Consider the following 51962-nt stretch of genomic DNA (forward strand, 5'->3'; position numbering starts at 1 on the left):
ACCCCCCCCCCACCACCCCCCCCCCCCCCCCCCGCGCCGGCCCCCCCCCCCCCCCCCACACCCCCACCCCCCCCCCCCGGGGGGGGGCCCCCCCCCCCCCGCGGCTCGGGGCCATCAGGACTTTGGGGGCATGCGCCTGACGGCTTTGAGAGGCGTCAGTCCCGAGATCAACCTTGAGATCAACCTTGAGATCAACCTTGCTGCTGGTCGGTCGGCGGCGGGGTCGGGCGCGTCTTGTGTTGCGCCATGAACTGGTCGAACTCTTCCTTGTCCTTGGCGTGACGCAGACGGTCGAGGAAGTTCTTGAACTCGACCTGCTCTTCCTCGAGCCGCTGCAATGTCTCGGTGCGGTACTCGTCAAAGGCGCGGTTGCCACTCGAGGGCGGGCCGAAGCCAAAGCCGAAACCGTGGCGCTCCATGCGGCCGCGCATACGGTCCATCTTGTACTGCATCCGCTCCATCTTGTTCTGCCAGCGATCCTGGTTGCTCCAGCACGACATTCTTCTGCTCCCGAGTGTGAAAAAGAGAAGGGCAAGTCCGATCGGCCACCAGATGATGAAGCCGAGGATGGTCACGGCGATCCAGCCGGGATGCCAGGGCGTGTTGAGCATGTGGGGGCGCTCGTAGTGTTGGTCCGAAGGGCCGCGCCATCGATTGACATCAGCGGTGTAGGCCATTTCCCTCTCCATGACGGCATCAGCGCCGTTGTGAATGTAAATAACATTTACATAGGTAGATCATCCCGCGATTTTGTCAAGCCGACCGCCCAACAGGGCGGGGGAATTATTTGGGTAACTTTATTTCGGCTTGCCCCAGGGACCACCGGGCGGCACGCCCGAACCGGAGGATGCCTCCGGTGGCACCGGCGGCGGCTCGGCGCTTTTCGCCGGGGGACGGCGATCGGTCGGGAAGCCGAGACCGCGCAGATAGATCAGCACCTCGGCTTCGAGCAGTTCGTCCGGCGACATCGGCAGCTTTCGACGCGCGGCGTCGCCGCGGGAGAACAGCGAGGCCACGCCATGCGCCATCGACCAGATGTGCAGCGCCATCATCATCGCCGGAGGCCGCGGCGTGCCCGGCGGCGCCAGCGCGGCAAGCCGCTCCGCCGCGGCACGAATGACGTTGAAAGCACGCTCGCTAGCGGCCTGTAGCGCCGGATTGGCATCCACCGGCACGCCCGATTCGAACATCGCATTGTAGAACGCCGGCTCCTCGCGGGCGAAGGCGAGATAGGCCCTGCCGACACGCTCGAACGCCGTGACGGTGTCGGGCCGTCCGTCGTCCCAGGCCGCGGTCAGGCGCGCTTCGAACTGCTCGAAGCCACGCTGCGCGATCGAGGACAGCAGTTCTTCACGGTCGCGAAAATGCCGGTACGGTGCCGCGGCACTGACGCCAGCCATGCGCGCGGCATCGGCAAAGGTGAAGCCGGCCGCGCCCTTCTCGGCGATCAGTCCGAGGGCGGCCTGCAAGAGGGCTTCCTTCAGATTGCCGTGGTGATAGCCGCGCTCGGCGCGGCGCGTCTCCTTGCGCCAGCTCATGTGAACGACCTTTACATGAGCTGGGCAGGAAGGTCACTAGCGGCGACGGGTTTGGTTAACCCGTATTCTTCCGGTCTGGGGCGGCCGCCGAAGTCTAGCCGCCAGGGATCGGCAGCACCGGCATGATCTCGACGCGTTCGCCGGGGAAGATCGTGAAGTGCGGGTGGTTCTCGAACATCTTCGCCGCGGCTTCATGGGATGCCGCGCGCACCACGGTGAAGGCGCCCATCTCGTTGGCGATGTCGGCCATGCCCTTGCCGTCGACCTTCTTGGTCTTGCCGAGCGGGCCGCCCATAGCCTCGATCGCGCCCTGGTGCTTTTCGACCCAGCCCTTCCAGGCCGCCATGCCCTCCTGCTCCTTCGCCTTGCGCTCGGCCTCGGGCATCGCATTCCAAGCGGCCCATTTGGAGCTGGTCTTGCTGCCGAGGAAAACGGCGAGATAGGTGTCGGTGCCCATCGGTTCTCTCCTTTGCTGATGGATAGACGAAGCTGCGGCTATTTCTTGAGGTCGCCGAAACCGGCGGCGGCCTCCTGCACGTCAGGCGGAAAGTCGCTCATCTCCTGCACCTGACGTATCTCGATGATTTCGTTCGGTGCGGCCGGACACCGCTTGGCCCAGGCGATCGCCTCGGCACGCGAGGCAACCTCGATCATCCAGTAGCCGCCCAGGACCTCCTTGGCCTCGGCGAACGGACCATCCGTCACGATGGGCTTGCCGGCCGCAAACGAGACGCGCGCGCCCATCGAGGGCGGGTGCAGGCCGTCGAGCGTGATCAGTACGCCGGCGTCTTTCAGCGCCTCGTTGTAGCGCATCATCGCAGCGACCCGCTCGGGATCGAGTTGAACGTCGGGCGCCGCGGTCTCGTAGCCGAGCGGGATCATCAGCATCATGAATCGCATGAGCATTCCTTGCGTGCTTTTGTCGTTCGGGGTGCGCCGCGAGGCGCCACTCCGGATGGACGGGAGCGACGGCCCGGGCCGCCCGCCCTCACCTCCAAGACGAAGGAACCTTGACGGAACCGACAGGTGACGAAAATCATTCTGCAGATTATTGGCTGGCGCTAGCGCGCCTGCGGCAGGAAACGACCGTCCTGCCGGGCAGCGCCGAAATAAACCTCGATGCGGCGAACCTTGCCGCCGGCGAAGGTGAAGAACTCGGTGTTGCGAAAGCTCCTGCCATCTGTCGCCAAGCAGAGATAGGTGACGAAGGCCTGGTCGCCTTGGACGAAAATCCGCTCGATGTCGTGCCGCGCAATCCAGCCGGTGTCCCTCCAGCAACGCTCGAAATAGGCCGCCTTGTCGAGGTCGTCGTCGAACGGGCTGGTGAAGCGGAAATCGTCGGCCAACGCGTCGGCGACCCGTTGCGGGTCGTTGCCGAGATAGGCGGCGAAAAGGTCTCGAATCAGGCGCTCGGGGTCAGTCATCGAACGGTTCCGTGATCAGCATCGTCTTGAAGACGATTGAGGCGCAGCCGCGCCGACATCACGTCCGGCAGCAACCACGCGAAAAATAATGCACGCGGTCGCCCGTATAAATACGGCGCGTTCTATGAACTCCGCCGTGCATATGAGTCGAGAATACTTGCAACCTGAGCAACATGGCCGAGGCGTACGAAAGACAGAACGGGCGCCGCCTCGTGCAGGAGTTTACAGTTGCTAAAGAAGCCCATGCAACTTTTTAGCTTGAGCGAAACGGTATGACGATCCGGCTGATTCGCCCCTCAGCATTAGGCGGAGCTTACGTGTTCAACTTCCAAAGCAAGAAAGTCAGGCACGCGGTCGCGGAGGTCGAGGCGCTCGACCGGTCCCAGGCCGTGATCGAATTCGGCCTCGACGGCACCATCCTCGATGCCAACGAAAATCTCCTCAAGATGAGCGGCTATACGCTCTCGGAGATCAAGGGCAAGCATCACAGCATCTTCGTCAGCGCGACTGAACGCGAAAGCGCCCGTTATCGCGACTTCTGGGCCAGCCTGAACCGCGGCGAGTTCCAGACCACGCAATACAGGCGCTTCGGCAAAAACGGCAAGGAAGTCTGGGTCCATGCGTCGTACGCGCCGCTGCGCGACGAGAACGGCAAGGTGGTGAGCTTCATCAAGTTCGCAACCGACATCACGGCTTACAAGATGAGGACCATGGAGGACGCGGGCAAAATCGCCGCGATCGGCCGTGCCCAAGCCGTGATCGAATTCAACATGGACGGCACCATCGTCACCGCCAACGAGAATTTCCTCGGCGCGATGGGCTACTCGCTCGACGAGATCCAGGGCAAGCACCACAGCATGTTCGTGACGCCGGAAGATCGCGCGAGCTCGGCCTATGCCGACTTCTGGGCGCGGCTGAACCGCGGCCAGTTCGAGGCCGCCGAATACAAGCGGATCGGCAAGGGCGGACGCGAAATCTGGATTCTGGCGACCTACAACCCGATCCTCGACGAGATCGGCAGGCCGTTCAAGGTGGTGAAGTTCGCGACCGACGTCACCGCGCAGAAGATGAAGGCGGCCGACAATGACGGGCAGCTCGCCGCGATCCAGAAATCGCAGGCGGTGATCGAGTTCAACATGGACGGCACCATCCGCGCCGCCAACGAGAACTTTTTGAACGCGATGGGGTATTCGCTAGCCGAGATCAAGGGACAGCACCACTCCATGTTCGTCGAGCCGAACGAGAAGAATTCGGCGGCCTACCGCCAGTTCTGGGAGACGCTCAACCGCGGTGAATACCAGGCCGCCGAATACAAGCGGATCGCCAAGGGCGGCCGCGAAATCTGGATCCAGGCGTCCTATAACCCGATCCTCGACCTCAACGGCAAACCCTACAAGGTGGTGAAATATGCCACCGACATCACCGCGCAGGCGATCGGCCGCAAGAAGGCCGACAACGCGCGCGGTTTGATCGAGGCGGTCGCGGCCGGCAGCGAAGAGATGAGTGCATCGATTCGCGAGATCTCCGCGACCATGGCGAAGTCGCGCGAGACTTCGAAGGTCGCGACCACCCGCGTCGAGGCCGCCGACGGCCAGGCGCAGCGGCTGAACGCGGCGGCGCAGGCGATGAGCGGCATCGTCGAGATGATCTCGGGCATCACCGGCCAGATCAACCTGCTCGCGCTCAACGCCACGATCGAATCGGCACGCGCGGGCGAAGCCGGCCGCGGCTTCGCCGTGGTCGCCTCCGAGGTGAAGAGCCTCGCCAACCAGGCCAAGCAGGCGACCGACACAATCACATCCGAAATCGACGCGCTGAACACCATCTCCGGCGACGTCGCAAGCTCGCTCACCGCAATCAAGGTCGCGATCGCCGGCGTCAACGAGTTCATCGCCTCCACCGCCGCCGCGGTCGAGGAACAGAGCATCGTGACGGCCGACATGTCGGCCAACATGCAGCGCGCCACGGCGGAGCTGGCTTAGGCCGCCTTGCGCGGCTGCAAAAGCAGAGCCTCGAAGAGCCAAAGGCGCGATACTTTGTCGCGTCCTCCTCGCGGCTTTCGTGGTAGGGAGACCGCCTCAATTTCCCGAACCACGGATAAGCTATGACCGCCTCCCCGCAGAAAATCGCCCTCGTCACCGGAGCCGCGCGCGGCATCGGGCTTGCGACCGCGAAGAAGTTTTTGAACGAGGGCTGGCGGGTGGCGTTGCTCGACATCGAGGGCGAGCTGCTCGGCCGCGCGGTCGCCGAGATCGGCCGGGACGAGGCCACGCTGGCGTTGACTTGCGACGTCTCGGACGCCGCCGCGGTTGCCGCCGCGATGACGACGGTCGAACGGCGGTTTGGCCGGCTCGACGCGCTCGTCAACAATGCCGGCATTGCCGTGTTCGCGCCGCTGATGGAGACGTCGGAGACCGATTGGCGGCGCGTGCTCGAGGTCAACCTCACCGGCCCGTTCCTCTGCACCAAGGCGGCGGTGCCGCTGATGCGCGACGGCAATGGCGGCGCCATCGTCAACATCACCTCGATCTCGGCGGTGCGCGCCTCGACGCTACGCTCGGCCTACGGCACCAGCAAGGCGGGCCTCGCGCACCTTACCAAGCAGCTCGCGGTCGAGCTCGCGTCCCTCAGCATCCGCGTCAACGCGGTCGCGCCGGGGCCTGTTGACACCGCGATGGCGAAGCAGGTGCACACCAGGGAGATCCGCGCCGACTATCACGACGCCATCCCGCTCAACCGCTACGGCCTGGAAGAGGAACTCGCCGAAGCCATCTACTTCCTGTGCTCGGAACGATCGAGCTACATCACCGGACAAATTTTGGCCGTCGATGGCGGCTTCGATGCGGCGGGCATCGGCCTGCCGACGCTGCGCGGCGAGCGGAGGAACGGGTAGGCACGGCGCAGGTTGGATTTGCGAAGCGTCACCAATCTTTTCTCGTCGGCCTGTCCTACGGACTCGAATTCGCGGAGGCTTCATGCGGCGCGTCACCTTCCTCAGGGCCTTGATGCTCGCATCCGCGCTGTTCGCCGCCACGCCTGCCCTGGCCGAAATCCGCATCATCCAGTCGCCCGGTGGACAGGTCGGGCCGTTCCTCGATTTGTTCGAGAAGGTGCGCGAGAGCGGCGAGCGCGTGGTGATCGATGGTCCCTGCCTGTCCGCCTGCACGCTGGTGCTGAGCATCGTGCCGGGAGAGCGGATTTGCGTCACCAAGCGCGCCGTGCTCGGCTTTCATGCGGCGCGCTCGGTCGATCGGCGCGGACGCTTCTACGCCGAGCCGGAAGCATCCGATGCGGTGCTTGCGGCCTATCCCGGCCCGGTGCGCGACTGGATCAGCCGCCGCGGCGGCCTCTCGTCGCGGTTGCTTCTGCTGAAGGGACGCGACCTCGCCGCGATCTATCCGCGCTGCCGGTGATGATCAGGCGAACGCAAGCGCCCGCTAAATCGCGCCGGTCACATGCTTCTTGAGGTCTAATAGAAACTCTGGATCAACTCGGTCAATTCCATGCTCGCGCAGATGAGCATACCCCAAAGTGCAAAGTTGATCTGCAGCGCCGCCGCCATCGGTCGCTCCCCTTCCAAGTCCGCCCGCCCCAGTTTTTAGAATTTATGACGAAATAAATAACGATTCTGCCCCGGAGTTCACAGCCTAATATTGCGCCAGTTGTTGTGCGCTGCGGTCCGCATCATTTCACGAAGCGGCCTCACTGCTCTCGCAATGTGGTGCGACAGCAAAATCCATATTCCGCCGTGTCGGCCAGGCGTTTTCCTTAGGTTCCATTTGAGCGGTGCGTCGCAAGCTTCGGCATGCGGACTTCGCGCGTCGCATACACACCCAGGGTCCGGCATGATGCGACACGGCTTCGTCTTGCTCACTTTTTGCGCAACGCTCATGGGATGCGTGGTTGCGCCTGCGCAGGAACGCCGTCCGATCGCATGGGACGGCATCGGTCAGGATCCGAACCGTCCCTCCGTCATCAAGCGTCGTGTGGCGACCCAAACTCCCGCGGCGAGTGATCCGAATCGGGAGCGGGAGAGAGTCCTCGGCACCTTGCGCCCGTACTCCGCTGCGTGGTGGGCAATCCATGACGAAATCGAAGCGGAGAATGACAGGCAGCTCGGGACGAAGCTCGTGATCTGTCCGCGCTGCGTTCCCTCCTCCCAACCACCGAGCAATGACGCGACCGGATCGATCCGCTGAGAGGGCGCGCGGTCGATCGGCACATGGCGCAACGTCTCATGCGCGCCCCTCTCCGCATCGTCGGGGAGGGGGGATCGCCGCCTGGCGCGTCAGGTGATCGCGCCTGTCACATTCCCTCGGCCGGGCAGTTCACCATCCAGGGAATGCCGAACTTGTCGACGCACATGCCAAAACCCTTGGCCCAGAACGTCTTGCTGAAGGGCATGGTAACGCTGCCGCCGTCGGCGAGCGCGTTGAACTTGCGTTCGCCCTCTGCCGGGTCCGCGACCGTGAGCGAGATCGAGAAGCCCTGCGGCTTGTGAAAATGCTCGCCTGGTGCGTCGGAGGCCATCAGCACGCTGCCGTCGGGCAGCGACATCCGCGCATGCATGATGATCTTCTCGCGGCCAGGCGTGGCGGGCACTTCCGGCGGCGCATCCGAGGCGCGCATCATCGCATCGATCTTGCCGCCCAAGACCCTGGCGTAATAATCGAACGCCGCTTCGCAGGTGTCCTGATAGAACAGATAGGCATTGAGCATCGTTTCTCTCCGTTTTGCTTTCGTTCGGGGTGATGGCGCTACTTCTCGGTGAGCTTCTTCAGGCTGGCCAGGCCCGCCTCGAAATCCTTGCCGATCATGCTGTCCATGTTGATGAACACCTGCATGATCTTGGACAGGAACGGGGCCGGACCGGACATCGCCCACGTGACAAGTGTGGCATCGCCTTGCGGCACAAAGGTGAACTCGGCGGTGTTGTGGCCTTCGAAAGGCCGCTCGAAATCGAGCTTGATGCGGAGTTTCGACGGCGCACTCGCCTCGAGGACCTCCATATGGCCGGCGCCGACATTGTTGTTGCCGTCCCAGGCATAGGTCGCACCCTTGCCCGGCGCAGTTCCGCCGAAGGAGCGCTTCATCGCGGGATCGCGGCTCTCGTAGGGGGACCAGGCTGTCCAGCGATGGAAATCCGCGACCAGCGGATAGATCGCATCGGCGGGCGCCTTCACGGCGAGGCTGCGCTCGACGCGGAATGTGTCGGGCTTCGTCAATGCGAAGACGAGGACACCCGCGAGTCCGACAGCGAGCACGACGGCGATGACGGCAATGGCTCTCAGCATGAATGGCTCCCTGGATACGCTCCTAGGACGAAGGGAGGGGACCGGGCCCGACAAGGCGAAGCGGAAATTTTGCTGGCCCTGAAGCAGGCGCTCCCTACGTCACCTTGGCGCCTTCGACCTTGGCGTCTTGCCTGGCGCCGCCATTTGCGCCCTTGGCCTGACTGTCCCGGATCAGGCGATCGAGATGCATGCGGATGTGAGCAGCTTCTGCGGACGTGTTGGCGAGGGCGATGGCGCGGTCGAAGGCGATGCGGGCTTCGTCGTTGCGGCCGAGCTGCATCAGGAAGGCGCCGCGCACGCCATAGAAATGGAAGTAGTTGGCAAGCTTTGGCGCCAGCGGCTCGATCAGGTCGAGCGCGGCTTGCGGTCCGCGCACCTTGGAAACCGCGACCGCGCGGTTGAGCGTCACCACCGGCGAGGGCTGAACCACCTCCAGCGCACCATAGAGCAGGTCGATCTGCGCCCAGTCGGTCTCCGCGGGCGTGGACGCGCGGGCATGCAGCGCGGCAATCGCGGCCTGGATCTGGTAGGGCCCGCTGCGGCGATGGCGTATCGCCTTGTCGATCAGCGCGAGGCCTTCCGCGATCATGGTGCCGTTCCACAACGAACGATCCTGGTCGTCCAGCAGGATCAGCGAGCCATCCGCGGCAAAGCGCGAGGCACTGCGCGCATGCTGCAACAAGATCAGCGCCGTGAGCCCCATGATCTCCGGCTCGCTCTGGAACAGCCGCAGCAGCAACCGCGCCAGCCGGATCGCTTCCTCGCACAGTGGCTTTCTGATTTCGGCGGTGTCGCCGCTCGCCGAATAGCCCTCGTTGAAGATCAGATAGATCATCGCGGCAACACCGGCGAGCCGCTCCGAGCGTTCGACCGCGCCCGGCGTTTCAAACGGCGTCCCGGCCTCCGCGACCTTGGCCTTGGCACGCGTGATGCGCTGCTCCATCGCCGCTTCCGACACCAGGAAGGCGCGCGCGATCTGCTTCACCGTCAGGCCGCAGACGATACGGAGCGCCAGCGCGATCTGCTGCGTCGCCGGCAGCCCTGGATGGCAGCAGATGAACATCAGCCGCAAAATGTCGTCGCGGTAGTGCGAGCCGTCGAGCCGCTCGGCGAGCGCGCCCTCGGCGTCGTCGAGATCGGAGATCGCCTGGTCGTCCTCCGGCAGCGGCTGCTGCTTGCGGGTGCGGCGCACCTCGTCGATCGCAACGTTGCGGCCGACCATGATCAGCCAGGCCGCGGGATCGCGCGGCGGTCCGTTCTGCGGCCAGGTCTTCAGCGCGCGCAGGCAGGCGTTCTGGAATGCCTCCTCGGCGGTGTCGAGATCGCGGAAATAGCGCAGCAGCGCGCCGACCGCCTGGGGGCGCGCCGAGGTCAGCGCGGTCTCGATCCAGGCGGTATCGGCCTCGCTCACGTCAGATTTCCTCCGGGCCTGAACACGCCGACGGGGCGCACCTCATAGGCGCCGCCGGGATTGGCCGATCCGAGGTCACGCGCAACGTCGAGCGCCTCGTCGAGGTTCTTGCAATCGACGATGTAGAAGCCGAGCAACTGCTCCTTGGTCTCCGCGTAGGGGCCGTCCAGCACCAGCGGCGGGTCCTCCTTGCGCAGCGTCGCTGCCGCAGTGGTCGGCAGCAGCCGCGCCACCGGGCCGAGCCTGCCCTGCTTCGCGAGACCTTCCTGCACCACGGCGAGCTTCTTCATCACGGCCTCGTCCTGGTCCTTGCTCCAGGAGCCGACGAAGTCCTCGTCGTGATAGCAAAGGATCGCATAAAGCATGGGCAGTACCTTCTCTGAGCGCTTGTTTTGAAGACGATCCAGTATGCCTTGCCCCGACATGGCTGCGGAAAAAAACTGCAAGAAAAATCCGGCAGATCGTGCCAAGGAGGGCCTTCAAAAGCGGAACCTAAAGAGGCACTTCGAATGACCGTGGGCACACTGGCCGTCCTGATCAACAGCACGCAGCAAAACTGGCTGCCGGACCGCTGGAAGGCCCGGTTCGACGCGGTCTGCGGCGGCCGCCGCGTCGTGCTGCTGCCCGATGCCGGGCTCGATCCGGCCGAGGTGCACTATGCCGCGGTGTGGAAGCCGGTGCCGGGCGACCTCGGTTCATTCCCCAATCTGCGGGCGATCTTCAATCTCGGCGCCGGCGTCGATGCGCTGATGGCGGACAAGAGCCTGCCCGACGTGCCGCTGGTGCGCGTCGCCGTGCCCGACCTCACCAACCGCATGACCGAATATGTCGTGCTGCATGTGCTGATGCACCACCGCCAGGAGCTTTATCTGCGCCAGTCGCAGCGCGAGAAGCGCTGGGAGCCGACATATCAATGGCCGGCGAGCGCCGTCACGGTCGGTGTCATGGGACTGGGCACGCTCGGCGCTGATGCGGCCGATGTGCTGCGGCGGCTTGGTTTCCGTGTCGCCGGCTGGAGCCGCAGCCCGCGTACCATCGCAGGTGTCGAATGTTTCCATGGCGCCGGGCAGATCGACGCATTCCTGCGCACGACCGATATCCTCGTCAGCCTGTTGCCGCTGACGCCTGATACACACGGCATTCTCAACCGCGACGTCTTCACCAAGCTCAACCGCAAGAGCCCGCTCGGTGCGCCCGTGCTGATCAACGCCGGCCGCGGCGGCCTTCAGAACGAAGTTGACATCCTGGCCTGCCTCGACGACGGCACGCTGGGGGCCGCCTCGCTCGACGTCTTCGTGCAGGAGCCGCAGCCGAAGGACAGCCGGTTCTGGACCCATCCCAAGGTGTTGCTGACGCCCCACAACGCTGCCGACACCGACGCCGATGCGATCTCGGCCTATGTCGCCGAGCAGATCGCGCGGTTCGAGGCGGGTGGTGTGCTGGAGAACGTGGTGGACCGGACGCGGGGGTATTGAGACCTCACGAGCCACCCGGGCCCGTAAAATCACTGATCGCGGGCCGGTATCCCGTTCACCCTCTCTTAGCGAGAAGTTGATAGGCGTTGTTAATCAACGCTCAACGAACGAGTCGGACATGCGGGCGAACCTCGGCCTCAGGATGCGGATCACGGTTGCGCTGGCGGTGACCGCGGCGGCGACCGCCCTGTTCGCCGTGCTCGGGGCGATGTGGATCATTTCCGGCATCATCGACCGGGCCGACCAGCGCGAGCTTCGCAGTCACTACGATGCGCTCCAGTCGCGCATCGCCGAGGAATCCCAGCGCGCCGCCGCCATGAGCGCCGTCGTGGCCGCGATTCCGGCGACGCAGGACGCGATGGCCAAGCAGGATCGCAATACCCTGGTCAGCCTGTTCGGGCCGGTGTTTGCCGCGACCAAATCGGAGTACGGCGTCGAACAGTTCCAGTTCCACGTGGCGCCCGCGACCTCGTTTTTGCGCGTGCACCAGCCTGCCAAATTTGGCGACGACCTCTCGGGCTTCCGCAAAACCGTGATCATGGCCAACCAGGAGCACAAGGTCGTGGTTGGCCTCGAGGGCGGCCTGGCCGGGCTCGGCATCCGCGGCGTGGTGCCTATCGCGCAAGGCGGCAAGCATCTCGGCTCAGTGGAGTTTGGCCTGACCTTCGGCCAGTCCTTCCTGGACGACTTCAAGACCAACCGCCATGTCGACATCGCCTTCCATCTCGCGGACGGCGGCGGCTTCAAGCTGTTCGGCGGCACGCTGAAGGGCAAGAGCTTCTTCGATGCGGCCGATTACGGCCGCGCCGCCGGCGGCGACTTCACGGTCCGACAGGCCAAGCTCGACACCACGCCGGTGGCCGCGCTGCTCGGACCGATCAGGGATTTTTCCGGCAAGCCGCTCGGCGCGGTCGAGCTGGTGATGGACAATGCCGACTATGTGGCCTCCGCCGACCGTGCCTGGCTGCTGGCATTCGGCATCGCCGCGCTCGGGCTCGTGCTCGCCGCCATCGTCGGCTATCTCATCGCCCGCAGCATCTCGCGTCCGATCATCTCCATCACGAGCGTGATGCGCGAGCTGGCCGACGGACACCTCGATGTCGCGGTTCCCGTCAGCAAGGCGAATGACGAGGTCGGCGCGATGGTCAAGGCGGTCGCGGTGTTCCGCGACAACGCCGTCAACTTCAACCGGCTCCAGACCGAACAGGCCGACACTAAGGCGCAATCCGAAGCGGAGAAACGGCGCGCGTTCGCCGCGCTCGCCGACAATTTCGAAGCCAGCATCCGCGACGTCGTCACCACGGTCTCCTCGGCCGCGGTCGAGATGGAGAACACGGCGCGCTCGATGTCTGATATCGTCGAGCGATCACGGCAGCAGACCGGCACGGTGTCGTCGGCCTCGGCGCTCGCCTCGGAGAATGTGCAGACGGTTGCTGCCGCCGCGGAAGAGCTGTCGTCGTCGATGACAGAGATCAGCCGGCGCCTTGCGCACGCGACTGCGGTGGTCGGCAAAGCTGCCAGCGACGGGCGACGGTCGAATGAGCGCGTGCAGAGTCTGGCCGACGCCGCGCAAAAGATCGGCGACGTCGTCTCCTTCATCAGCGGCATTGCCGAGCAAACCAATCTGCTGGCACTCAACGCGACGATCGAGGCGGCGCGCGCGGGCGAAGCCGGCCGCGGCTTTGCGGTGGTCGCCTCCGAGGTGAAGGCGCTGGCAACCCAGACCGCCAAGGCGACCGAGGAGATCGGCGCGCAGGTGACGGCGGTCCAAGGCGAGACCACCGGCGCAGTGGACGGCATCCAGTCGATCTGCGCCACGATCCAGGAGGTCGATGAGATCTCCGCCGCGATTGCCGCCGCCGTCGGCCAGCAGGGCACCGCGACGCAGGAGATCGCGCAGAACGTCCAGCAGGCGGCCGCCCGCACCGGCGAGGTCTCGCAAAACATCGCAGGCGTCACCGCCGGCATCGCCGCGACGGGAACAGCGGCGGAGGAGGTGCTGGGCTCGGCGATCGAGCTATCAAAGCAATCGCAGCGGCTGCGCGACGAGGTGGATCGCTTCCTTGCGCATATTCGCGCGGCGTAGGCGGGCTATAAACTCAGTGTCGTCCTGGCGAAAGCCAGGACCCATTATCCCAGGAAGGAGCTGCGGCGCGACGGCGGCAACTCCGAATCTTCGCCAAACCAAGTTCGGTGGCTATGGGTCCTGGCTTTCGCCAGGACGACGTTGGCTCGCGCCACGCAACCGCCTAGCTCTTTCCTCCCACCATCACGTCGATCGCCCCCTTCACGATCGCCTCGAGCTCCTTCCGCGACACACGCGCGCGGGAGCGGATGGCAATTGAGTGCACGGTTGCGGATGCGAGCTGCGCCAGCACGGCGGGATCGGCGCTGTCGGGCAACTCGCCTTTCTCCTTGGCGCGGCGGAAGCAACTCGCAAATGCCTTGTCGAGCTCGTTGAGGCCATCGAGCACCATCGCCCGGATGTCGGGATCGCCGACCGCCTCGGAGGCCGCCGTGACCACGGTGAAGCAGCCGCGCGGGCCGGTCTCGCCCGAGAGATAGATGTTCAGCGCGGAGGCGAAGATACGCTCCAGCCGCTGGCGCACGGGCATCTCCTGGCGAAAGATCTCCACCATCGATGCGCGCGCGTCCTCGCGGTAGCGCTGATAACTCTTGATGTAGAGCTCGCGCTTGTCGCCGAAGGCACCGTAGAGGCTCGGGCGATTCATGCCGGTGGCTTCGCTGAGATCGTCGAGCGAGGTCGCCGCGAAGCCCTGCGTGCGGAACAGGTCGAGCGCCTTGCCAAGCGCGACCTCGGGTTCATAGGCGCGCGGACGGCCCCGGCGCTTGGGTTCACTGGCAGCAGTTGGTGGCTTCGATTTTTGTACCATCTCGCAATTTAATCCTTGACCCTTCCCATAATATGCAAGACAGTACAAAAATCAATCTGGCCAGGTTGAGCGACACTCCAAAAGTCACATCGAGGAATTGCCCAAGGAGGCTCAAGATGGATCTTTATTTCTCGCCGCTCGCCTGTTCAATGGCGAGCCGCGTGGCGCTGTACGAAGCCGGCGCCGAAGCCAATTATCTCGAAGTCGATCCGCCGACCAAGACCGTGCTGAGCGACGGCACTGACTTCCGAACCGTGAACCCGATCGGCCTGGTGCCGACACTGCGGACCGATGAGGGCGTGGTGCTGACCGAGAACGCCGCGATCCTGCAATATATCGCCGACCGCTTCCCGCAATCGGGCCTCGGCGCCGCAGCGGGGATCGATCGCACGCGGCTGCATCAATGGCTCTGCTTCATCGGCACCGAGCTACACAAGGGCCTGTTCATCCCGGTGCTCGACCGCAAGGCGCCGCAGGAGACGAAAGCCTATGCGCTGGAGAAGAACCTGTCGCGGCTGGACTATCTCGACAATTACCTGAAGGGGCGCGACTTCCTGCTCGACCATTTCAGCGTCGCCGACGCCTATCTCGTCACGGTCATCAACTGGACCATGGCGACCCCGCCCATCGAGCTCGCCAAATGGCCGAACGTGAAGGCCTATTACGAACGCCTGCGCCAACGGCCGTCGATCGCCAAGGCGATCGCGGAAGAGTTCGAGCTGTACAAGGCCGAGCAGGCGCGGAAGAAGGCCGCGGCGTAGCGGCATTCGAAACGATCGTCGTTCCGGCCAATACGGCCGGGACGACAGGTTAAACAGCGCGACTGACCGCGCCCGGAACCCGTGGCTATTTCGGTGTCTGCAGTACGACCCCGTAGCGGCCGTATATCCGATCGATCGTGCCGTCGTTTCGCAGCCGTTCAACCGCTCCATCGATGGTGTCGCGCAATGCATCATCCGGACGGACCATGCCGACCGCGACGTTCCAGTTGAGATCGGTTACGGACTCGTCGCGATCCAGGATACGAAATGCCTTGTCCGGATGCGTCAGATTGAAAAAACTCGCCGCAGTGGGTGTGACCGCAGCGGCATCGATCTCATGGTTTGACAAGGCATCGAGGCTGTCGCTCTCGAAGCCGAAAGTCGAGGTCGGGACGTGCCGTTGACTGATGATCATGGCAGCGACGGATCTGACCTGCACGCCAACCTTGGTATGCTCGTTGAGGCTCTGGAACGAGGCGAGTGCGCTGGATGGGGGGACGGCGAGCGCGACCCCCGTGCGATAATACGGTTTCGAGATTCTCAAGCGGGTTTCACCCTGCGCTTCGCGGTCGGCGATGACGTCCAGAACAATGTCGCATCCGGCGCTCCGCATCTGGTACTGGGTGATGATCCAGTCGAGACGCAGCGACACCCCGAGCTCGCGTGCCAGCGCGTCGCCCAATTCGATCTGAAAGCCGGGAGGATCGGCGGCCTTGCTTGCGAACGGAAGCGAGTTCGGATGGGCGCATAATCCGAGCACACCGGATGCGCGGATTGCGTCCAGGGTCCGCCCCTGCGCAGGATTCAGCAATCCGATCACGGCGCCGACCACCAGCGGGAGAACTGCCTTCATTCCGGGTCCTCGTGTCGACATCGGCCTGGTCGATTCAGCCCTCGCGCGGCTTCAGGGCGCGGATATATTTGACGATCTGGTCGATCTGCGCGTCGGTGAAGGCCCCGCCGAATGCCGGCATCGCACCAGACTTGCCGTTCTTGATGCGGCTGTGCAGATACTCGTCGTCGCGCGGCGAATTCATCAGTTGCGGTCCTTTGCCGGCGGCCCGGCCGCCAGCGGAGTGACAAAAGCCGCAAGTCCCTGCGAATAACTGCTCGACGTCGAACGTCCCGTTGTCGGGTACGGGAGTGGCAGACTGCGCCTGAACCGGTGCGGCATACAGCGACGAGGCGCCCAGCGCCGCCGACAAGAGCGCGGCGATCTTCTTCAAATGCAAGTTCAAGGTATCCAGCTCCATATCCTGAAGCACGATGTCCTGAAGCACGCCCGGAACTTCCAATGCACGGGAAGCAAGCTTGCGCCTGCTTCCCGGCAATCTGCGATGATCTATTTCAAGCTGAAGACGACGAGTGCCCCGTCATCACGCGGCATGCTCTTGTAGACGCCGCCGAAGTTTGGCGCGTATTCGTCCGCCAGCATGCCGCCAAAGCCGGCGGCCACGGCAATGTACTGCTTGCCATTGACGGAATAGCTGACGATGCCGCCCTGGTGGCCGGTGCCGTTGTTGTGACTCCATAGCTCCGCCCCGGTTTCGGCATCGTAGGCATGAAGGATGCCGCGGGAGTCCGGCACGAATACGAGATTGCCCGCAGTCGACAGCACGCTTCCGAGCGGCGGCTCGGGATAGCGAACCTCCCACTTCTTGGCGCCGGTGATGGGGTCGCGCGCATCGAGATGTCCATAAATCTCTCCGCCCGGAGGGGGTACCATCTTGAAATCGGCGCCGATGTTGAGCTGGACCTGAGGCGCTGTGACCGGCGTCGTCTTCTGGACGTCGAGCGTCATGCACCATTCCTGGCCGATCTTGTAGTACAGGCCGGTCTTCGGGTTGTAGGAGCCGGCGTTCCAGCTGACGCCGCCGCCGATGAAGGGGCACAGCGGCGGTTCGGTGACCTTCCCGGCGCTGAAGTCGCGACGGCCGATCAAGGCACCGGTCTTGGGATCGATATCCTTGACGAAATTGATGTTCTCAACGAGCCGCCAGACATTCTTCACGGCGAGATTGCGGTCATAGACGAAGACGAAACCGCCCTTGTTCGGGTGAACCACGAACTTCTGACCGTCACGTTCGAGCATCACAAACTCGCCGACCGCGCTGTCGAAGTCCCAGGCATCGTGCGGCAATTCCTGATGATGGAATTTCAGCCTGCCGGTATCGACGTCGAGACCGATCACCGAACTCGTGTAGAGATTGTCGCCGGGACGCGCGCCTTGCGTCTTGTAGTCGGCGCCCGACCAATCGTAGAGCGGCGCCGGGTTTGCGGTGCCCCACAGGATCGTGTTGGTCTCGGAATCGTAAGTGCCCGGCATCCAGCCACCGCCACCGCCCGTGCGCCAGGAATCGTTTCCCCACGTCTTCATGGCCTCGTCGGTGCCGGCGACGGTCAAGAACTCCCACTTCTTCTTCCCGGTGGTGGCATCCAGGCCGAAGATCGGGCCGCGGCCCGGCCATTCACCGCCTTGCGCTCCGATGATCACCGTGCCCTTCGCGTAAAGCGGTGCACCGGTGAAACCGACCGTGAGCTTCTGCGAGTCGATCAGCCTGGTTTCCCAGAGGACCTTCCCCGACTTCATGTCCAGGCCAAGAACCCTGCCATCCATGGTGCCGACGAAAACCTTGCCTTCGCCGAGCGCTACGCCGCGATTGTAGGGGGAATGGGTCTGACGGGAGATCAGGGCCTCGTCCAGCTCTGGAAAATGGGACCAGATCACCTCGCCTGTCGCGCCGTTGAGCGCAAAAACCCGGCTGTAAGAACCCGAGTAATAGAGCACGCCATCCGCCGCGAGCGGCATCGATTGCAGGCCGCGGGTCGAGCGCCCTGGAATGTGGGTCCAGGCAACGTTCAGATTGCCGATATTGTTTGCATTGATCTGCGCCAGCGGGCTGTAGTGATAGGATTTGTATGAACCGTGGTAGGTCAGCCAATCGTTCTGACCGCCGTTTTCGATCCGCGCAGTATCCACGGACTGGGCCAAGGCCGACGACACTACCAGCGTCGCGCCGGCAATAAGAGGTAGGCCAGACTTACACCAACGCTTCTTCATCCGTTCCTCCCGCTTTATGTTGTTTAACTTGCGTCTCACAGACGCCGCCGCGAGGGATGTTGCAGTCCGCTATCTGTCGGTTCTTCTCCATTGCAGACGAGCCGCCAACGGCTCTCGATCGCTCTCGGCGGACATCGCCAAAAGGTGCTACGTTCTCTGGATTGGTTGCAGTTGTGCTTATCCTCGCTCCGGCAGCGTACGCCGGATGACGAGGAGCGCAAAGACGGAACACGCGCACGGCGCGAATTTCACGCGCGGCGCGGATCACAAACGTCAGTTGCGCTGTCCGGTTCGTTTGGCCTCGCAGTCTCAGACTGCTGCGGGCGGACGCGATAGCGCCAAGGCCCGAGGAAGGATTTACCCGTACAGCACGCGCGGGAGGATCGTGACGATGCCGGGCCAGAGCGTCAGCAGCAGCACGAAGCCGACCATGATGAGCAGATAGGGCATCGTGACGCGCGCGATGTAGCCGAGGCCGTCGTCAGTCAGGCCCTGGATCACGAACAGATTGAAGCCGACCGGCGGCGTGATCTGGGCCATCTCGACCGCGAGCACGAGGAAGATGCCGAACCAGATCTCGTCGAAGCCTGCGCCCTTCACGATCGGCAGCACGATCGGCAGCGTCATCACGATCATCGAGAAGCCATCGAGGAAGCAACCGAGGATCAGATAGAAGATAATCAGCACCACGATCAGCATGAAGGGCGATAGACCCAAGCCCTTCACGAAGGCGGCGACGGCCTGCGGGATGCCCAGGAAGGCCGCGGCGTTGCCCAGGATCGAGGCGCCGAGCACGATCAGCGCGATCATCGAGCAGGTCACGACCGAGCCGATCAGCACGTCGCGGATCACCTGCTGCGACATCGAGCCCTGCGCCCAGGCGACCAGCGCCGCGCCGAGCACGCCGACCGCGGCGGCCTCCGACGGCGTCGCCAGCCCGCCATACATGGAGCCGAGCACGCAGGCGATCAGGAACAGCGCCGGCGCGAGGTCCTTCAGCGCCGCAAAACGTTCGCGCCACGGCACCTGCGAGAGTTTGGCTTCCGTCTCCGGCACCATGCTCGGGTTGAGGGTCGTGTGCAGCATCACCCACCCCATGAAGGTGGCGGCCAGCAGTAGTCCGGGCAGCACCCCGGCCGTGAACAGTTTCAGGATCGAGACATCGCCGAGCACACCGTAGATGATCATGATGTTGGACGGCGGAATCAGGAAGCCGAGCGTGCCGGCGCCGGCGAGCGAGCCGATCGCGATGTCCCGGGAATAGCCCCGGCGTGTGAGCTCGTTCAGCGACATGCGGCCGATCACCTGCGTCGTCGCGGCCGACGAGCCGGAGATCGCCGCGAAGATGGTGCAGCCGATCACGTTCACATGCAGAAGGCGACCCGGCAGAAGCCCCGCCCAGGGCGCCAGCCCCTGGAAGAGCGAACGTGACAGACGGGTGCGAAACAGTAGCTCGCCCATCAGGATGAACAGCGGCAGCGCCAGCAGTTCCTGCGTGGTCAGGATGTTCCAGGCATATTGCGGCAGCAGCTTGTCGAGCGGGATCGAGCGGAACATCGCCAGCAGCAGCGTCGCGGTGAGCGCAAGCGTCAGGCCGATCCATACGCCGCATGCCAGAAGCGCAAACAGGATCGCGAAGAGAGCGACGACTTCGATGGTCATGCGGTCGTGAATCCGATTGCGAGCAAGGCGATCATTCGACGGGCGAAGCCTTCATGCGGTGATCCTCCAGCGGCAGGCCGAGCACGGCCTGGATCGCGCGCGCCAGGAACTGGAGCGTCAGCAGCAGCATGCCGAAGGTGACGACGGCCTGCGGAAACCACAGCGGGGTGTCGCTCGAGGTCGAAACCTGGCCGCGCACATAGGCGCCGAAGGCGAACTTCGCCATCGACGAGGTCAGGAAGGCCATGAAGGCGAAGCCCGCGGCGGCCGACAGGATTTCGATCGCGCGCTGAAAGAGCGCCGGAACGTTCTTCAGCAGCAGCACGACACGGATATGGCCGCCGACGCGCAGGGTCATGGCGGCGCCGAAGGTGAAGGACGCGGCCATCAGATAGGAGGAATACTCCCACGCGATCGAGATCGTCGGCGGAAAGAACGGCAGGAAGTTCGAGAGGAAGCGCGTTGCGACCTCGCACAGCATCAGCAGCGTCAGCATCAAGAGGCAGCCGCCGCCGATCCAGCCGTCCAGCCGGCCAAGACGATCGATGCCGTCGAGCAGGATGCGCAGTGGCGCCGGCGCCGCTGCGTTGAGACTCTGCGGAGCTGCGGGCGAAACGCTGACCACCGTCCGTCCTCAGCGCTTCATTTCGGCGAGATAGGCCCGCACCGGCTTGTCGGCCGCCGGCACGCGCTTGACGAAAGCGTCGAGCTGCGGCGCGGTCTTGGCGCGAATGTCCGTCATCATGGCCTCCGAGACCGGCACCACCTCCATGCCGCCTTCCTTGAGCCGGTTGAGACTGTCGACGTCCGCCTTGAGCGAGTTCGCCCAGAAGCCCGGCTCCATCTTCGCGGCGATGCCTGCGACGAGCTGTTGCTGATCGGCGCTCAGTGCCTTCCAGGAGTCGAGGTTGACGGTGAGCATCTGCGACGACCAGACGTGGTTGGTCGCGTAGATGTATTTCAGGAATTCCCAGAATTTTCCGTCGACGCCCGACACCGCCGAGGTGGAGACGCCGGAGACCGCGCCCGAGGCCAGCGCCGGGATCGTCTCACCCCACGGAATCATCACCGGCGCCATGCCGACCACGGCCAGCATCTCGACGGCGTTCTTGTCGGGCACGCGGATCTTGATGTTCTTCAAGCCTTCGACATCGGCGACCTTGACCTTAAGGTGCAGATATTGGGTCGGCCAGGGCACGATGTAGAGGATCTTCTGGTTGTTGCGCGCGGCGACCTTCTCGTATTCGGGCCGCACATATTTGTGCAGCACCTTCAATTCGTCCATCGAGCCGCAGAGAAAGGGAATGCTTTCGACGCCCATGAAGGGCTCGTCGCCGACCTGCTGGATGTTGAGAACGTCGGCGAGCGGCACCAGGCCGTCGCGCACGGCGCGCAGATGTTCGGGGCCCTTGAAGCCGAGCTGGCCACCGGCCTTCACGGTGATCGCGACCGAGCCGCCGCTCTGCTTCTTCACCTCGTCGGCGAAGGCAAACGCGTTCTGGGTGTGGAAATTGCCGTCAGGCCATACCGTCGACATGTCCCAGCTCACCGTCGCCGCTTGCACACGGGTCGAGATGTGGCCGGCCGCGATCAGCGTCGCTGCGCCCGCGGTAAAAGTCCGTCGCGTGATCATTGAGCCCCTCCGTTTGCTACGCGCACGACGCCTGAGGCGTCATCGCGTATGCCCATAAACTGTAACCGCGTTGTCGGCAGACACGAGGCCGCTTTCGATGTCGTCGTTGACGGCTGTCGGCGCGCGCTCCCGGGGATCGCCTATGCCGGCGCCGCCTGGTGTCAGCACCACCAGCCGGTCGTCCGGCGGCACCTGCTGAAAGCCTTTCCCACGCAGCTTCTTGCCGGACTTCAGGCCGACATAGCCGGCCTCGCCGTTCTTGCCGCCATCGCGGCCGCGTGGCGGATGATCGATGCGGTCGAACGCGGCCAGGATGTCGAACGGCGCATCGACCCCGCTGCCAACCTCGATGATCTGGCCGAGGCCGCCGCGGGTGCGCCCTGCCCCGCCGGAATCCGGACGCAGCTCCTTGCGCCAGAAGATCAGCGGCGTCTGCGTCTCGGCGATCTCGACCGGCGTGCCGCGCACGCCGCTGGGATAGGCGGTCGCCGACAGCCCGTCCTTCGCGAAGCGCGCGCCGGTGCCGCCATTAGAAGTTACCGCCATCGAGAATCCGTAATTGCCGCCGGCGCCCGAGTGGGTCTGGCCGCGCACGTTGAGATTCCACAGGCACGATGTGCCTTCCGCGGGCACGCGCTCGGGAATGATCTGGCGCAGGCAGCCGAACACGACGTCGGGCAGCATCTGGCCGATGATGTGACGCGAGGCGACCGGCGCCGGCTTCGGCGCATTGAGGATCGCGCCTGGGGGAGCCGACACCGTCAGCGGCGAGAGCGAGCCGGCATTGTTCGGGATCTGCGAGGCGACGACGCAGCCGAGACCGAACACGGTGTAGGCGATGGTGTAGGACAGCGGCACGTTGATGCCGAATCGCGACGCGGCCGAGGTGCCGTCGAAATCGACGTGGATGCCTTCGTCCGAGATCGTCAGGGTCGCCTCGAGCGTCACCGGCGCGTCATAGCCGTCGACCACCATGGTGTTGCGCCAGGTGCCCTTCGGCAGCTTGGCGATCTCGGCCAGAACGGCCTCGCGCGAGCGGTCGCAAATGTAGTCGCCGAGCGCATCGAGCGAGTCGATGCCGAACTCGGTCATCATCTCGACCAGGCGCTCGCAGCCGACGTCGTTGCAGCCGGCGAGCGAGTAGGTGTCGCCCTCGGTGTCGATCGGCAGCCGCGTGTTGGTGCGGATCATCGCCATCAGCGTCTCGTTGACGACGCCCTGGTCGATCAGCTTCAGCATGGGGATGTAGAGCCCCTCCATGAACACGTCGGTGGCGTCGGGCCCGAAGCCGATGCCGCCGATGTCCATGAGATGGCTGGTGCAGGAAAACAGCGCGACCGGCCTGCCGCCCTTGAAACAGGGCGTAGTGACGACGAAATCGTTGAGATGGCCGGTGCCCATCCAGGGATCGTTGGTGATGTAGGCGTCGCCCTCCTTCATCGTCTCGATCGGAAAGTGAGCGATGAAGTGCTTGACAGATTCCGCCATCGAATTGACGTGGCCGGGCGTGCCGGTCACCGCCTGCGCCAGCATCCGTCCCTTGAGGTCGAACACGCCGGCCGAGAGGTCGCCGCATTCGCGCACGATCGGGCTGAAAGCGGTGCGGAGCAGCACCTGCGCCTGCTCCTCGACCACGGCGATCAGCCGGTGCCACATGATCTGAAGGTCGATCAGGCTCGCGCCGCTTGCCTTGCTCATGATCAAGCCGCCTTCCGTTCCATGACGATGCTGCCGGCACCGTCGATATGCGCGTCAAAACTGTTGGAGACGAACGTCGAGGTCTCGTCCTCCGCGATCACGGCGGGACCTGCAATCGTCGCGCCCGGCGCCATGTCCTCGCGGCGGTAGAGAGGGATTTCGATCACCTCCCCCGCCCGGCCGTCGAAGAACTTGCGGCTGCCGGTCGCCTTCCCGGCTGGCTTGCGCGTAACGGCCGCGACCGTAGCCGGATTGCGCGCCTCGGTCGTCGCCAGCACCGACCAGCTCAACACCTCGATCGCCGCACCCGGGATCGACCGCTCGAACATCGCCGCATAATCCGCCTCGAACTTCTGGCGCAGGCCGGCCAGATCGGCCGTCGCCAGCCGGCGGTTCGGCAACTCGATCGAGATCTCATGGCCCTGGCCGACATAGCGCATGAAGGCGGCGCGGCGCTCGCGCACCGGCGCACCGGCCGCACCCGTCTCGACCAGTGCGCGCGCTTCGGTCACCATTTCCTGGAGCAGGTCGGAAACACCTTCGGTGTCGAAATCGTCGAGCCTGACATGACGGCTGCGCACCAGCTCGTAGGCGATCGGAGCCGCAAGGAAGCCCACAGCCGAGCCCACCCCGGCATTGGAAGGGACGATCACGCGGGAGACACCGATCTTCTCGGCGACGCGCGCTGCATGCAGCGGTGCCGCGCCGCCGAAGGCGATCAGCGTATGCTGACCGACAATCTCGCCGCGCTCGACCGCATGCACGCGCGCCGCACTCGCCATGTTCTCGCAGACCACCTCGTGCACGGCATAGGCTGCAGTCTCGGCCGACAGACCCAGCGGCTCGCCGACACTGCGCAGCAGCGCCTGCTTCGAGAGCTCAGGGTCGAGCTTGATCGTTCCACCCGCGAAATCGTCGGGATCGATCATGCCGAGCGCAACGTCGGCATCCGTCACGGCCGGGCGCAGGCCGCCACGGCCGTAGCAGGCGGGCCCGGGCTCCGACGAGGCACTCTCGGGGCCGACCGTGACGCGCTTCATCGCATCGACATGGGCGATCGAGCCGCCGCCGGCGCCGATCTCGACCATCTCGATCACGGGAATCCGCACCGGCAGACCCGAACCTTTCAGGAAGCGCGCTGCGCGATCGACCTCGAACACGCGCGAGGTCTCGGGCTGGTATTTTTCAATCAGGCAGATCTTTGCCGTTGTGCCGCCCATGTCGAAGGACAGCACCTTGCTCTCGCCGAGACGCGCCGCGATCTGCGCCGCGAAAATGGCGCCGCCGGCAGGACCGGATTCGACGAGACGCACCGGAAAGCGCCGCGCCGTCTCGATCGAGGTGACACCGCCGCCGGAGGTGACGAGATAGATCGCGCCGCGGTACTGCTCGACCTGCAAGGCGTCGGACATGCGGGCGAGATAACCGTCGATCAGCGGTTGCACATAGGCGTTGGCCACCGCCGTCGATGTCCGCTCATATTCGCGGATCTCCGGGCACACCGCGGAAGATACGGTCACGGAAATACCGGGCATCTCCTCGCTGATGATCGCGGCCGCGCGGCGCTCGTGCTCGGGATTGGCGTAGGAGTGCAGGAAAGCGATCGCGACGCTCTCGACATTCAGCGCGCGCAATCTTGGCGCGAGCGCTCGCACCGCCGCTTCGTCCAGCGAGAGGCGGACGGCACCGTGGGCGTCGATACGCTCGGGCACGGTGAAGCGCAGGGATCGCGGTGCCAGCGGCTTCGGCTTGTCGATGCTGAGGTCATACTGGTCGTAGCGGCTCTCGGTTCCGATATCGAGCACGTCGCGAAAGCCGTCGGTCGCGATCAGCGCCGTCCTGGCGCCGCGACGCTCGATGATGGCATTGGTCGCGAGCGTCGTGCCGTGAATGAAGACGTCGATGTCGCTGATGTGGGCGCGCGCATCAGCGAGAATGAGCCGCATGCCATCGAGCACCGCCTGTTCGGGACGCTGCGGCGTCGTCAGCAATTTGCGCGTCTTGCGATCCTGCCCCACGTCCAGCACGATGTCGGTGAACGTACCACCGATATCGACGGCAAGCCGCACCTCGGCTCCCTCAAGCATTCCAAATTCTCCGTGCTGATCGTCAAGACTGAGGACAAAAGCGCAGCAATTTCCATGCCATGGACGACAGAAACATGCTGCATCCAGCTATTCTGCTTGGCACCCATGCAATAGGCAAGGCGTGTTCGCAGCCCGCGCGATCAGAGCAGGAATGCAAGCGCCGCTTCGCAGCGCTCCTCGACCTTCAGCGCGAGGAGATCATCGGCGCGGGTGCGTCCCAGATTGACCGCAGCGATCGGGATTTGCCGTTGCGCGGCAGCCTGCACGAAGCGGAAGCCGGAATAGACCATCAGTGACGAGCCGACGATGAGCATGGCGTCGGCCTGCGCCAGATGATCCTGCGCGGTTGCGACCACGTCGCGCGGGACGTTCTCGCCGAAGAACACCACATCAGGCTTGAGGATGCCGCCGCAGGCTTCGCAAGGCGGCACCTTGAACGACGAAAAGTCGGCGTGCTCGAGATCGGCGTCGCCGTCCGGCGCATCCGCGGCATCGAGCGTGAGCCATGCTGCATTGGCGCGGCCGAGCCTGTCCTGGAATTCGTTGCGCGGCGTCTTCGCTCCGCAGCCCATGCAGCGGACGAGGTCCAGCCGGCCGTGCAGGTCGATCACCTGGCGGTGGCCGGCGGATTGATGCAGCCGGTCGACGTTCTGGGTCAGCAGCATCTCGCAACGCCCGCTAGCCTCGAGCCGGGCAAGCGCGTGATGCGCATCGTTCGGCCTGGCCTGGCCGAACCGCCGCCAGCCGATCAGGCTGCGCGCCCAATAGCGCCGACGCGTATGCTCTTCCGACATGAAAGCCTGGAAGTTCACCGGCTGGGTCCGCTTCCAGTTACCATGTCTGTCGCGATAATCGGGAATGCCCGAATTGGTGCTACAGCCGGCGCCGGTCAGCACGAACAGATTTTCGTGCCGGTGGACGAAGTCTTCGAGCGGAGCTTTTTCCATGGCGCAGATGTAGTCTGCTGCGCTCGGTTTTGCCAGATGGCAAGGAAGCCCGCTAGCTCGCCCAGTTCTCGCGAAACTCGGGAAACAGCGTCAGGCCTCCGCAGGCATAGACGGTTTGCCCGGTGATGTAACTGGCCTCATCCGAGGCGAGGAAGGCGAACACGGCGGCGATTTCTTCCGGCGTGCCGACGCGGCCGAGCGGAATGTGGCTGGTGACCACGCCGCGCTTTTCCGGATCGCCGGTCCACGCCGCGTTGATCGGCGTGTCGATCGCACCGGGGCCGACCGCATTGACGCGAATGCCACGGCCGGCAAATTCCAGCGCCAGCGTACGCGTCAGATTGGCCATGCCGCCCTTGCTGATGGAATAAGCGAGGTAGCCCGGTTTCGGGATGATCTGGTGCACGCTGGAGCAATTGATGATGCTGCCGCCTCCGCCGCGCGCGACGAAATGGGCAAGCGCCTTCTGCGCGCAGAGCACGGCGCCGTTGAGATTGACGTCGATGATGCGGCGATAGGTGTCGATGTCGAGCGCCTCGCTCGGCGATTCCCGCTGGAAGCCCGCATTGTTGACCAGGCAGTCGAGGCGCTTCCAGCGCGCCAGGATCGTCTCGAACATTGCAGCGACGTCCTGCTCGCTGCTGACGTCGGCCTTGACGATGGTGTGATCGAGCTTGCCATGGCCGCGATCGCTCGATGCCGTACGCGCCAGGGCGAGCACCTCCTCCGCCTTTTCGGGATGATCGACATAGTTGATGGCGACGGACGCACCTTCCTGCGCGAGCCTGATTGCGACGGCGCGCCCGATGCCTTGGGAGGCGCCGGTCACCAACGCGTATTGGCCGACGAGGCGCGAGGAAAAGGTGGTCGAGCGGTCAGTATGTGGCATCGTTCTTCTCCGGGGGACACATCAACATGGAGGGAACCGGCGTTTTGTTCCATCCCCCCGCGCAACACTGGGATTCACCCTTGGCGGCGAGCCAGTCGCGAAGTCAGGATCTGGTACAGGATGATGGCGCCAAAGGTTGCGGTGCCGATCCCGCCGATCGTGAAGGCGCCGAATTTGAGTGTGAGGTCGCCGGCGCCTGCGGTCAGCGCCACGGCGACGGTGATCAGGTTTGCCGGACTTGAGAAGTCGACCTTGTTCTCGACCCAGATCCGGCCGGCCATCGCGGCGATCAATCCGAACAGCACGATCGAGAGCCCACCGATGACGGGACCCGGGATCGACAGGACCAGCGCGCCGAATTTCGGCGAGAAGCCGAGCACGATCGACACCAGGGCCGCGAAGGCAAACAGCAACGTCGAATAGACCTTCGTCGCCGCCATGACGCCGATGTTCTCCGCGTAGGTGGTGACGCCGGTGCCGCCGCCGCAGGCCGCCACGATGGTCGCGAGGCTGTCGGCGAGCAAGGCGCGGCCGAGATAGTCATCGAGGCTCCGGCCCGTCATGGCGCCGACCGCCTTGATGTGACCGAGGTTCTCGGCGACGAGGATGATCGCAACGGGCGCGATCAAGAAGATCGCATCGGTCTGGAAGGTCGGCGTGGTGAAGTTCGGCAGGCCGATCCACGGCGCAGCTGAAACTTGCGTGAAGTCGATCGGCTTGCCGAAGCCGAGGCCGTTCGCGAACAGCAGGTACAAAAGATATCCGCCGATCGCGCCGAGAATGATCGGCAGGCGGCGCCACAAGCCAGGTGCGCCAACGGCAACCACGCCGATGATCAGAACGGTCGCGAGCCCGATTCCTGTGTCGAACGCATTGGCGCTCACGGCCTTCACCGCCACCGGTGCAAGGTTGAGGCCGATCGCGGCGACCACCGCGCCGGTGACGACCGGCGGCAACAGCCTCTCGACCCAGCCAACCCCCGACCACATCACGATCAGCGCGATCATGCCGTAGAGGACGCCCGCTCCGACGATCCCGCCAAGCGCAACCGACAGGTTCGGGTTCGGCCCGTGCCCGGCATAGCCGGTGGCGGCGATGACGACCGCGATGAACGCGAAGCTCGAGCCGAGATAGCTCGGCACGCGCCCCGCGACGACGACGAAGAAGATCAGCGTGCCGATGCCGGAAAACAGCACCGCAACATTGGGATCGAACCCCATCAGCAGCGGCGCGATGATCGTCGAGCCTGACATTGCGACGCAATGCTGGAGACCGGAGACCACGGTCTGGCCAAGCGGCAGCCGCTCCTCGGGCATGATCACGCCGGAGGACTTCAGAGTCCAATGCGGGAAATAGCCTTGCGCTCGCTCGTCGGAGCCCCTTGCAATCGGCATGTTCCCCCCAGTTGCGGTGCAGCGACCGATCTTCGTGCGAACAGACAAAAATGTGATTGTCGCTTCTGCGGCGGCCATCACATGATGCAAATCAAACAAGATCAATACGTTCCGGGGCGTATTCTATGACACAGATTGCGATCCAGCCAGCCATCCACCGGCGGCACCAGCCCTGGTACAAGATCCTCTACATCCAGGTGCTGATCGCGATCGCGCTCGGGGTGCTCGTCGGCTATTTCTATCCCGATCTCGGCAAGGCCCTGAAGCCGCTCGGTGACGGCTTCATCGCGCTGATCAAGATGATGATCGCGCCGGTGATCTTCTGCACGGTGGTGCACGGCATCTCCTCGATGGGTGACCTCAAGCGCGTCGGCCGGGTCGGGCTGAAGTCGCTGATCTATTTCGAGACGGTCTCGACAGTGGCGCTCGCGGTTGGCCTGCTGGTCGGCGAGGTGCTCCAGCCCGGACACGGCTTCAACATCGATCCCGCCACGATCGACCCGAAATCGGTGGCGACCTACGTCACCAAGGCCAAGGAAGAAGGCATCGTCGCCCATCTGATGGCGATCATCCCCGACAGCTATCTTGGCGCCATCGCACGCGGCGATCTGTTGCAGGTGCTGCTGATCTCGATCCTGTCGGGCTTCGCCATTGCCTTTCTCGGCAAGGCCGGCGAGCCCATTGCGGAGGCGATCGACAAGGCCGCAAAGATGTTCTTCGGCATCATTCGCATCATCGTGCGCGTCGCGCCGATCGGGGCGTTCGGCGCAATGGCCTTCACCGTCGGGGCTTACGGCCTCGGTTCGCTGCTCAACCTCGCAGCCCTGATCGGCACGTTCTATCTCACCAGCATCCTGTTCGTTGTAGTCGTGCTCGGCGCAATCGCGCGGCTCGCCGGCTTCTCGATCCTGCGTTTCATCGCCTACATCAAGGACGAGCTGCTGATCGTGCTCGGCACCTCGTCGTCCGAAACGGTGCTGCCGCAGATGATCCAGAAGATGGAGCATCTCGGCGCTTCGCGCTCGGTGGTCGGCCTCGTCATTCCAACCGGTTACAGCTTCAACCTCGACGGCACCAACATCTACATGACGCTGGCGACGCTATTCCTGGCGCAGGCGACCAATACCCATCTGACCATCTGGCAGGAGCTCGGCATTTTGGGCATCGCCATGATCACCTCAAAGGGCGCCTCGGGCGTGACCGGGGCAGGCTTCATCACGCTCGCGGCTACGCTCTCGATCGTGCCCGACATCCCGATCCAGTCGATCGCGATCCTGGTCGGCATCGACAAGTTCATGAGCGAGTGCCGCGCGCTGACCAATCTGATCGGTAACGGCGTCGCCTGCGTCGTCATCAGCATCTCCGAAGGCGAGCTCGACCGTGATGCGCTGCACGAGACCATGGCCCATCCGCTGGAGATGGGTGAGGCGCTTGAACCGGGCGGCAGCGCCGCCTCCTAGGCCGCGCGCGGGTTTGGCGGAGTCCGGTTCCAACGCGGTAGTTTCCCGGAGTGGTAAATTGGCGCGTCGCGAGTCACAACAATTGCGTTGGGATCACGGATTGATACTCATGTTTTCCACCCGACGCGCTGGGGGCAGGGCGTCGGGTTTTTGAAAATCACTGCAAAGGTCGACGCCGCGACCGGCGCGCCGTCGACGGCCCGGATTGGCATCCTCATTCCGGCGGCTGGACGCCCGGCTTCAGTCGCCATCGGCAGACGCCGTTAGCCCTTGAGGGCGGTGACCACGACCTCGATCAGCGCGCTGCCGCCGAGATCGGCGACGCCGACGGTGGCGCGGGTCGGCAGATTGTCGCCGAAGAACTCGGTCCAGACCGCGTCCATCTCCTTCTTCTTGGAAAGGTCCGTGACGAAGATCGAGGTGCTCACGACGCGCGACTTGTCGGTGCCCGCCTCCTTCAGATAGCCGGCGATCTTGCCGAGGATGTTGCGGGTCTGCTCGCCCATCGACACCGAGGTGTCGTCGGCGATGGTACCGCCGATGAAGACAAAGCCGTTGGCTTCGACGGCGCGGTGCATGATGGGCGTGCGGATGCTGCGGGTAATGCTCATGATGTCCTCTTGATGCTAGAGCGTGGAAGGATGGAAACGGTCGATGCCGAGATCGCCGATGCGGGTCTGGGTGCCGCCGTTGACGATCAGCTCCGCCATGACGGCGCCGGCGCCGGGGCCGAGCTGGAAACCGTGCAGCGAGAAGCCGAACTGGTGATAGAGGCCCTTGTGGCGGCTGCTCGGCCCGAACACGGGCAGATCGTCCTTCGTCTTGGCCTCGATGCCGGCCCAGGCGCGGACGATCGTCGCGCTGCGCATGACCGGGAACAACTCGAACACGGTGCGCGCGCTGGTTGCGAGGCTTTTCCAGTCCAGCACCGTCTCGTTGCGATCCTGATAGGGCGTCGCCAGATGGCCGCCGCCGATCAGCACCGTGCCGTTCTTGAATTGCTTGAAGGACAGTTTGCGTCCGCGCAGGATCACGACGGGGTCGATGAAATGCGGCACGCGCGAGGTGATCATCAGCATCGGCGCCACGCTCTCGACCGGAACGGGCTCACCGAGCGCCGCTGCGATGGTTCCGGCCCAGGCGCCGGCGGCATTGACGAGCACCGGCGCGGCAAAGCTCTCGGCGCCGACATCGACACGCCAGAGGCCGTCGGTGTGCCGGATGTTCGTGGCCGCAATGCCCTCGCGAACGATCGCACCGAGCTGGCCGGCCTTGCGCCGGAACGCCGTCGTTGCCTGCGCGGGATTGGCCGCACCGTCGCGGCGCGAGACCACGCCGCCGGGACAGGTCTCAGCGACGGCAGGCACGAGGCGCCGCAGCTCGGCCGCATCGATCAGCTCCTCGTGGGTGAAGCCGAGCGCGTTGAGCTCGGCCACACGTGCGCGGCAGACCGCGAGTTCCTCCTCGTTCTCTGCGACGAGGACCTGGCCATAGCTCTCAAAGCTGCAATCGTCGTCGAGGAGATCGGTGATCTTCTCCCAGATTCCCATCGAGCGGATCGACAGCGGGATTTCGGGGATGTGCCGCGCGAGTTGGCGCACGCCGCCTGCGTTGACGCCGGAGGCGTGGCGGCCGGCATAGTCCTTCTCGATCAGCACTGGCTTCAAGCCGGCCAGACACAGATGCAGCGCAGTCGAGCACCCGTGGATGCCGCCGCCGACGACGATCGCATCCACGTTTTTCGTCATCCGCGCACCACCGCCTTGATGTCGTCTTCGCTCTTCGGAACCGCGGCAAGCTCGGCGAGCGTGATCGGCTTGACCGGCGCGCGCAGCCGGTAATAGCCGATCTCCTGCGGGCTCTTGTCCCGCGCCTGCGCCATCAGCTCGGTGACGGTGAGGCCGCAGAGCCGGCCCTGGCACGGACCCATGCCGGTGCGGCGATAGGCCTTGAGCTGGTTCGGCCCGGTCGCGCCGATCGCGACGGCGTCGAGAATATCCTTTGCGGTGACCTCCTCGCAGCGACAGACGATGGTGTCGCCCGCGGGAATGCGAAACTGAGGCGCCGGACGGAACAGCGTGTCGAGGAAAACGCGGCCACGCTCGGACTTGGCGAGATCGGCGCGGAGGCTCGCCATCGGCGCAAGTTTTGTGGCAGCCGCAGGCGCCAACGCCTCCAGTGCCGCGCGTGCCGCGATGCGGCCGCGCACCACGGCTGCGTTCGCGCCGCCGATGCCGGCGCCGTCGCCGGCAATCGCAATGCCGGCGACCGACGAATTGCCGCTGGCATCGAGCACCGGAGACCAGCACAATTGCAGATCATCCCAGCGATGCTCGATTCCGGCCGCCATCGCCAGATTGACGTTGGGCACGACGCCTTGATGGAGCAATAGCAGTTCCGCGGGGATGGTCTCGCGCTTGCCACCCGCGACATAGCTGACATTCGCGAGTTGGCCGTCGCCAGAGGCCGCAAGCTCGGTGACACCGGAGACGACCTGCACCTTCGCCTTCACCTCGCGCATCATCGACAGGCCCTTGGCGAAATAGGGCGAGGTCACGAAGGCAAAGGCGTAGGGGAGAGCCGCGAAATAATTGCCGCGCTCGGTGGTGTCGAGAATGCGATCGATGCGGCCGCCGAGACGCAAGATCTGCGCGGCGAGCAGCCAGAGCAACGGCCCCTGCCCCGCGATCACCGTGTGTCCGTCAGGCACCAGGGCCGATGATTTCAACATCGTCTGCGCGGCGCCCGCGGTCATCACGCCCGGTAGTGTCCAGCCCGGAATCGGGAACGGCCGTTCCAGCGCGCCGGTCGCGAGGATCACGCGCTTCGCCTTGACGAACGCTGAGGCGCCGCCGATCGAGACCGCGATGTCGAGATTGCGGTCGAGGCTCCAGACCGTGGCGCGGTGAATCACCTCGGCGTCGCTCGCGCGCAGCGCCTGCACGAGATCGGCGCCCGCCCAATAGTCGGCGCCGAGCTGATTGCGCTCGGTCACCGGCGTCGAGGAGATGGCGCGGAACACCTGTCCGCCGGGCCCGACATTCTCGTCGAGCAGCAGCGTCGACAGGCCCGCTTCGGCGGACGTCGCAGCAGCGGCAAGGCCGGCAGGCCCGGCCCCGATCACCACGACGTCGTATTCTTCGCGCTTGGGAGCCACAGTCATTTTCCGATCTCCCGCTTGCCCTTCTGAATCTCGATCTGCATGCCCTCAGCGACCGGCACCAGGCAGCCCTGTCGGTTGCCGACGCCATCGATGGTGACGAGGCAATCGAAGCACACGCCCATCATGCAATAGGGCAAACGCGGCGCGCCGCTCACCGCGGTCGAACGGCGTGCATCGCAGCTCGAGGCCAGCAGCGCCGCGGAGACTGTGTCGCCCTGCCGCGCCGCCACGACAACGCCATCGACGAAGATTTGCACCGACGGCCGTTTGTCCTGTTCGGATCGTTTGAACATCTGGGTTCCTTCAATATCCCTAGTAGCCGCTGTTGTTCGCGGCACCGGCAGCGCCAAAACGGCTGGCAGAGAACGCACCGACCAGCTCCGGCTCGAGCGCGCCCTGCGCAACCATCCGCGCGATCTCGAAAGCGTGGTTGGAGGCGAGCGTCACGCCGGAATGGCAGCAGGCGACGAAGGCGCCGGGATGCGTTTCCGACTGGTCGTAGATCGGAAAGCCGTCCTGCGGCATGACGCGGATGCCGGCCCAGCTCCTGACCACGTTGAGCCGCGCGAGATGCGGAAACATGCGCTGGGCACGATCGGTCATCACGGCGCTGATCGAATGCTTCATCGTGCGATCGTCGAGCTCGTCTTCCTTGCTGTCGCCGATCATCACCGTGCCCTCGTCGGTCTGGCGGATCGTGGTCAGCGGATGCGGCAGAAACGGCATGGTGCGCTCGGTCACCACGATCTGGCCACGGGTCGGGCCCATCGGGGCGTAAAGGCCGACCATCGGCGCCAGCGTCTGGTTGGCATTGCCGGCGGCGAGCACGATCTTGGCGGCACGGAGCTCGCCCTGCGGCGTCGTCAGGCGAAATTCACCGCCGCTCTGGCTGATCGCCGAGACCGGACGCTCCGGAAGATAATCGATGCCGAATGCCCTAAAGCCGGTGTGGAACGCACGAAACGTGCGCAGCGAATTGACGTGACCGTCGAGCGGACAATAACTGCCGCCGGAAACTTCAGGTCCGATCAGCGGCAGCGCCTTCTTCACCTCGGACGCCGGCAGCATCTCCATCTTGTAGTCGGCGGCGCCGGTCTGATTGTGCATGCGCTTGACCAGCTCGGCGCGCTGGCCGAATTCGTCGTCGCCGAGCGTCAGATGAAAGCCGCCATTTTGTTGAAGCGACACATTCAGGCCGGTCTGCTGTTTCAGCTCGGACGCGAGCCGGCCCCACGCCTGCGACGCCTGCACGGTCCAGACCGTATAGGCGGGCATGCCAAGCCCTTTGCTCTGGACCCAGACCAGTGCAAAGTTCGCCCGCGAGGCTCGCTTGGTGATGTCGCCTTCGTCGAGCACGGCGACGCGCTTGCCGAGCCGGCCGAGGCCCCAGGCGATGGCGGAGCCGAGCAATCCGCCGCCGACGACGGCGACGTCGTAATCTGTTCGCATGGATTCTCCTATCGCCCTGTATCGCCCTTGCCGGCGAGCACGCGGTCGAGCCCGTAGAAGCGGTCGAGCAGAATGAGGGCGGTCATGGTGATCGCGATCACGCAGGCCGAGACCGACGTCACCAGCGGATCGATGTTGTCCTGGATATAGAGGAACATGCGCACCGGCAGTGTTTCGGTGCCGGGTGCCGCGAGGAAGACGGTCATGGTGAGATCGTCGAAGGACTGGATGAAGGCGAGCGCCCAGCCGCTGATGACGCCGGGCAAGATCAGCGGCAGCGTCACGCGGCGGAACAGCGTCCAGCCGCCGGCACCGAGAGAGACCGCCGCCATCTCGACCGAAAGGTCCATACCGGTCGCCGCCGCCAGCGTCAGCCGCAGCGCGAACGGAAACACGATGATGACATGCGCGATGATCAGCGCGGCGAAGCTGCCGCCGAGGCCAGCCGAGGTGAAGAAGCGCAGGAAGGCGATGCCGAGCACGACATGCGGGATCATCAGCGGCGAGAGAAAGAGGGCCGCGAGCGCATTACGGCCGCGGAACCGATAGCGCGCGATCGCGAGCGCGGCAGGCACCGCGAACAGCAGCGCCACGAAGGAGGACAGTGCGCCAAGGCCAAGACTGACCCAGAAAGCATGGACGAATTCAGGATAGTTGGCGATCGCCCTGAACCAGCGCAACGAAAAGCCGTTTGTCGGCAGCGACAGGAAGCCTTCTGGCGTGAACGCAACGAGGCAAACGACGAGGATCGGCGCCACCATGACGATGACGAAGACGGTGTGAAAGATCAGCGCCAGCGGTCCGTTCCGGCTCATCGGAACACCTCCGCGTAGCGACGCTCGATCAGCGCGTTGCTGCCGACGACGATCAAGACCAGCGCGGCCAGCAGCAGCGTGGCGACTGCGGCACCCAGCGGCCAGTTCAGCGTGTTGAGGAACTCGTCATAAGCCAGCGTCGCCGCGACCTTGAGCCGACGGCCGCCGATGATCGCGGGCGTCGCGAACGCGCTGGCCGAGAGCGAAAACACGATGATCGCCCCCGACAGCACGCCCGGCATGATCTGCGGCATGATGATGCGACGGATGATGGTCACGGGGCCGGCGCCGAGCGACATCGCGGCATTCTCGATCTGCGGATCGAGACGCTGCAGCGCCGCCCACACCGACAGCACCATGAATGGCATCATCACATGCGCAAGTGCGACCACCATGCCGGTTTCGGTGAACATGAAGGGGATGGGCGCGCGGATCAGCCCGGCCGACATCAACAGCTTGTTGACGAGGCCGTTGTTGCCGCCGAACAGCAGCGCCCAGCCGAGCGTGCGCGCGACTACGGAAATCAACAGCGGCCCCAGGATGACCAGCAGGAAGATGCTCTTCCAGCGTCCATCCATGCGGTTGAGGATGTAGGCTTCGGGCGCACCGAGCACGGCCGTGAGCAGCGTGGTCAGGATCGCGATGCGAAACGTCCGCCAGAACATCTCGGCGTAGTAGGGATCGGTTACGATCTCGTGCCAGTTCTTGAGGATGAAGACCGGCTCGATGCCCTTGTACTGGCCCCAATCGTGGAACGACAGCATCACGGTCATCGCGAGTGGAATCAGGAGCACGCCAAAGAACAGCATCAAAGCGGGCGCAGTCAGCGCCCAGGGGGTGCGTGCGTTTCGTTCCTCGGCAGAGGCGCTCATGCGACGCCCCTCACGCCCATGTCTTCCGGCCGCCAGGTGAGGTGAACGGCCTCGCCTTCGACCGGCTGCGATCGGCCGTCATTCTGGCGGATCACAGTCGCCGGGCCACACTCGCTCTCGCACTGGAACAGCCAGTGATTGCCCTGGAAGATGCGCGTGACGATCTTTGCGCTGAGGCCTGCGTCGCCAAAGTCGATCCGCTCGGGGCGAATGCTGATAGTGACGGGACCGCTGAGCGCGGCAGGCGCAGGCGCGCTCCACGACCCGGCGATCAATCGCGCAGGCGCACTCGTCCGATCGATCGTCGCGGCAAAGTCGTTGGTCTTGCCCAAAAACTGCGAGACGAAGGCCGATGCCGGCCGCTCGTAGGTCTCCTGCGGCGTGCCGATCTGCTCGATCCGGCCCTGGCTCATCACCACGATGCGGTCGGACAGCGACATCGCCTCGTTCTGGTCGTGGGTGACGAGGATCGTGGTGGTGCCGATGGTGCGCTGGATCTGGCGCAGCTCGATCTGCATTTCCTCACGCAGCTTGGCGTCGAGATTCGATAGCGGCTCGTCGAGCAGCAATACGCTCGGCTTGATCACCAGCGCGCGCGCCAGTGCCACGCGCTGCTGCTGGCCGCCGGACATGCGGCGCGGATGACGATCCTCGTAGCCGGCAAGTCCGACCATCGCGAGCGCGGCGCGGACCCGCTCGGTCCGTTCGCCGCGCGGGACATTGCGCATCTCGAGGCCGAAGGCGACATTCTCGGCCGCGGTCATGTGCGGAAACAGCGCGTAGCTCTGGAACACGATCCCGAGCCCGCGTTTGGCCGGATGGATCGCGGTCAGATCCTTGTCCTCCAGCCGGATCGCGCCGCGGCTGGGATCGAGGAAGCCCGCGATCATCTGCAGGGTCGTTGTCTTGCCGCAGCCGGAGGGGCCGAGAAAGGAGATGAACTCCCCCTTCCCCACCGCGAGACTGAAGTCGTCGACGACAGTCTGCGCTCCGAATTGCTTGGCGACCCCTTCGAGCTCGAGATAGGCCATCGCACTGTCTCCGGGATGACCGATCAGCGCTCGACCTCGCGATTCCAGCGCTTGGTCCATTCCTCGCGCTTCTCGTTGATGACGGTCCAGTCCGGATTATACAGCTTTGCGGCACGCTCGCCGATCGGCGCCATCTTGCCGAGCTCGGGCGGGATCACCAGCGATTTCAGCACCGGGCCGTAGCCGTAATCCTTCAGCATCACGAGCTGGATCTTGGGTTCGAGCAGCATCTTGACGAAGCTGGACGCAAGCGGCGAGGCGTTCGGCTTGGCGATCGGACAGGCGGTCGTCAGCAACGTCGCGGCGCCCTCCTTCGGGTAGACGAAGTCGACGGGGAAACCGGTATTGGCAAAACTCTGCACGCGGCCCGTGCCCCACACGGCGATCACGGCCTGGCCGGACTGGAACAGCTCGGTCATCTTGCCCGGCGACGGCTCATAGGCGAGCACGTTCGGATTGATCTGCTCCTTGAAGATCTTGAATCCGGAATCGACGTTGGTCTCGCCACCGCCATTCATCTTCGACAGCATCACCAGGGCTTCGAGGCCATAGGTGTTGTTGATCGGCGGGATCACGAGCTGCTTGGCGTATTTCGTGTCCTTGAGATCGTTCCACGATGTCGGCGGCGCCCACCCTTTTTCGGCAAACACCTTGGTGTTGTACATCAGGCCGGTGGCGACGATGCCGATCGCGACCGCACGATCGTCCTTGAAGCGCGCGGTGTCGTAGAGATCGGTCGGCAAGCCCTCGAGCTTGCCGCAGAAGCCGAGCTGGATCGCTTGGTACATCGGGCCGTCGTCGACGATGGCGACGTCGATCTGCTGGTTGCCCTTCTGCGCCTGCAGCTTTGCCAGCGTGTCGGTGGAGTTGCCGGCGACGTACTCGACCTTGACGCCGTTCTCCTTCTCGAAGGCCGGGATCACCTCGTCACGAATGGTCTTCTCGAACGAGCCGCCATAGCCGGCGACATAGAGCGTCTTTTGCTGGGCCGTGGCGACCGACGGGGCGGCGATGAGTGCCGCGATGCTGACCGCTGTCAGAAGGCGAAAAGTCTTCATGTGGTCCGATCTCCATACCGGGATGAGGTGACGCGTCGACGAGTCTCGCTGGCTGAACCTTCCGCATTTCCTTCCGCGCAGACCCTCTCGGACCAGGGCTCCGGTCCCTGCTCGGCGGGTTTTGGCGCGATCCGGAGGTCGAACCCCTCCAATCTGCCGAAAAAGCGGGCCGTCTCCAGCTCTGATGAAAAAGATCGCAAACTCCGGCTTCCATCGTCCAATGAATAATGGCAGCCTCTGCATGCCTAAATGTTATGGATGGAGTTCGGGATGGCGCGGATCAATTCGCGGCAGGTGGAGGCCTTCCGGGCGACGATGCTGACCGGCAGCGTGACTGAGGCGGCGGCGCTGATGAAAGTGACGCAGCCGGCGGTCAGCCGCTTGCTGCGCGACCTCCAGGCGCTGTTGAAGATGGAGCTGTTCGAGCGGCGCGGCACCGGCCTCGTGCCGACCGCTGCGGCCATGGCACTCTACACCGAAGTCGAGCGCTCCTTTGTCGGCCTCGAACGCATCACCGCGGCAGCCGAAGAAATTCGCGGCCGCCGCACCGGCTCGCTGCGGATTGCGGCACTGCCAGCACTGTCGAATGGCTATTTGCCGCGGCTCACCGGGCACTTCCTGAAGGAGCGGCCGAACCTCAACCTCGCTTTCTTCGGCGTGATCTCACCGATCGTGGTCGATTGGGTGCTGAACAACCAATGCGACGTCGGCTTTGCCGAGGTGCCGATCGCGCATTCGGGCTTGCCGAGCCAGAAGCTGCCGGCGCCCGCGCGTGTGGCTGTACTGCCCACCGGTCACCGCCTCGCGGAAAAGGAAGTGCTGGAGCCCCGCGATTTCGAGAGCGAGACTTTCATCTCGCTGTCGGCGGGCTCGTCGAGTCGCCACCTCGTCGACCAGGTCTTCCATCGCCACGACGTCCGCCGCGTGCTCAGGGTCGAGACCACGCTATCTGAAATCATGTGCGGCATGGTGTCGTCGGGACTTGGCGTTGCGATCTGCGATCCCTTCACTGCGCAGGAATTTTCCACGCGCGGCGTCGTCGTGCGCCGCTTCCTGCCGCGCATCGACTTCGAATTCTCGGCCGTCTTTCCGGCGCAGCGCAGCCCCTCGCCGGTGGCGCTGGATCTGGTCGAGACCATGCGCAAGGCGCTCGCCGAATTCGACGAGCCAACCCTCAGCCGTTGAACGCCGCCTGCGCTTCCGGCAGGTCCCAGATCTTGCCGATCGCAGCGGTCCCCGCCGCCGTGATCGCCGCCTCGTCAGCGCCGAGATAATGCCCGGCATCGACCAGCATGCGGCCGTCGACCATGACCTGAGCGATATTGGCGCGATTGGCGAGTGCGATCAGTGCGCGGCGCGGATCGAACAACGGCTGAAGATGCGGATGGGTAAGATCGACGATCGTGAGGTCGGCGGTCGCGCCCGGCTCGATCCGGCCGAGATCGGGCCGCTTGATGACATCGGCGGCGATCGCCGTGTTCGCCTCGATCAACTCGGGCGCGTTCGCGACATCGGCGCGCGCCGAGGTGATCTTGGAGATCAGTGACGCCGCGTTGAGCTCGCCGAGCAGGTCCATATTGTAGCCGTCGGTACCGACCACGGTGCGCACGCCGTGCTCCGCGAACCGGCTAAACGCGGCGGTGACGCCGGCGCGCGCGAACACGCGCGGGCAGTTGAGAACCGTCATGCCGCGCGCGGCCATCAGCTTGAGATCGTCGTCGCTGCTGAACATGCAATGCGCCGCCATCAGATCGGGCGCAAGCAGGCCGAGCCAGTCCAGATATTGCGCCGGCGTGCGGCCACCATAGCGCTTGCCGATGGTCTCGACCTCGGCACGGCTCTGCGCCATGTGGGTCGTGATGGGGACGCCGAGCTCGCGCGCTCGCGTCGCGCAGGCCTTCAGCAGATCGGGACCGCAGGTGTCGGTCGCATGCGGGCTCATCGCGAGACTGATGCGGCCGTCGCCCCGGTTGTTCCAGCGCTGATAGAGCGCATCCCACGTCGCCATGTCGGCGGTGCCGTCATCGCCGGAATAGCGAACCACGCCGTCCGGACCCGCCTTGGCGTCGGACGTCGAGAACAGATAGGGCGCGCCGTGGAAGCGGATACCCATCTCTTCCGCCGCGTCGAACATCTCGGGGATCGAGTTGCGGAACGGCTCCATCACCGTGGTGGCGCCGCCCTTGAGGAGCTGGAGTATGCCGAGCCTCGCGACAGCCAGGCGCTCCTCCGTCGACAGTATTTCGGCGCCGCGCTTGGTCAGCGGCAGCAGCACCGTGTAGACGATGCTCTGGTTGTTGCGGCGGCCATTGCCGTCCTCGGTGTGACTGCGCGCCACCGCTTCCGAGAAGCAGTGATTGTGCAGGTTCAGCAGGCCCGGCAGCACGAATCGGCCGGGACGGTCATGCACCTCGTCCGCGCGCGGCTTATCGCGCGCAATCGCGGCGATCTTCTTGCCTTCGACCAGAACCCAATGGTCGCGCAACACATCCTGCGCGCCGTCCTTGCGAGACAGCACATAGCTGCCGAAAATTGCTGAGGTGCTCATGCGGGGCGTACGTTCCAGAAGACGGCGGTGCCGTCGAGAATGCCGGTGACGGCTTTGCGATAGGCGGTCGGCTGCTTGTACAGGCCGATCGGAATATAGGGGATTTCCTGGAAAGCCACCGCCTGGATCTCACGGCAGATGCGCTGCTGCTCCGCGAGCTCGGAGGCCGCCAGCCACTGGCTGCGCAGGCCGGCCATCTTCTCGCTCGCATACCAGCCGGCGACCTTGCCTTCGCCGCGGATGTTGGTGTTGCCGGCCGGATTGAGCCAGTCGATGCCCTGCCAGTTGCCGACCGCCGCGCTCCAGCCGCCCTGACCGATTGGATCTTTCTTGATCTGGCGCTGCAACACCACCGCGAAATCGAGCCCGGCATATTCGACGTTCATGCCGGCCTTGCGCAAGGAATCGACGGCGATCTCTCCAAGCGGCTTCTGCGCCAACGAGTTGGTGGGCACGAGCACCACGATCTTCTCGCCATTATAGCCGGCGGCCTTGAGATCGGCCTTCACCTTGGCGTAGTCACGCGGGCCGCGGAACACGTCGAGGCCGACATCGCTCGCCATCGGGGTATTCGGCGCGAAATAGCCGATGGGGGAGACCTGAAAGTTCGGATCGGTACCGGCCACCGCGGTCATGAAGGCGGATTGATCGATCGCGCCCAGGAGCGCGCGGCGAACGGCGGGATTGTCGAACGGCGGCTGGAGATGATTGAGACGCAGCATGCAGGCATAACCCCGGGGATCGAGGATGCGCGTCTCGATGTCGCCGGCCGCCTTGATGATCGGCAGCAGGTCGTGCGGCGTGGTCTCCTGCCAGTCCTGCTCGCCGGTCTGCAGCGCGGCGACGCCGGTGCCCGCATCGGGCGTGGTGGTCCAGATCACCCGATCGTAGTGCACGATCTTGGGACCCGCGGTCCAATCCGGCTTGCCGTCGCTACGCGGCTGATAGCGCTCGAATTTGGCATAGGCGTTGCGCGCACCCTGCACGCGCTCGTCGGCGAGATAACGGAACGGGCCGCTACCGATCACTTCGGTCAGCGGCTTGAATGGATCCTGGCTCGCCAGCCGCTCCGGCATCATGAAGCACGCGTTGATCGCGGCCTTGCCCAGCGCCTGCGGCAGCAGCGGGAACGGACGCTTGAGGCGGAAGCGGATGGTGCGGTCGTCAGTGGCCGACAGTTCGTCCGTCGCCTCCATCAGCTCACCGCCAAAGCCGTCGCGCGCGGCCCAGCGGCGGATGCTCGCGACGCAGTCCCGCGCAAGCACGCGCTCGCCGTCGTGCCAGAACAGGCCATCGCGCAAGCTGAGGTCCCATTGCAGCCCGTCGCCGGAGACGACATGGCCCGACAGCATCTGCGGCGAGACCTGCAGGGAGGAGCTCATGCCGTAGAGCGTGTCGTAGACCATGAAGCCGTGGTTTCGCGACACCTGTGCCGTGGAATAGATGGGGTCGACGAAAGCGAGGTCGATCACCGGAATGAAGCGCAGCGTCGTCTGGGATTCGGCGCGCAGGATGCCCGGAAATGACAGCGCCGGCACAGCGGCTGCGGCCTTGAGGAGCGAACGACGGGAGAGGGGCATTGCACGAGGCTCCTGAAGGATCTTACGCGTTCAACAACACCGCACCGATCGCAGCGGCCACCGCCTGCTGCGCCGGCTCGACCACGGGCACGCCGATCGCCTCCGCAATCGCCGCGCGATGCGAGGCCATCCCGGCGCAGCCCATCACCACGACATCGGCGCGGCATTGCGAGACCAGCGCGCGGCCTGCTTCGATCAACCGTCCCCGGATGTCCGCGCCTGCCGTCTCCGCGGCGCTCGCGCCGACCGACCAGCTTCCGGCATAACGACTATCGACGCCCATCACCCGCGCCATCCGCTGTTGGCGGCGAATGCTCGACGGCGACAGCGCGATGATTCCAAAACGTTCGCCCAGCATCAGCGCGCGAAAGATGCCGCACTCGGCGATGCCCATCACCGGGCGCCCGCCGGCGGCCTCGCGCACCGCATGCAGGCCGGGATCACTGAAGCAGGCGAGCACGAAGGCATCCGCATCGTCGCGCGTGACGCGATTGACCAGCGGCATGACGACGCTGTCGGCGTCGCGCTGCGAGCTGATGCCCGGCGGCCCCTCGGCAACGCCGACGACCTCGATTGCGGGTCCGCCGACGATGCGCAGCGGCGCGACGGCGTCATCGATCGCCGCCGTCACCGATGCGGAGGAGTTGGGGTTGATGACGAGGATGCGGGTCATGGCGTGGCTCAGCTTTTTCCGGCCTCGTGGCGCAGGAAGTTGGCCGCGATCTTCTCACCGGTCGTGATCCAGACATCCGGGCACGACCTTGCGTAGGTCAGGAACTCACGCAGGAGGCGCAGCCGCATCGGTCGACCGCTGCATTGCGGATGCAGCACGGTCGTCACCATCGCGCCCCAGTCGCGGACTTCGTCAAGCTCGTCCTTCCAGATCGAAAGCACATGCTCCTTGGGGAAAATCGAGCGCGGACTGAAGCGCGCGGACAGGCCGTGCATCCAGTCGTCATAGCTTGCGGTCACCGGCAGCTCGATCGTGCCCGGCTTGCCGTCTGCGAGACGATGGCGATAGGGACGCACGTCGTCGCGAAACGAGGAGGTGTAGACGATGCCGTGTCGCACCAACGCCACCCGCAGCTCCTCGGTGAACTCGCCGTAGGGCGCGCGATAGCCGGTCGGCTTGACGCCAAGCCGGCGCTTGAGCGTCTCGAAGCCGCGCTCAAGCTCCTCCTCGATCCAGGGATCGCCGGGATCGGGAAGGAGATGGTGATAACCGTGGTGGCCGATCTCGTGACCGGCCTTGAGAATGGCCTCGGCCATCGCCGGATGCGCGTCGACCGACCATCCCGTGACGAAGAAGGTCGCCTTGAGATCCAGCTGGTCGAGCAGCTCCAGGAGCTTCGGCGTGCCGACGCGCGCCTCATAGCCGCCATAGCTCATGGTGATGAGCCGCTGCGCATGCATCGCGTCCTTGCTGGTCCAGGCGCTCTCCGCGTCCACGTCGAACGACAGGAACATCGCCGAGTTGTACGGCTTCGGCCAAGGGTATTCCGGCGCAGGATCCGCGGTGTTGGCTGGGGTGAGCGGGATGCTCTGGAGTGCCTTACTGTCCAGCATTGAGGGTCGCCTTTTCGAGTGCGTTGTCGGTCAGTTTCCACTTAGCGAGCAGCGTGCGATAGGTGCCGTCCGCGATCAGCGCATCGACCGCCTCCAGCATCGCTTGCTGCAGCGCCTTTTCCTTGACCGGCAGAGCGATGCCGGTGAATTGCTGCGCGATGGGCTCGCCCACGGTCGCATAGGTGCCGGGCTCGAGATCCATGATGTAGGGCAGCGTCTCGTTGCCCTGGGCGGCGGCATCGATGCGGCCCTGCCTGAGCTGGGTGCGGGCATCGGCCGAGCCGTCGGTGCCGACGAACTGGATCGGATTGGTGCCGCAATTCTTCTCGCTCCAGGCCGCGATCTGCGCCGGGAACATGGTGCGGCGGCTGGCGCCGACCTTCTTGCCACAGAGCGCGGCCGCGTCCTTGAACTCCGCCTTACGCGACTGCTGCACGAAGAACTGCGGACCGCTGCGCAGATAATCGACGAAGGACGCGATCTCGTGCCGGCTGGCATAGTCCGTGAAGCCGGACAGGATGGCGTCCACCCGCCCGGTCGAGATCGACGGCATGAACTCGGCAAAGCTGGTCTCCTGCCATTCGATCTTGACGCCGAGCTTGCGGCCGATGGCCTCGCCGAGATCGATGTCGAAGCCGGACAACGCGTTGGTGGCGGGATCGCGGAACTCCATCGGCGGATAGTTCGGCACCAGCGCGACCTTGATGCTGCCGCGCTTGGCGATCTCCGCCGGCAGCTCGACCGCCATGACCGGAGCGCTCATGGCGCCAACGAGTGCCGCCGTAACCAGAAGTCTCTTCATCGATACGCCCCCATTCAGATCACTGCCGAAAGAAATGCCTTGGTGCGCTCCTCGCGCGGCGTGCCTAAGACGTCCGAGGCGCTGCCCTGCTCGATGATCGCGCCCTGGTCCATGTAGACGACGCGGTCGGCGACCTCGCGCGCGAAGCCGAGTTCGTGTGTCACGACCATCATGGTCATGCCGCTCCGCGCCAGCTCCTTCATGACTGCCAAGACCTCGCCGACGAGCTCGGGATCGAGCGCGCTGGTCGGCTCATCGAACAGCATCAGCATCGGCTTCATGGCAAGCGCGCGGGCAATCGCGACGCGCTGCTGCTGGCCGCCGGAGAGTTGGGCGGGATACCAGTCCGCTTTGGCCGACAATCCGACGCGCCGCAGCAGTTCGATCGCCTCCGCACGCACCTCGTCGGATTTTCGGCCCTGAACCTGGAGCGGACCTTCGGTGATGTTTTCGAGCGCGGTCTTGTGCGGAAACAAATTGAAGCGCTGGAACACCATGCCGGTCTTCAACCGCTGCCGCCCGATTTCGCGCTCGCTGAGCCGATGCAGCCGGCCGCCCTGCTCGCGCACGCCCAAGAGCTCGCCGTCGAGCCAGATGCCGCCGCTGTCGATCGCGGCGAGCTGGTTGATGCAGCGGAGCAGCGTGGTCTTGCCGGAGCCGGAGGCGCCGATCAGGCACATCACCTCGCCGGGCCGGATGTCGAGCGAGACATTTTTGAGAGCCTGAAACTCGCCAAAACTCTTGCTGACGGAGCGGATCGCGACGAGGGGTTTTGTCATCGCGCGAGCCGCAATGTGCCGCGCGCAAAACGGCGTTCGAGCAGCATCTGGAGCGGCGTCAGCACCGAGACGACGAGCAGGTACCAGAGCCCGGCGACGATCAGGAGCTCGATCACGCGCGAATTGGCGTAGTAGATGTTTTCGGCGTTGTGCAGCAGCTCCGGATACTGGATGACGCTGGCGAGCGAGGTCGCCTTCACCATGCCGATGAACTCGTTGCCGAGCGGCGGGATCACCACCCGCATCGCCTGCGGTAGAACGATCCGGCGCAGCGCACGCAAGCGTCCCATGCCGATCGCCTGCGCCGCCTCATATTGCCCGATATCGACCGACAGCATGCCGGCGCGCATCACTTCCGACGTATAGGCGCCCTGGTTGATGCCGAGCCCGAGCAGCGCGGCAAGGAAGGGCGTCATGACGTCGACGGCGCGCGCGCTCCACAGGCCGGGAATACCGATAGTCGGAAACACCAGCGCGAGATTGAACCACAGCAGCAGTTGCAGGATCAACGGCGTGCCGCGGAACAACCAGGTGTAGCCGGCGGCAACGGTCTTCAGCACCGGGTTGGGCGACAGCCGCATGATCGCGACGACCACGCCGAGGAAGATGCCAAGCGCCATCGCCAGCACCGCCATCACCATGGTGTTGACGATGCCCTCGAGAATGACCTTTGCGGTCAGGAAGCGGCTGACATAGGACCATTCGATCTGGCCGGCCGCAAACGCACGCACGATCAGTGCGAGCACAGCAACGATCAGCGCGGCGCTGAGCCAGCGAAACCAGTGCGGCTCGCGCGCGATCCGCATCCCCGACAGATCGGGAAAACCCTCCGCGAGTGCCGGTACCGGCTTCATTGCGGCGCCGCGTTCAGCATGGGCTTCTCGACTGCGTTGGCGCCGAGACCCCATTTGTCGAGGACAGCCTTGTAGGAACCGTCGGCGATCATCGCGGTGAGCTTCTCGGTCACCACTTCACGAAGCGCCGCATCGTCCTTGCGGAACATGATGCCCTGATAGCCTTTGGCGAAGGGTTCGCCGATCACGCGGTATTTTCCGGCTTCCTGCGTCTGCGCATAAGGCAGCGTCTCGCTGCCCTGTACGGCGGCATCGATGCGGCCCTGCTTGAGCTGGTTGCGAACGTCGATCGAGTTCTCGCCCGGCACGTACTGGATCGCCGGCTTGCCGGCCAGCTCGCAATTCTGCTTGCTCCACTTCTCGATTTCGACCGGGAAGCTGGTGCTGCGGGTAGTCCCGACCTTCTTGCCGCAGAGATCGGTCGCAGCCTTGGCTTCGTTCTCCGCCATCACGAAGAACTGCGGGCCGGTCCCGAGATAATCGACGAAATCGGCGGTCTCGCGCCGCGAGGCGCGATCGGAGATGCCGGAGATGATGAAATCGGCGCGCTTGGTCTGGAGCGACGGGATCAATTCGGCGAACGGCGTCTCGCTCCAGACGATCTTCACGCCGAGACGCTTCGCGAGCTCGTTCGCCAGATCGACGTCGAGCCCGACGAGCTCATTGGTCGCGGGATCGCGGTATTCCATCGGCGCGTAAGTGGAATTCACCGTGAGCTTCAACGCGCCCGCTTGCTTGATCTCCGCCGGAAGCTCCGCCGCTTGCGCGGACGTCACGGCCGCCAGCGCTGCGATGCCGAGGAAATACGAGAGGCGTGTCATGTCAGCTCCTTTGCCAACGTTGTTGGAACGTCCTGTCAGTCCGCGTCGAGAACCGCGGGCTCGATGACGCCAGCGCGTTCCGTGATCACCCTGTATTGCTCCGGCCGCCGGTGCGCGGCGAAGTTAAACATCTTGTCCTTGCCCTGGCGGCAGAGGTCGAGATCGATGTCGGCGACGATCACCTCGTCAGTCAACGTTGCGGCCTGCGCGACGATGCGGCCATTGGGATCGACGATGCAGGAGCCGCCGATCAGCCCGGAGCCGTCCTCCTCGCCGGCCTTCGCCACCGAGATCGCCCAGGTCGCGTTCATGTAGGCGTTGGCCTGCGTGACCAGCGTAGAGTGGAAGGTGCGCAAGGAGGCGTCTTCCGTGCTGCCGCCATTGGGATCATAAGCCGCCGAATTGTAGCCGATGCAGACGAGCTCGACGCCCTGCAGGCCAAGCACGCGCCAGGATTCCGGCCAGCGGCGATCGTTGCAGATCATCATGCCCATGATGGCGTGGGCCCAGGCCGATCCGGAGCGAAAGGCCGGAAAGCCGAGATCGCCGTATTCGAAATAGCGCTTCTCGAGCTGCTGGTAGCGCGCACCTTGTCGCGGCTCGACCGAGCCCGGCAGGTGCACCTTGCGATAGCGGCCAAGCAGCTCGCCGTCGCGATCGACCAGGATGGCGCAATTGTAGCGGCGTCCATCCGGCGTCAACTCGGCATAGCCGACATAGAAGCCGACGCGCAGCGCACGCGCGCGGTCGAACAAGGCGGCGACGTTCGGGTTCGGCATGCCGCGTTCGAAATAATGGTCGAGTTCGTCACCTTCGAGCAGCCAGCGCGGAAAGAATGTGGTGAAGGCAAGCTCGGGAAACACCACGAGGCTGGCGCCGCGGCCGGCCGCCTCCTCCAGCAGCGCAAGCATCCGCGACAGCGTATGCTCGCGCGTATCGGCTTTTTGCGTCGGCCCCATCTGTGCGGCGGCGGCGCGAAGGACACGAACCAAGATTGCCTCCAATCTGTGCGCAGTGCTGCCTCAATGGGCGACTGAACCCTTTGATGCGACGTGCAAATCCGCTGCCATTACGCGGAAGCGGGGCTGCAAAATCAATTCGTTCTGCTATGATGTTTTGGCCCAGAGTATAACCGGCAGTGATATGAACCTGCGCCAGCTCGAGATTCTCCGCGCCGTCATCCGCCACCGCACCACGGTTGCGGCCGCCGACGAACTGGCGCTGTCGCAGCCCGCAGTCAGCAACGCGCTGAAGACGATGGAGGCGCAGGCGGGTTTTGCGCTGTTCGAACGCGTCAACAACCGACTGTTTCCGACCACGGAAGCGATGGCGCTCTACAAGGAGAGCGAGGCGATCTTCGCGCTGCACGCCAAGCTCGAGAACCGCGTGCGCGATCTGCGCGAGAACCGCTCCGGGCATCTCGCGCTGGTCGCGACGCCGCCGCTCGCTTACAGCATCATCCCCTCGGCGCTGTCAGGCTTCCTGCGCCGCCGTCCGGAAACGCGGGTGTTCTTCGACGTGCGGCGCTATGAGGGCATCATCGAAGGCGTGCTCAACCGCGTCGCCGAGCTCGGCTTTGCGCTCGGGCTGACACATCATCCAGGCATCGCCCATGAGGTGGTGCACACCGGCGAGATGGTGTGCGTGCTGCCGCCGCAGCACCCGCTCGCCGACCTGCCGGTGATCTCGGCCGCGGACCTATCCGGTCTGCCGTTCATCGGGCTCGAGCGTGGGACGCGACTGGGCGAGGCCGTGCGTGACAGTTTTGTCCGGGCCGGCGCACCGTTCCAGCCGACCGTCGAGGTGCGCTACTGCAACACGGCCTGCGTGCTCGCCGCCGCCGGCGTCGGCGCCGCGGTGGTCGATCCCTTCTCGCCGCGGCAAAACGGCGGGACCGGCCTCGTCGTGCGGCCGTTTGCACCGACGACGCACGCGGTGGCCTATATGTTATGGTCGGAAGCCGAGCCGCTGTCGCGCCTGGCCAAGGCGTTTCTCAACGAGGTCCGGAAAGAGAGTGCGTTGCTGGAGCGCACAGCGCCACACCAGCAACATGGGGCAGGAAGCGACCAGGCTTGACCTTGACCAGAGGGCATATGGCACGCATCACCATCATCGAGACCGGGCAGGTCCCACAAAAATATCGCGAGCGCTACGGTTCGTTCCCCGACATGTTCGAGCGCATGGTCCGCGCCGGGGATCCGACAGCCACGGTTGACATCGTCAGCATCCCGAACGGCGATGCGCTTCCCGACCCGCGCAATTTGGAGGCGGTGCTGATCACCGGCGCGGCCGCCGGCGTCTATGACGGGCTCGAGTGGATCGCGCCGCTGGAAGATTTCGTGCGCACGGCCTACGCCAACAGGACACCGATGGTCGGCGTCTGCTTCGGCCATCAGCTGATCGCGCAGGCGCTCGGCGGCACCGTGCGCAAGTCGGAGAAGGGCTGGGGCATCGGCCGGCACGTCTATCAGGTGCTGCCGGACAACGGTGTCGTCGACGGCGAAGCGGTCGCCATCGCCTGCTCGCATCAGGACCAGGTCATCGAGCCGCCAAACGATGCGCTGACGATCCTCTCCTCCGATTTCACCCCGCATGCCGGCCTGCTCTACGCCAACGGCGCGACGCTGACTGTGCAGCCGCATCCGGAGTTCGACGTGGAGTTTGCGCAGGTGTGCTGCGAACTGCGCGACGGCAAGGCGCCGGACGCTGTCGTTGCCACGGCGAGGGAATCACTGGCGGAGCCGATGGATCACGCCAAGCTCGGTAGCGCGATTACGCGATTTCTGGCGCGCAGGTCCATCTCCTCGTCCTGAGGAGCGTGCCAATTGCGCGCGTCTCGAAGGATCGAGGCACCGCTGCAGCAACGGGGGCCTGCATGGTTCGGACGCCGCTTCGCGGCTCCTCACCATGAGGGTTGAAATCTCAGAACGGGCTCTCTCCTAACCCCACCACATCCGCGGGCCTCGGCCCCGGCGCCGGCCAGTGAAATCGCCTGTCCTTCTCCGTAATCACCATGTCGTTGATCGACGCCTCGCGCCGCCGCATCAGGCCGTGCTCGTCGAACTCCCACTGCTCGTTGCCGTAGGAGCGATACCACTGGCCGCTCGCATCGTGCCATTCGTACTGGAAGCGCACGGCGATGCGGTTTTCGTCGAACGCCCAGAGATCCTTGATCAGGCGGTAGTCGTGCTCCTTCTCCCATTTGCGGGTGAGGAACGCGACGATGGCTTCGCGCCCCTGAAAAACCTCGGAGCGATTGCGCCAGCGGCTGTCCTCTGTGTAGGCGAGCGAGACGCGCACCGGGTCGCGCGAATTCCAGGCATCCTCGGCCATGCGGGCCTTCTGCGCTGCGGTCTCACGGGTAAAGGGCGGAAGCGGCGGGCGCGACATGATGGCCTCATCGGTTGGCGGGAGTGCAATCTATCGCCGCGCGCGGGGGAGTCGAGAGGCCGTCCGCTATCGCCCGATCACGAAATCAGATCAGCCTTCATCAAGGCGCGGATCGACTTCGGGATCGGCTGGGCGCGGCCGCCGCTGATGAAGGCGACGCGCACCTCGGCTTTCACCAGCACGTTTTCCCCGCGCCGCACCTCCTGCGCCAGCACGATGGACGCACCCTTCACGGCGACCGGCCAGGTCACGACATCGAGCACGTCATCCATCCGGGCAGGCTTGAGGAAATCGAGATGCATCGAACGCACCACGAAGGCAAAGCCTGCGTCTTCCGCCTCGGCCTGCTCGAACAATGCCTGCTGCTCGGCGCCCATCAGCCGCAAATGATTGGTCCGCCCGCGCTCCATGAAGCGCAAATAGTTGGCGTGATAGACGATGCCCGAAAACTCTGGTTTGACGATATCGCAACAGAATACCAACTTCTTGATTTCGTTGGGGCGCTGGAGGGCGATAGCGTGAACAAGCGCAGATTTTTCTACGTCCCTTTTATGGCGAGCCGCAGCGCCTTCGGGATTAGCTTCAGTGTTCACCTAGCTCGCCTCGAGAGAAATGTCAGCCCGGCCGCGAGCATAGCGGCCCGAAGGGGCATGCGGGACGAGTGCAGCGACAACACCGGTGTTTGAGCGGCACGCGGGAACGGGGCCGTTATAACGCTCGCCACAGGCGAGCCCGTTTTCCGAGTGCCCCCGGCGAGGAGCACTTTATGGCTTGCGCGAGGCATCGTGATCCGAAGGGCCGAGACAGCATGGCTCGGCAAGCTGGCTCATAGAGCCCCGTCCGCGGAGCGGACGCGCCCACAACCTAATCAGACCCGTACTTGTGCCATGGGCGAAAACCGCGGCACTTATGAGCCTGATTTCGGGAGATCCTATCGCGGACCTCACACCACTGACCCACATTAAGAACGTGTGCGGTTATTTGCGTGAGAGTTTCCGGGTTCGTTGCTCCGTCGGCGCAGCCCCTGACTGAAAGCCCAACCGATCGCTCCTGCATTGACGGTTTCGTCCGCGGAGCCGGAGCAGGACTGGCGTGTATCGTACTCCGTCAACCCAGCTCCATGGTCTGGCCGGAATAGTCGACGAACAGCTTCTCGCCGGCGACATGGACCTGGGGACAGGATGGGCTTGAGGGGGCCGGCCCATTGCTTGTAGCGTTCGCATAGCTGAAGCAGTCGGAGTTAGGCAAAAGACCAAGGTAGCTGGGTTGCAGACTGTCAGCGGTGCGCGCCTCCTGGTTACCCCCGATCGCAATCGCTGAAATAGCGATCACGATCGGGTGGAAACGGTGATCACGATGCTCTGGAATGGGCGATCACGATGGCTTGGACTCCGTGATCACGAACGGCTGGAACACGCACTTACCGGGCGCCCCGTCGACCTACCACGCTACTACGTCGCGACGTGGAGCGATGCCGTCAAGCTGTCGGGTGCGCGAGAGGCAGGACACCGCGCTGATCTACGCTCGCAAGTCGTCCGTGAACAAGGCTCTAAGCGATTGAGCAGGAGTCAGTTTTCCGGTTGCGGCGGCATTTGAGATTGCAGGG

General features: G+C 64.6%; 52 protein-coding genes. 11 read left to right on the plus strand and 41 right to left on the minus strand.

From position 1 onward, the window contains the following. Positions 1 to 191 precede the first annotated feature (191 nt). From AC0L21_RS30750 to AC0L21_RS30770, 5 genes are all read right to left on the minus strand, one after another. Positions 192 to 677: a DUF2852 domain-containing protein gene (locus tag AC0L21_RS30750; protein WP_007596323.1), complete on the minus strand. Its 486-nt coding sequence runs from the start codon at positions 675 to 677 to the stop codon at positions 192 to 194. A gap of 120 nt (positions 678 to 797) precedes the next feature. Then, the gene (locus tag AC0L21_RS30755) at positions 798 to 1538 is read right to left on the minus strand and encodes a TetR/AcrR family transcriptional regulator (protein ID WP_354102956.1); all 741 of its coding nucleotides are present in this window, start codon (positions 1536 to 1538) and stop codon (positions 798 to 800) included. A gap of 94 nt (positions 1539 to 1632) precedes the next feature. Continuing rightward, complete coding sequence (locus tag AC0L21_RS30760) at positions 1633 to 1995, minus strand: hypothetical protein (protein ID WP_473265438.1); 363 nt, start codon at positions 1993 to 1995, stop codon at positions 1633 to 1635. 38 nt (positions 1996 to 2033) lie between these two features. After that, positions 2034 to 2438, minus strand: coding sequence for a YciI family protein (locus AC0L21_RS30765; protein ID WP_027570332.1), 405 nt, complete (start codon positions 2436 to 2438; stop codon positions 2034 to 2036). A 161-nt stretch (positions 2439 to 2599) separates the two neighbouring features. Continuing rightward, positions 2600 to 2962 (minus strand): nuclear transport factor 2 family protein, encoded by a 363-nt coding sequence (locus AC0L21_RS30770; protein ID WP_473265441.1) that lies wholly within the window; start codon positions 2960 to 2962, stop codon positions 2600 to 2602. A 317-nt stretch (positions 2963 to 3279) separates the two neighbouring features. On the opposite strand from AC0L21_RS30770, the gene AC0L21_RS30775 reads away from it, so the two are divergent. The 4 genes from AC0L21_RS30775 to AC0L21_RS30790 all read left to right on the plus strand — a co-directional run bounded on the left by AC0L21_RS30775 (position 3280) and on the right by AC0L21_RS30790 (position 7161). Then, positions 3280 to 4944, plus strand: a complete 1665-nt coding sequence (locus tag AC0L21_RS30775) for a methyl-accepting chemotaxis protein (RefSeq protein WP_473265445.1) — start codon at positions 3280 to 3282, stop codon at positions 4942 to 4944. A 122-nt stretch (positions 4945 to 5066) separates the two neighbouring features. Next, positions 5067 to 5855, plus strand: a complete 789-nt coding sequence (locus tag AC0L21_RS30780) for an SDR family NAD(P)-dependent oxidoreductase (RefSeq protein ID WP_473265448.1) — start codon at positions 5067 to 5069, stop codon at positions 5853 to 5855. Positions 5856 to 5937: 82 nt separating this feature from the next. Next, positions 5938 to 6375, plus strand: coding sequence for a hypothetical protein (locus tag AC0L21_RS30785; RefSeq protein ID WP_473265451.1), 438 nt, complete (start codon positions 5938 to 5940; stop codon positions 6373 to 6375). A 432-nt stretch (positions 6376 to 6807) separates the two neighbouring features. Beyond that, on the plus strand, positions 6808 to 7161 hold the full coding sequence (locus tag AC0L21_RS30790; RefSeq protein WP_473265453.1) for a hypothetical protein: 354 nt from the start codon (positions 6808 to 6810) through the stop codon (positions 7159 to 7161). A gap of 106 nt (positions 7162 to 7267) precedes the next feature. On the opposite strand, the gene AC0L21_RS30795 is transcribed toward AC0L21_RS30790, so the two are convergent. From AC0L21_RS30795 to AC0L21_RS30810, 4 genes are all read right to left on the minus strand, one after another. Further along, complete coding sequence (locus tag AC0L21_RS30795; protein ID WP_473265456.1) at positions 7268 to 7681, minus strand: VOC family protein; 414 nt, start codon at positions 7679 to 7681, stop codon at positions 7268 to 7270. 38 nt (positions 7682 to 7719) lie between these two features. Next, a complete protein-coding gene (gene kdpF, locus AC0L21_RS30800; protein WP_473265458.1) occupies positions 7720 to 8256 on the minus strand; it encodes a K(+)-transporting ATPase subunit F in 537 nt (178 codons plus the stop codon). A gap of 94 nt (positions 8257 to 8350) precedes the next feature. Then, positions 8351 to 9667 (minus strand): RNA polymerase sigma factor, encoded by a 1317-nt coding sequence (locus AC0L21_RS30805; protein ID WP_473265459.1) that lies wholly within the window; start codon positions 9665 to 9667, stop codon positions 8351 to 8353. Beyond that, positions 9664 to 10032 carry a YciI family protein gene (locus tag AC0L21_RS30810; protein WP_027570323.1) on the minus strand — a complete coding sequence of 123 codons (369 nt, stop codon included), beginning with the start codon at positions 10030 to 10032 and terminating at the stop codon, positions 9664 to 9666. The genes AC0L21_RS30805 and AC0L21_RS30810 overlap by 4 nt, the downstream gene beginning before the upstream one ends. Positions 10033 to 10176: 144 nt before the next feature. Between AC0L21_RS30810 and AC0L21_RS30815 the strand changes: the two genes are divergently transcribed. Both AC0L21_RS30815 and AC0L21_RS30820 read left to right on the plus strand, forming a co-directional pair. Continuing rightward, positions 10177 to 11142, plus strand: coding sequence for a 2-hydroxyacid dehydrogenase (locus tag AC0L21_RS30815; protein WP_473265461.1), 966 nt, complete (start codon positions 10177 to 10179; stop codon positions 11140 to 11142). 118 nt (positions 11143 to 11260) lie between these two features. After that, complete coding sequence (locus AC0L21_RS30820; protein WP_473265463.1) at positions 11261 to 13228, plus strand: methyl-accepting chemotaxis protein; 1968 nt, start codon at positions 11261 to 11263, stop codon at positions 13226 to 13228. A gap of 163 nt (positions 13229 to 13391) precedes the next feature. Here AC0L21_RS30820 and AC0L21_RS30825 read toward each other — a convergent pair whose 3' ends face one another. Next, on the minus strand, positions 13392 to 14036 hold the full coding sequence (locus tag AC0L21_RS30825; protein ID WP_473265466.1) for a TetR/AcrR family transcriptional regulator: 645 nt from the start codon (positions 14034 to 14036) through the stop codon (positions 13392 to 13394). 116 nt (positions 14037 to 14152) lie between these two features. On the opposite strand from AC0L21_RS30825, the gene AC0L21_RS30830 reads away from it, so the two are divergent. Continuing rightward, a complete protein-coding gene (locus tag AC0L21_RS30830) occupies positions 14153 to 14797 on the plus strand; it encodes a glutathione binding-like protein (protein WP_473265468.1) in 645 nt (214 codons plus the stop codon). A gap of 85 nt (positions 14798 to 14882) precedes the next feature. Here the strand turns inward: AC0L21_RS30830 and AC0L21_RS30835 are convergent, their stop codons facing one another. The 11 genes from AC0L21_RS30835 to AC0L21_RS30885 form a co-directional block, all read right to left on the minus strand. Next, positions 14883 to 15650, minus strand: a complete 768-nt coding sequence (locus tag AC0L21_RS30835; protein ID WP_473265470.1) for a substrate-binding periplasmic protein — start codon at positions 15648 to 15650, stop codon at positions 14883 to 14885. Between the two features lie 34 nt (positions 15651 to 15684). Then, positions 15685 to 16077, minus strand: a complete 393-nt coding sequence (locus AC0L21_RS30840; RefSeq protein WP_473265474.1) for a c-type cytochrome — start codon at positions 16075 to 16077, stop codon at positions 15685 to 15687. A gap of 62 nt (positions 16078 to 16139) precedes the next feature. Beyond that, positions 16140 to 17858, minus strand: coding sequence for an outer membrane protein assembly factor BamB family protein (locus AC0L21_RS30845; protein ID WP_473265476.1), 1719 nt, complete (start codon positions 17856 to 17858; stop codon positions 16140 to 16142). A gap of 357 nt (positions 17859 to 18215) precedes the next feature. Beyond that, positions 18216 to 19520 (minus strand): TRAP transporter large permease, encoded by a 1305-nt coding sequence (locus AC0L21_RS30850; protein WP_473265478.1) that lies wholly within the window; start codon positions 19518 to 19520, stop codon positions 18216 to 18218. 31 nt (positions 19521 to 19551) lie between these two features. After that, positions 19552 to 20145: a TRAP transporter small permease subunit gene (locus tag AC0L21_RS30855; RefSeq protein ID WP_473265480.1), complete on the minus strand. Its 594-nt coding sequence runs from the start codon at positions 20143 to 20145 to the stop codon at positions 19552 to 19554. Positions 20146 to 20154: 9 nt separating this feature from the next. Continuing rightward, the gene (locus tag AC0L21_RS30860; RefSeq protein WP_473265482.1) at positions 20155 to 21153 is read right to left on the minus strand and encodes a TRAP transporter substrate-binding protein; all 999 of its coding nucleotides are present in this window, start codon (positions 21151 to 21153) and stop codon (positions 20155 to 20157) included. 39 nt (positions 21154 to 21192) lie between these two features. Beyond that, positions 21193 to 22851 carry a hydantoinase B/oxoprolinase family protein gene (locus tag AC0L21_RS30865; RefSeq protein WP_473265485.1) on the minus strand — a complete coding sequence of 553 codons (1659 nt, stop codon included), beginning with the start codon at positions 22849 to 22851 and terminating at the stop codon, positions 21193 to 21195. 2 nt (positions 22852 to 22853) lie between these two features. Further along, entirely contained in the window at positions 22854 to 24938 is a 2085-nt protein-coding gene (locus tag AC0L21_RS30870) for a hydantoinase/oxoprolinase family protein (protein ID WP_473265487.1), read from the minus strand. Positions 24939 to 25078: 140 nt separating this feature from the next. Next, on the minus strand, positions 25079 to 25885 hold the full coding sequence (locus tag AC0L21_RS30875) for an NAD-dependent protein deacetylase (RefSeq protein WP_473265489.1): 807 nt from the start codon (positions 25883 to 25885) through the stop codon (positions 25079 to 25081). Positions 25886 to 25937: 52 nt separating this feature from the next. Next, on the minus strand, positions 25938 to 26774 hold the full coding sequence (locus AC0L21_RS30880; RefSeq protein WP_473265491.1) for an SDR family oxidoreductase: 837 nt from the start codon (positions 26772 to 26774) through the stop codon (positions 25938 to 25940). Positions 26775 to 26848: 74 nt separating this feature from the next. Then, positions 26849 to 28168: a solute carrier family 23 protein gene (locus AC0L21_RS30885; protein WP_473265494.1), complete on the minus strand. Its 1320-nt coding sequence runs from the start codon at positions 28166 to 28168 to the stop codon at positions 26849 to 26851. 125 nt (positions 28169 to 28293) lie between these two features. On the opposite strand from AC0L21_RS30885, the gene AC0L21_RS30890 reads away from it, so the two are divergent. Continuing rightward, on the plus strand, positions 28294 to 29628 hold the full coding sequence (locus AC0L21_RS30890) for a dicarboxylate/amino acid:cation symporter (protein WP_354204657.1): 1335 nt from the start codon (positions 28294 to 28296) through the stop codon (positions 29626 to 29628). 263 nt (positions 29629 to 29891) lie between these two features. Here AC0L21_RS30890 and AC0L21_RS30895 read toward each other — a convergent pair whose 3' ends face one another. The 9 genes from AC0L21_RS30895 to AC0L21_RS30935 are packed head-to-tail and all read right to left on the minus strand — an operon-like array spanning position 29892 to position 38016. Further along, positions 29892 to 30239 carry a RidA family protein gene (locus tag AC0L21_RS30895; RefSeq protein ID WP_007596366.1) on the minus strand — a complete coding sequence of 116 codons (348 nt, stop codon included), beginning with the start codon at positions 30237 to 30239 and terminating at the stop codon, positions 29892 to 29894. 15 nt (positions 30240 to 30254) lie between these two features. Beyond that, complete coding sequence (locus AC0L21_RS30900) at positions 30255 to 31376, minus strand: NAD(P)/FAD-dependent oxidoreductase (RefSeq protein WP_473265497.1); 1122 nt, start codon at positions 31374 to 31376, stop codon at positions 30255 to 30257. After that, the gene (locus AC0L21_RS30905; protein WP_473265500.1) at positions 31373 to 32791 is read right to left on the minus strand and encodes an FAD/NAD(P)-dependent oxidoreductase; all 1419 of its coding nucleotides are present in this window, start codon (positions 32789 to 32791) and stop codon (positions 31373 to 31375) included. Before AC0L21_RS30905 ends, AC0L21_RS30900 begins: the two co-directional genes overlap by 4 nt. Beyond that, positions 32788 to 33084 carry a (2Fe-2S)-binding protein gene (locus AC0L21_RS30910; protein ID WP_473265502.1) on the minus strand — a complete coding sequence of 99 codons (297 nt, stop codon included), beginning with the start codon at positions 33082 to 33084 and terminating at the stop codon, positions 32788 to 32790. The genes AC0L21_RS30905 and AC0L21_RS30910 overlap by 4 nt, the downstream gene beginning before the upstream one ends. Before the next feature lie 19 nt (positions 33085 to 33103). Beyond that, positions 33104 to 34240: an NAD(P)/FAD-dependent oxidoreductase gene (locus tag AC0L21_RS30915; protein ID WP_473265505.1), complete on the minus strand. Its 1137-nt coding sequence runs from the start codon at positions 34238 to 34240 to the stop codon at positions 33104 to 33106. Between the two features lie 8 nt (positions 34241 to 34248). Continuing rightward, positions 34249 to 35055 (minus strand): ABC transporter permease, encoded by an 807-nt coding sequence (locus tag AC0L21_RS30920; protein WP_473265507.1) that lies wholly within the window; start codon positions 35053 to 35055, stop codon positions 34249 to 34251. Then, a complete protein-coding gene (locus AC0L21_RS30925) occupies positions 35052 to 35927 on the minus strand; it encodes an ABC transporter permease (protein ID WP_473265508.1) in 876 nt (291 codons plus the stop codon). Before AC0L21_RS30925 ends, AC0L21_RS30920 begins: the two co-directional genes overlap by 4 nt. Next, complete coding sequence (locus tag AC0L21_RS30930) at positions 35924 to 36958, minus strand: ABC transporter ATP-binding protein (protein WP_473265510.1); 1035 nt, start codon at positions 36956 to 36958, stop codon at positions 35924 to 35926. The genes AC0L21_RS30925 and AC0L21_RS30930 overlap by 4 nt, the downstream gene beginning before the upstream one ends. A 23-nt stretch (positions 36959 to 36981) precedes the next feature. Beyond that, on the minus strand, positions 36982 to 38016 hold the full coding sequence (locus tag AC0L21_RS30935; protein ID WP_473265513.1) for an ABC transporter substrate-binding protein: 1035 nt from the start codon (positions 38014 to 38016) through the stop codon (positions 36982 to 36984). 270 nt (positions 38017 to 38286) lie between these two features. Between AC0L21_RS30935 and AC0L21_RS30940 the strand changes: the two genes are divergently transcribed. Next, the gene (locus AC0L21_RS30940; protein ID WP_473265516.1) at positions 38287 to 39201 is read left to right on the plus strand and encodes a LysR substrate-binding domain-containing protein; all 915 of its coding nucleotides are present in this window, start codon (positions 38287 to 38289) and stop codon (positions 39199 to 39201) included. Here the strand turns inward: AC0L21_RS30940 and AC0L21_RS30945 are convergent. Genes AC0L21_RS30945 through AC0L21_RS30985 form a run of 9 tightly spaced genes read right to left on the minus strand, consistent with a single transcriptional unit; the run spans position 39191 to position 47958 of the window. Beyond that, the gene (locus tag AC0L21_RS30945) at positions 39191 to 40564 is read right to left on the minus strand and encodes an amidohydrolase family protein (RefSeq protein ID WP_473265519.1); all 1374 of its coding nucleotides are present in this window, start codon (positions 40562 to 40564) and stop codon (positions 39191 to 39193) included. The genes AC0L21_RS30940 and AC0L21_RS30945 overlap by 11 nt on opposite strands. Beyond that, complete coding sequence (locus tag AC0L21_RS30950) at positions 40561 to 42144, minus strand: ABC transporter substrate-binding protein (RefSeq protein ID WP_473265522.1); 1584 nt, start codon at positions 42142 to 42144, stop codon at positions 40561 to 40563. The genes AC0L21_RS30945 and AC0L21_RS30950 overlap by 4 nt, the downstream gene beginning before the upstream one ends. Positions 42145 to 42166: 22 nt before the next feature. Then, positions 42167 to 42817 carry an aspartate/glutamate racemase family protein gene (locus AC0L21_RS30955; RefSeq protein ID WP_473265525.1) on the minus strand — a complete coding sequence of 217 codons (651 nt, stop codon included), beginning with the start codon at positions 42815 to 42817 and terminating at the stop codon, positions 42167 to 42169. Positions 42818 to 42825: 8 nt separating this feature from the next. Further along, a complete protein-coding gene (locus AC0L21_RS30960) occupies positions 42826 to 43710 on the minus strand; it encodes a polysaccharide deacetylase family protein (protein ID WP_473265528.1) in 885 nt (294 codons plus the stop codon). Beyond that, positions 43697 to 44512: an ABC transporter substrate-binding protein gene (locus tag AC0L21_RS30965; RefSeq protein ID WP_027570291.1), complete on the minus strand. Its 816-nt coding sequence runs from the start codon at positions 44510 to 44512 to the stop codon at positions 43697 to 43699. Before AC0L21_RS30965 ends, AC0L21_RS30960 begins: the two co-directional genes overlap by 14 nt. A 14-nt stretch (positions 44513 to 44526) precedes the next feature. After that, positions 44527 to 45291 carry an amino acid ABC transporter ATP-binding protein gene (locus tag AC0L21_RS30970; RefSeq protein WP_473265533.1) on the minus strand — a complete coding sequence of 255 codons (765 nt, stop codon included), beginning with the start codon at positions 45289 to 45291 and terminating at the stop codon, positions 44527 to 44529. Further along, entirely contained in the window at positions 45288 to 46145 is an 858-nt protein-coding gene (locus AC0L21_RS30975) for an amino acid ABC transporter permease (protein ID WP_473265535.1), read from the minus strand. The genes AC0L21_RS30970 and AC0L21_RS30975 overlap by 4 nt, the downstream gene beginning before the upstream one ends. Then, positions 46142 to 46966 carry an ABC transporter substrate-binding protein gene (locus AC0L21_RS30980; protein WP_473265538.1) on the minus strand — a complete coding sequence of 275 codons (825 nt, stop codon included), beginning with the start codon at positions 46964 to 46966 and terminating at the stop codon, positions 46142 to 46144. Before AC0L21_RS30980 ends, AC0L21_RS30975 begins: the two co-directional genes overlap by 4 nt. A 35-nt stretch (positions 46967 to 47001) precedes the next feature. After that, entirely contained in the window at positions 47002 to 47958 is a 957-nt protein-coding gene (locus AC0L21_RS30985) for an N-carbamoyl-D-amino-acid hydrolase (RefSeq protein WP_473265542.1), read from the minus strand. 151 nt (positions 47959 to 48109) lie between these two features. Between AC0L21_RS30985 and AC0L21_RS30990 the strand changes: the two genes are divergently transcribed. Both AC0L21_RS30990 and AC0L21_RS30995 read left to right on the plus strand, forming a co-directional pair. Continuing rightward, positions 48110 to 49042, plus strand: a complete 933-nt coding sequence (locus AC0L21_RS30990; protein WP_473265546.1) for a LysR family transcriptional regulator — start codon at positions 48110 to 48112, stop codon at positions 49040 to 49042. Positions 49043 to 49059: 17 nt separating this feature from the next. Continuing rightward, on the plus strand, positions 49060 to 49779 hold the full coding sequence (locus AC0L21_RS30995) for a type 1 glutamine amidotransferase (RefSeq protein WP_473265550.1): 720 nt from the start codon (positions 49060 to 49062) through the stop codon (positions 49777 to 49779). Positions 49780 to 49888: 109 nt separating this feature from the next. On the opposite strand, the gene AC0L21_RS31000 is transcribed toward AC0L21_RS30995, so the two are convergent. Together AC0L21_RS31000 and AC0L21_RS31005 are read right to left on the minus strand one after the other, a co-directional pair. Beyond that, a complete protein-coding gene (locus AC0L21_RS31000) occupies positions 49889 to 50356 on the minus strand; it encodes a nuclear transport factor 2 family protein (RefSeq protein ID WP_473265554.1) in 468 nt (155 codons plus the stop codon). 77 nt (positions 50357 to 50433) lie between these two features. Beyond that, positions 50434 to 50838 carry a YbgC/FadM family acyl-CoA thioesterase gene (locus tag AC0L21_RS31005; RefSeq protein ID WP_473265555.1) on the minus strand — a complete coding sequence of 135 codons (405 nt, stop codon included), beginning with the start codon at positions 50836 to 50838 and terminating at the stop codon, positions 50434 to 50436. Between the last annotated feature and the right edge of the window lie 1124 nt (positions 50839 to 51962).

The organism is Bradyrhizobium sp. WSM4873 (assembly GCF_055811355.1).

Excerpts from the sequence above, each read along its gene's own strand:
- AC0L21_RS30750 (WP_007596323.1), bottom strand. The coding sequence starts at position 677 with ATGGCCTACACCGCTGATGTCAATCGATGGCGCGGCCCTTCGGACCAA.
- AC0L21_RS30755 (WP_354102956.1), bottom strand. The coding sequence starts at position 1,538 with ATGAGCTGGCGCAAGGAGACGCGCCGCGCCGAGCGCGGCTATCACCAC.
- AC0L21_RS30760 (WP_473265438.1), bottom strand. The coding sequence starts at position 1,995 with ATGGGCACCGACACCTATCTCGCCGTTTTCCTCGGCAGCAAGACCAGC.
- AC0L21_RS30765 (WP_027570332.1), bottom strand. The coding sequence starts at position 2,438 with ATGCGATTCATGATGCTGATGATCCCGCTCGGCTACGAGACCGCGGCG.
- AC0L21_RS30770 (WP_473265441.1), bottom strand. The coding sequence starts at position 2,962 with ATGACTGACCCCGAGCGCCTGATTCGAGACCTTTTCGCCGCCTATCTC.
- AC0L21_RS30780 (WP_473265448.1), top strand. The coding sequence starts at position 5,067 with ATGACCGCCTCCCCGCAGAAAATCGCCCTCGTCACCGGAGCCGCGCGC.
- AC0L21_RS30785 (WP_473265451.1), top strand. The coding sequence starts at position 5,938 with ATGCGGCGCGTCACCTTCCTCAGGGCCTTGATGCTCGCATCCGCGCTG.
- AC0L21_RS30790 (WP_473265453.1), top strand. The coding sequence starts at position 6,808 with ATGATGCGACACGGCTTCGTCTTGCTCACTTTTTGCGCAACGCTCATG.
- AC0L21_RS30795 (WP_473265456.1), bottom strand. The coding sequence starts at position 7,681 with ATGCTCAATGCCTATCTGTTCTATCAGGACACCTGCGAAGCGGCGTTC.
- kdpF (WP_473265458.1), bottom strand. The coding sequence starts at position 8,256 with ATGCTGAGAGCCATTGCCGTCATCGCCGTCGTGCTCGCTGTCGGACTC.
- AC0L21_RS30810 (WP_027570323.1), bottom strand. The coding sequence starts at position 10,032 with ATGCTTTATGCGATCCTTTGCTATCACGACGAGGACTTCGTCGGCTCC.
- AC0L21_RS30815 (WP_473265461.1), top strand. The coding sequence starts at position 10,177 with ATGACCGTGGGCACACTGGCCGTCCTGATCAACAGCACGCAGCAAAAC.
- AC0L21_RS30820 (WP_473265463.1), top strand. The coding sequence starts at position 11,261 with ATGCGGGCGAACCTCGGCCTCAGGATGCGGATCACGGTTGCGCTGGCG.
- AC0L21_RS30825 (WP_473265466.1), bottom strand. The coding sequence starts at position 14,036 with ATGGTACAAAAATCGAAGCCACCAACTGCTGCCAGTGAACCCAAGCGC.
- AC0L21_RS30830 (WP_473265468.1), top strand. The coding sequence starts at position 14,153 with ATGGATCTTTATTTCTCGCCGCTCGCCTGTTCAATGGCGAGCCGCGTG.
- AC0L21_RS30835 (WP_473265470.1), bottom strand. The coding sequence starts at position 15,650 with ATGAAGGCAGTTCTCCCGCTGGTGGTCGGCGCCGTGATCGGATTGCTG.
- AC0L21_RS30845 (WP_473265476.1), bottom strand. The coding sequence starts at position 17,858 with ATGAAGAAGCGTTGGTGTAAGTCTGGCCTACCTCTTATTGCCGGCGCG.
- AC0L21_RS30850 (WP_473265478.1), bottom strand. The coding sequence starts at position 19,520 with ATGACCATCGAAGTCGTCGCTCTCTTCGCGATCCTGTTTGCGCTTCTG.
- AC0L21_RS30860 (WP_473265482.1), bottom strand. The coding sequence starts at position 21,153 with ATGATCACGCGACGGACTTTTACCGCGGGCGCAGCGACGCTGATCGCG.
- AC0L21_RS30865 (WP_473265485.1), bottom strand. The coding sequence starts at position 22,851 with ATGAGCAAGGCAAGCGGCGCGAGCCTGATCGACCTTCAGATCATGTGG.
- AC0L21_RS30870 (WP_473265487.1), bottom strand. The coding sequence starts at position 24,938 with ATGCTTGAGGGAGCCGAGGTGCGGCTTGCCGTCGATATCGGTGGTACG.
- AC0L21_RS30875 (WP_473265489.1), bottom strand. The coding sequence starts at position 25,885 with ATGGAAAAAGCTCCGCTCGAAGACTTCGTCCACCGGCACGAAAATCTG.
- AC0L21_RS30880 (WP_473265491.1), bottom strand. The coding sequence starts at position 26,774 with ATGCCACATACTGACCGCTCGACCACCTTTTCCTCGCGCCTCGTCGGC.
- AC0L21_RS30885 (WP_473265494.1), bottom strand. The coding sequence starts at position 28,168 with ATGCCGATTGCAAGGGGCTCCGACGAGCGAGCGCAAGGCTATTTCCCG.
- AC0L21_RS30890 (WP_354204657.1), top strand. The coding sequence starts at position 28,294 with ATGACACAGATTGCGATCCAGCCAGCCATCCACCGGCGGCACCAGCCC.
- AC0L21_RS30895 (WP_007596366.1), bottom strand. The coding sequence starts at position 30,239 with ATGAGCATTACCCGCAGCATCCGCACGCCCATCATGCACCGCGCCGTC.
- AC0L21_RS30900 (WP_473265497.1), bottom strand. The coding sequence starts at position 31,376 with ATGACGAAAAACGTGGATGCGATCGTCGTCGGCGGCGGCATCCACGGG.
- AC0L21_RS30905 (WP_473265500.1), bottom strand. The coding sequence starts at position 32,791 with ATGACTGTGGCTCCCAAGCGCGAAGAATACGACGTCGTGGTGATCGGG.
- AC0L21_RS30910 (WP_473265502.1), bottom strand. The coding sequence starts at position 33,084 with ATGTTCAAACGATCCGAACAGGACAAACGGCCGTCGGTGCAAATCTTC.
- AC0L21_RS30915 (WP_473265505.1), bottom strand. The coding sequence starts at position 34,240 with ATGCGAACAGATTACGACGTCGCCGTCGTCGGCGGCGGATTGCTCGGC.
- AC0L21_RS30920 (WP_473265507.1), bottom strand. The coding sequence starts at position 35,055 with ATGAGCCGGAACGGACCGCTGGCGCTGATCTTTCACACCGTCTTCGTC.
- AC0L21_RS30925 (WP_473265508.1), bottom strand. The coding sequence starts at position 35,927 with ATGAGCGCCTCTGCCGAGGAACGAAACGCACGCACCCCCTGGGCGCTG.
- AC0L21_RS30930 (WP_473265510.1), bottom strand. The coding sequence starts at position 36,958 with ATGGCCTATCTCGAGCTCGAAGGGGTCGCCAAGCAATTCGGAGCGCAG.
- AC0L21_RS30935 (WP_473265513.1), bottom strand. The coding sequence starts at position 38,016 with ATGAAGACTTTTCGCCTTCTGACAGCGGTCAGCATCGCGGCACTCATC.
- AC0L21_RS30940 (WP_473265516.1), top strand. The coding sequence starts at position 38,287 with ATGGCGCGGATCAATTCGCGGCAGGTGGAGGCCTTCCGGGCGACGATG.
- AC0L21_RS30945 (WP_473265519.1), bottom strand. The coding sequence starts at position 40,564 with ATGAGCACCTCAGCAATTTTCGGCAGCTATGTGCTGTCTCGCAAGGAC.
- AC0L21_RS30950 (WP_473265522.1), bottom strand. The coding sequence starts at position 42,144 with ATGCCCCTCTCCCGTCGTTCGCTCCTCAAGGCCGCAGCCGCTGTGCCG.
- AC0L21_RS30955 (WP_473265525.1), bottom strand. The coding sequence starts at position 42,817 with ATGACCCGCATCCTCGTCATCAACCCCAACTCCTCCGCATCGGTGACG.
- AC0L21_RS30960 (WP_473265528.1), bottom strand. The coding sequence starts at position 43,710 with ATGCTGGACAGTAAGGCACTCCAGAGCATCCCGCTCACCCCAGCCAAC.
- AC0L21_RS30965 (WP_027570291.1), bottom strand. The coding sequence starts at position 44,512 with ATGAAGAGACTTCTGGTTACGGCGGCACTCGTTGGCGCCATGAGCGCT.
- AC0L21_RS30970 (WP_473265533.1), bottom strand. The coding sequence starts at position 45,291 with ATGACAAAACCCCTCGTCGCGATCCGCTCCGTCAGCAAGAGTTTTGGC.
- AC0L21_RS30975 (WP_473265535.1), bottom strand. The coding sequence starts at position 46,145 with ATGAAGCCGGTACCGGCACTCGCGGAGGGTTTTCCCGATCTGTCGGGG.
- AC0L21_RS30980 (WP_473265538.1), bottom strand. The coding sequence starts at position 46,966 with ATGACACGCCTCTCGTATTTCCTCGGCATCGCAGCGCTGGCGGCCGTG.
- AC0L21_RS30990 (WP_473265546.1), top strand. The coding sequence starts at position 48,110 with ATGAACCTGCGCCAGCTCGAGATTCTCCGCGCCGTCATCCGCCACCGC.
- AC0L21_RS30995 (WP_473265550.1), top strand. The coding sequence starts at position 49,060 with ATGGCACGCATCACCATCATCGAGACCGGGCAGGTCCCACAAAAATAT.
- AC0L21_RS31000 (WP_473265554.1), bottom strand. The coding sequence starts at position 50,356 with ATGTCGCGCCCGCCGCTTCCGCCCTTTACCCGTGAGACCGCAGCGCAG.